This is a genomic window from Streptomyces spirodelae, from assembly GCF_017676385.1.
In the GTDB taxonomy this organism is placed as follows: Bacteria; Actinomycetota; Actinomycetes; order Streptomycetales; family Streptomycetaceae; genus Streptomyces; species Streptomyces spirodelae.
The window spans coordinates 168,712-225,852 of record NZ_JAFFZN010000006.1 but is presented as its reverse complement, the minus strand read 5'-3'; the positions used below and the strand labels follow the sequence as shown (position 1 = coordinate 225,852).

51 protein-coding genes (2 of these 51 cut by a window edge) are annotated in these 57,141 nt (G+C 71.8%); 13 read left to right on the top strand and 38 right to left on the bottom strand.

What is annotated here, in order from left to right:
* Positions 1 to 1,340: the 5' portion of an aminotransferase-like domain-containing protein gene (locus JW592_RS09720; protein ID WP_209264534.1), read on the bottom strand. It extends 118 nt beyond the left edge of the window; 1,340 of the gene's 1,458 nt are visible here — the first part of the coding sequence; its start codon is at positions 1,338 to 1,340; the stop codon falls past the left edge of the window.
* Between JW592_RS09720 and JW592_RS09715 the strand changes: the two genes are divergently transcribed.
* From JW592_RS09715 to JW592_RS09705, 3 genes are all read left to right on the top strand, one after another.
* Entirely contained in the window at positions 1,339 to 2,361 is a 1,023-nt protein-coding gene (locus JW592_RS09715) for a DMT family transporter (protein WP_209264533.1), read from the top strand. The genes JW592_RS09720 and JW592_RS09715 overlap by 2 nt on opposite strands.
* Before the next feature lie 26 nt (positions 2,362 to 2,387).
* Positions 2,388 to 2,594, top strand: a complete 207-nt coding sequence (locus tag JW592_RS09710) for a DUF1918 domain-containing protein (RefSeq protein ID WP_209264532.1) — start codon at positions 2,388 to 2,390, stop codon at positions 2,592 to 2,594.
* Positions 2,595 to 2,833: 239 nt separating this feature from the next.
* Complete coding sequence (locus tag JW592_RS09705; protein WP_209264531.1) at positions 2,834 to 3,706, top strand: 3-hydroxybutyryl-CoA dehydrogenase; 873 nt, start codon at positions 2,834 to 2,836, stop codon at positions 3,704 to 3,706.
* A gap of 62 nt (positions 3,707 to 3,768) precedes the next feature.
* Here the strand turns inward: JW592_RS09705 and JW592_RS09700 are convergent, their stop codons facing one another.
* The 8 genes from JW592_RS09700 to infC form a co-directional block, all read right to left on the bottom strand.
* Positions 3,769 to 5,385 carry an MFS transporter gene (locus JW592_RS09700; RefSeq protein ID WP_307805356.1) on the bottom strand — a complete coding sequence of 539 codons (1,617 nt, stop codon included), beginning with the start codon at positions 5,383 to 5,385 and terminating at the stop codon, positions 3,769 to 3,771.
* Positions 5,386 to 5,505: 120 nt separating this feature from the next.
* Positions 5,506 to 8,022 carry a phenylalanine--tRNA ligase subunit beta gene (pheT, locus tag JW592_RS09695; protein ID WP_209264530.1) on the bottom strand — a complete coding sequence of 839 codons (2,517 nt, stop codon included), beginning with the start codon at positions 8,020 to 8,022 and terminating at the stop codon, positions 5,506 to 5,508.
* Positions 8,022 to 9,143 (bottom strand): phenylalanine--tRNA ligase subunit alpha, encoded by a 1,122-nt coding sequence (pheS, locus tag JW592_RS09690; protein ID WP_209264529.1) that lies wholly within the window; start codon positions 9,141 to 9,143, stop codon positions 8,022 to 8,024. The genes pheT and pheS overlap by 1 nt, the downstream gene beginning before the upstream one ends.
* Before the next feature lie 209 nt (positions 9,144 to 9,352).
* Positions 9,353 to 10,408, bottom strand: a complete 1,056-nt coding sequence (locus tag JW592_RS09685; protein ID WP_209264528.1) for a sensor histidine kinase — start codon at positions 10,406 to 10,408, stop codon at positions 9,353 to 9,355.
* Positions 10,409 to 10,479: 71 nt separating this feature from the next.
* Positions 10,480 to 11,283, bottom strand: coding sequence for a TrmH family RNA methyltransferase (locus JW592_RS09680; RefSeq protein WP_209264527.1), 804 nt, complete (start codon positions 11,281 to 11,283; stop codon positions 10,480 to 10,482).
* A gap of 179 nt (positions 11,284 to 11,462) precedes the next feature.
* On the bottom strand, positions 11,463 to 11,846 hold the full coding sequence (gene rplT / locus JW592_RS09675; protein ID WP_114020547.1) for a 50S ribosomal protein L20: 384 nt from the start codon (positions 11,844 to 11,846) through the stop codon (positions 11,463 to 11,465).
* Between the two features lie 78 nt (positions 11,847 to 11,924).
* A complete protein-coding gene (gene rpmI, locus JW592_RS09670; RefSeq protein WP_019360090.1) occupies positions 11,925 to 12,119 on the bottom strand; it encodes a 50S ribosomal protein L35 in 195 nt (64 codons plus the stop codon).
* Positions 12,120 to 12,222: 103 nt separating this feature from the next.
* Entirely contained in the window at positions 12,223 to 12,843 is a 621-nt protein-coding gene (gene infC, locus JW592_RS09665) for a translation initiation factor IF-3 (RefSeq protein ID WP_209211742.1), read from the bottom strand.
* Between the two features lie 431 nt (positions 12,844 to 13,274).
* Here infC and JW592_RS09660 point away from each other — a divergent pair, with 431 nt between their 5' ends.
* Positions 13,275 to 13,649, top strand: coding sequence for a DUF1844 domain-containing protein (locus tag JW592_RS09660; protein ID WP_209264526.1), 375 nt, complete (start codon positions 13,275 to 13,277; stop codon positions 13,647 to 13,649).
* Positions 13,650 to 13,669: 20 nt separating this feature from the next.
* On the opposite strand, the gene JW592_RS09655 is transcribed toward JW592_RS09660, so the two are convergent.
* A complete protein-coding gene (locus JW592_RS09655; protein WP_229375501.1) occupies positions 13,670 to 14,434 on the bottom strand; it encodes an MIP family channel protein in 765 nt (254 codons plus the stop codon).
* 102 nt (positions 14,435 to 14,536) lie between these two features.
* Positions 14,537 to 15,304 (bottom strand): SseB family protein, encoded by a 768-nt coding sequence (locus tag JW592_RS09650; RefSeq protein ID WP_209264525.1) that lies wholly within the window; start codon positions 15,302 to 15,304, stop codon positions 14,537 to 14,539.
* A gap of 200 nt (positions 15,305 to 15,504) precedes the next feature.
* Here JW592_RS09650 and JW592_RS09645 point away from each other — a divergent pair, with 200 nt between their 5' ends.
* A complete protein-coding gene (locus JW592_RS09645; RefSeq protein WP_307805355.1) occupies positions 15,505 to 16,344 on the top strand; it encodes a serine hydrolase in 840 nt (279 codons plus the stop codon).
* On the opposite strand, the gene mycP is transcribed toward JW592_RS09645, so the two are convergent.
* Together mycP and JW592_RS09635 are read right to left on the bottom strand one after the other, a co-directional pair.
* The gene (gene mycP / locus JW592_RS09640) at positions 16,241 to 17,527 is read right to left on the bottom strand and encodes a type VII secretion-associated serine protease mycosin (RefSeq protein ID WP_209264524.1); all 1,287 of its coding nucleotides are present in this window, start codon (positions 17,525 to 17,527) and stop codon (positions 16,241 to 16,243) included. The genes JW592_RS09645 and mycP overlap by 104 nt on opposite strands.
* Positions 17,524 to 18,684: a hypothetical protein gene (locus JW592_RS09635; protein WP_307805354.1), complete on the bottom strand. Its 1,161-nt coding sequence runs from the start codon at positions 18,682 to 18,684 to the stop codon at positions 17,524 to 17,526. The genes mycP and JW592_RS09635 overlap by 4 nt, the downstream gene beginning before the upstream one ends.
* A 720-nt stretch (positions 18,685 to 19,404) precedes the next feature.
* Here JW592_RS09635 and JW592_RS09630 point away from each other — a divergent pair.
* Positions 19,405 to 20,619 carry an amino acid deaminase/aldolase gene (locus JW592_RS09630; protein WP_209264523.1) on the top strand — a complete coding sequence of 405 codons (1,215 nt, stop codon included), beginning with the start codon at positions 19,405 to 19,407 and terminating at the stop codon, positions 20,617 to 20,619.
* 70 nt (positions 20,620 to 20,689) lie between these two features.
* On the opposite strand, the gene JW592_RS09625 is transcribed toward JW592_RS09630, so the two are convergent.
* From JW592_RS09625 to JW592_RS09605, 5 genes are all read right to left on the bottom strand, one after another.
* The gene (locus JW592_RS09625; protein ID WP_229375575.1) at positions 20,690 to 21,622 is read right to left on the bottom strand and encodes a DUF2510 domain-containing protein; all 933 of its coding nucleotides are present in this window, start codon (positions 21,620 to 21,622) and stop codon (positions 20,690 to 20,692) included.
* Between the two features lie 72 nt (positions 21,623 to 21,694).
* A complete protein-coding gene (locus tag JW592_RS09620) occupies positions 21,695 to 23,020 on the bottom strand; it encodes a haloacid dehalogenase-like hydrolase (RefSeq protein WP_209264521.1) in 1,326 nt (441 codons plus the stop codon).
* A gap of 139 nt (positions 23,021 to 23,159) precedes the next feature.
* The gene (locus JW592_RS09615) at positions 23,160 to 23,954 is read right to left on the bottom strand and encodes a 3-oxoacyl-ACP reductase (protein ID WP_209264520.1); all 795 of its coding nucleotides are present in this window, start codon (positions 23,952 to 23,954) and stop codon (positions 23,160 to 23,162) included.
* Entirely contained in the window at positions 23,951 to 25,354 is a 1,404-nt protein-coding gene (locus tag JW592_RS09610) for an aldehyde dehydrogenase family protein (protein ID WP_209264519.1), read from the bottom strand. The genes JW592_RS09615 and JW592_RS09610 overlap by 4 nt, the downstream gene beginning before the upstream one ends.
* A gap of 32 nt (positions 25,355 to 25,386) precedes the next feature.
* The gene (locus JW592_RS09605) at positions 25,387 to 26,754 is read right to left on the bottom strand and encodes a glutamine synthetase family protein (RefSeq protein WP_209264518.1); all 1,368 of its coding nucleotides are present in this window, start codon (positions 26,752 to 26,754) and stop codon (positions 25,387 to 25,389) included.
* 90 nt (positions 26,755 to 26,844) lie between these two features.
* Here JW592_RS09605 and JW592_RS09600 point away from each other — a divergent pair, with 90 nt between their 5' ends.
* The 3 genes from JW592_RS09600 to JW592_RS09590 all read left to right on the top strand — a co-directional run bounded on the left by JW592_RS09600 (position 26,845) and on the right by JW592_RS09590 (position 30,029).
* Positions 26,845 to 27,576, top strand: a complete 732-nt coding sequence (locus tag JW592_RS09600; protein ID WP_209264517.1) for a FadR/GntR family transcriptional regulator — start codon at positions 26,845 to 26,847, stop codon at positions 27,574 to 27,576.
* 151 nt (positions 27,577 to 27,727) lie between these two features.
* Positions 27,728 to 29,251 (top strand): ethanolamine permease, encoded by a 1,524-nt coding sequence (eat, locus tag JW592_RS09595; RefSeq protein WP_229375495.1) that lies wholly within the window; start codon positions 27,728 to 27,730, stop codon positions 29,249 to 29,251.
* Between the two features lie 61 nt (positions 29,252 to 29,312).
* Complete coding sequence (locus JW592_RS09590) at positions 29,313 to 30,029, top strand: gamma-glutamyl-gamma-aminobutyrate hydrolase family protein (RefSeq protein ID WP_209264516.1); 717 nt, start codon at positions 29,313 to 29,315, stop codon at positions 30,027 to 30,029.
* Here JW592_RS09590 and JW592_RS09585 read toward each other — a convergent pair.
* Positions 30,019 to 30,939 carry a LysR family transcriptional regulator gene (locus JW592_RS09585; protein WP_209264515.1) on the bottom strand — a complete coding sequence of 307 codons (921 nt, stop codon included), beginning with the start codon at positions 30,937 to 30,939 and terminating at the stop codon, positions 30,019 to 30,021. The genes JW592_RS09590 and JW592_RS09585 overlap by 11 nt on opposite strands.
* 70 nt (positions 30,940 to 31,009) lie before the next feature.
* Here JW592_RS09585 and JW592_RS09580 point away from each other — a divergent pair, with 70 nt between their 5' ends.
* Positions 31,010 to 32,152 (top strand): TDT family transporter, encoded by a 1,143-nt coding sequence (locus tag JW592_RS09580; RefSeq protein ID WP_209264514.1) that lies wholly within the window; start codon positions 31,010 to 31,012, stop codon positions 32,150 to 32,152.
* Positions 32,153 to 32,279: 127 nt separating this feature from the next.
* Here JW592_RS09580 and JW592_RS09575 read toward each other — a convergent pair whose 3' ends face one another.
* Entirely contained in the window at positions 32,280 to 33,866 is a 1,587-nt protein-coding gene (locus JW592_RS09575) for a TROVE domain-containing protein (RefSeq protein ID WP_209264513.1), read from the bottom strand.
* Positions 33,867 to 34,372: 506 nt separating this feature from the next.
* Between JW592_RS09575 and JW592_RS09570 the strand changes: the two genes are divergently transcribed.
* Together JW592_RS09570 and JW592_RS09565 are read left to right on the top strand one after the other, a co-directional pair.
* Positions 34,373 to 35,278: a 5'-3' exonuclease gene (locus tag JW592_RS09570; protein ID WP_209264563.1), complete on the top strand. Its 906-nt coding sequence runs from the start codon at positions 34,373 to 34,375 to the stop codon at positions 35,276 to 35,278.
* Between the two features lie 72 nt (positions 35,279 to 35,350).
* Positions 35,351 to 36,208, top strand: a complete 858-nt coding sequence (locus tag JW592_RS09565) for a siderophore-interacting protein (protein WP_209264512.1) — start codon at positions 35,351 to 35,353, stop codon at positions 36,206 to 36,208.
* A 51-nt stretch (positions 36,209 to 36,259) separates the two neighbouring features.
* On the opposite strand, the gene JW592_RS09560 is transcribed toward JW592_RS09565, so the two are convergent.
* The 11 genes from JW592_RS09560 to JW592_RS09510 form a co-directional block, all read right to left on the bottom strand.
* On the bottom strand, positions 36,260 to 37,474 hold the full coding sequence (locus JW592_RS09560) for a phosphatidylinositol-specific phospholipase C1-like protein (RefSeq protein ID WP_307805353.1): 1,215 nt from the start codon (positions 37,472 to 37,474) through the stop codon (positions 36,260 to 36,262).
* A 261-nt stretch (positions 37,475 to 37,735) separates the two neighbouring features.
* On the bottom strand, positions 37,736 to 40,552 hold the full coding sequence (locus tag JW592_RS09555; protein ID WP_209264511.1) for a DEAD/DEAH box helicase: 2,817 nt from the start codon (positions 40,550 to 40,552) through the stop codon (positions 37,736 to 37,738).
* A gap of 171 nt (positions 40,553 to 40,723) precedes the next feature.
* Positions 40,724 to 41,698, bottom strand: a complete 975-nt coding sequence (gene tatC, locus JW592_RS09550) for a twin-arginine translocase subunit TatC (protein ID WP_209264510.1) — start codon at positions 41,696 to 41,698, stop codon at positions 40,724 to 40,726.
* A gap of 106 nt (positions 41,699 to 41,804) precedes the next feature.
* The gene (gene tatA, locus JW592_RS09545) at positions 41,805 to 42,089 is read right to left on the bottom strand and encodes a Sec-independent protein translocase subunit TatA (protein ID WP_209264509.1); all 285 of its coding nucleotides are present in this window, start codon (positions 42,087 to 42,089) and stop codon (positions 41,805 to 41,807) included.
* Positions 42,090 to 42,330: 241 nt separating this feature from the next.
* Positions 42,331 to 42,561, bottom strand: coding sequence for a hypothetical protein (locus JW592_RS09540; protein WP_209264508.1), 231 nt, complete (start codon positions 42,559 to 42,561; stop codon positions 42,331 to 42,333).
* 69 nt (positions 42,562 to 42,630) lie between these two features.
* Positions 42,631 to 43,593, bottom strand: coding sequence for a helix-turn-helix transcriptional regulator (locus tag JW592_RS09535; RefSeq protein WP_209264507.1), 963 nt, complete (start codon positions 43,591 to 43,593; stop codon positions 42,631 to 42,633).
* Between the two features lie 15 nt (positions 43,594 to 43,608).
* The gene (locus tag JW592_RS09530; protein WP_209264506.1) at positions 43,609 to 44,778 is read right to left on the bottom strand and encodes a helix-turn-helix transcriptional regulator; all 1,170 of its coding nucleotides are present in this window, start codon (positions 44,776 to 44,778) and stop codon (positions 43,609 to 43,611) included.
* Between the two features lie 122 nt (positions 44,779 to 44,900).
* Positions 44,901 to 45,275: an FKBP-type peptidyl-prolyl cis-trans isomerase gene (locus JW592_RS09525; RefSeq protein WP_209264505.1), complete on the bottom strand. Its 375-nt coding sequence runs from the start codon at positions 45,273 to 45,275 to the stop codon at positions 44,901 to 44,903.
* Positions 45,276 to 45,333: 58 nt separating this feature from the next.
* On the bottom strand, positions 45,334 to 46,311 hold the full coding sequence (locus JW592_RS09520; RefSeq protein WP_209264504.1) for an FKBP-type peptidyl-prolyl cis-trans isomerase: 978 nt from the start codon (positions 46,309 to 46,311) through the stop codon (positions 45,334 to 45,336).
* 200 nt (positions 46,312 to 46,511) lie between these two features.
* Complete coding sequence (pafA, locus tag JW592_RS09515; protein ID WP_027737208.1) at positions 46,512 to 47,873, bottom strand: Pup--protein ligase; 1,362 nt, start codon at positions 47,871 to 47,873, stop codon at positions 46,512 to 46,514.
* Positions 47,874 to 47,888: 15 nt separating this feature from the next.
* Positions 47,889 to 49,274: an MFS transporter gene (locus tag JW592_RS09510; RefSeq protein WP_209264503.1), complete on the bottom strand. Its 1,386-nt coding sequence runs from the start codon at positions 49,272 to 49,274 to the stop codon at positions 47,889 to 47,891.
* Positions 49,275 to 49,353: 79 nt separating this feature from the next.
* Between JW592_RS09510 and JW592_RS09505 the strand changes: the two genes are divergently transcribed.
* Positions 49,354 to 50,445 carry a LacI family DNA-binding transcriptional regulator gene (locus JW592_RS09505; RefSeq protein ID WP_209264502.1) on the top strand — a complete coding sequence of 364 codons (1,092 nt, stop codon included), beginning with the start codon at positions 49,354 to 49,356 and terminating at the stop codon, positions 50,443 to 50,445.
* A 20-nt stretch (positions 50,446 to 50,465) separates the two neighbouring features.
* On the opposite strand, the gene prcA is transcribed toward JW592_RS09505, so the two are convergent.
* The 7 genes from prcA to JW592_RS09470 all read right to left on the bottom strand — a co-directional run.
* Positions 50,466 to 51,215, bottom strand: a complete 750-nt coding sequence (prcA, locus tag JW592_RS09500) for a proteasome subunit alpha (protein WP_209264501.1) — start codon at positions 51,213 to 51,215, stop codon at positions 50,466 to 50,468.
* 34 nt (positions 51,216 to 51,249) lie between these two features.
* Entirely contained in the window at positions 51,250 to 52,095 is an 846-nt protein-coding gene (prcB, locus tag JW592_RS09495; RefSeq protein ID WP_209264500.1) for a proteasome subunit beta, read from the bottom strand.
* Positions 52,047 to 52,559 carry an endonuclease VII domain-containing protein gene (locus JW592_RS09490; protein WP_307805357.1) on the bottom strand — a complete coding sequence of 171 codons (513 nt, stop codon included), beginning with the start codon at positions 52,557 to 52,559 and terminating at the stop codon, positions 52,047 to 52,049. Before JW592_RS09490 ends, prcB begins: the two co-directional genes overlap by 49 nt.
* 86 nt (positions 52,560 to 52,645) lie before the next feature.
* Complete coding sequence (locus JW592_RS09485; protein ID WP_209237354.1) at positions 52,646 to 52,864, bottom strand: ubiquitin-like protein Pup; 219 nt, start codon at positions 52,862 to 52,864, stop codon at positions 52,646 to 52,648.
* A 145-nt stretch (positions 52,865 to 53,009) separates the two neighbouring features.
* Positions 53,010 to 54,521 carry a depupylase/deamidase Dop gene (dop, locus tag JW592_RS09480; protein WP_307805352.1) on the bottom strand — a complete coding sequence of 504 codons (1,512 nt, stop codon included), beginning with the start codon at positions 54,519 to 54,521 and terminating at the stop codon, positions 53,010 to 53,012.
* Between the two features lie 231 nt (positions 54,522 to 54,752).
* Positions 54,753 to 56,519: a proteasome ATPase gene (gene arc / locus JW592_RS09475; protein ID WP_209264498.1), complete on the bottom strand. Its 1,767-nt coding sequence runs from the start codon at positions 56,517 to 56,519 to the stop codon at positions 54,753 to 54,755.
* 285 nt (positions 56,520 to 56,804) lie between these two features.
* Positions 56,805 to 57,141, bottom strand: the 3' portion of a protein-coding gene (locus JW592_RS09470; RefSeq protein WP_209264497.1) for a hypothetical protein. The gene runs 206 nt beyond the window's last position; the window shows 337 of its 543 coding nt (coding positions 207–543); its start codon lies beyond the right edge, outside the window — the gene reads right to left on this strand; its stop codon occupies positions 56,805 to 56,807.

Below are 57,141 nucleotides of genomic sequence, written 5' to 3'. Positions count from 1 at the left end.
GCGGCGAAGTAGGAGCGGCCCGGCGCGACGGCGACCCCTGCGCGCAGTGCCGCGGCCATGAGTGCGTGCTCGTCCGTCCCGTCGGGGAGCCGCAGCCACAGGTGGTAGCCGCCGCGGGGTAGGTGGTCGAGGCCGAGCGCGGGCAGCTCGGCGGCGAGCGCGCCGGCCATGAGCGCGCGGCGGGTACGCAACTCGGCTGCGATGGTCCGCAGATGCCGCGGCCAGGCGGGAGCGCCGACCAGTTCGAGCGCCGCTTCCTGCAGCGGCCGGGGCACGAAGAAGCTGTCGACGATCTGAATGGCACGCAGCCGCTCCAGCACCGGCCCGCGCGCGGCCAGCGCGCCCACCCGCAGGCTGGGCGAGGTCGCCTTGGACAAGGAGCGGACGTGGACGACGACGCCGTCGGGGTCCTCGGCGCGCAGAGCGGGCGGGAGCGGCCCGGCGTCCTGGTGGGCGAGGTGCCGGGCGAAGTCGTCCTCGATCACGAACGCTCCCGACTCGCGCGCCACCCGCACCACCTCACCTCGACGCTCGGGCGCGAGGACGGCCCCTGTGGGGTTCTGGAACAGCGGCTGGCAGACGAACACGCGTGCGCCGCTGGCCCGGAACGCGTCCGCCAGCAGCTCGGGGCGTACGCCGTGGGCGTCCACGGGCACCGGCACGGGGCGCAGTCCCGAGGCCCGTGCGGCGGCGAGTATGCCCGGGTAGGTCGGGGACTCCACGAGTACGGCGGCGCCCGGGGCCGCGAGGGCGCGCAGCGCGGTGGTGAGCGCCGCCTGTCCGCCCGCGGTGACCAGCACGTCCTCGGCGGCGACGGTGCCGGACCGTCCGCCGATCTCCCGCGCGAACCAGCCGCGCAGCTCCTCCACCCCTTCCAGGGGCGGCCGCCGCCACGCGCCGGGCCGGCGCCCCGCGCGGGCGAGCGCGTCGGCGAGGGCCTTCTCCGGCTGGAGTCCGGGCGGCAGATAGCCGCCGCCCAGGTCGAGCACGCCGGGCGGGGTCTCGAGCGTGGTGGTCAGGCCGCTCGCGTCGACGCTGCGGGGCACCTGGTCGGCGGAGGTCTCGGCGCTCAGCGTCACCTCCTGCCACGAGACGTCGCCGGGCTGCTGGAGCGCGCCCGGTGCCGGACGCGGCTCGGCACGGAACGCGCCGACTCCGGGCCGGGTGACCACCAGGCCCTCGGCGGCCAGCACGGCCAGTGCCCGCGAAACGGTGACCGGGCTGGCCCTGAACCGCTCGACCAGCGCCCGACTGGACGGCAGCTTCTCCCCTGGAGAGTAGCGGTCCAGCTCACTTCGCAAGGAAGCGGCCAGCTCAGCAACGCTGCTACGCTCAGACATGAGAATCAATGATAGCGCTACTCTCTCCACTTGGATAGCAGCGCCGGCCACGGGGGCGCGGATATCCGCCCCGCCAGGGGCCCGGGGAACTGCACGCTCAGCCACAAGTCACCCGCGGTCCGCAGCGGACAGGCAGGGGCAGGGGCTGAGCAAGGTCCCGCGAAGCTCCCGCACCGGGGTCGTGTTCGCCGTGCTCGGAGTCGTCCTCTTCTCGCTGACCTTCCCCGCGACCAGTTGGGCGCTGGAGGGGTTCGGCCCCTGGTCGGCGACGTCGCTGCGGGCCGTGATCGCGGGGCTCGTCGCCGGCGGAGTGCTCCTGGTGCGCCGGGTACCGCTTCCGGCGCGGCGGCACTGGGGAGGGCTCGCGCTCGCCGCCTCCGGCGTCGTGATCGGATTCCCGCTGCTGACCACCCTCGCCCTGCAGACCTCCACCACCTCGCACGCGGCGGTGGTAGTGGGCCTGCTCCCGCTGACGACGGCCCTCTACTCGTCGGTCCGCACCGGGTCCCGGCCCGCGCCGCTGTTCTGGGTGGCGGCGGTGGCGGGCGCCGCCGTGGTGGTCGCGTTCGCGCTCCACCAGAGCGGTGGTGCCCCCGGCGTCGGCGACCTGTACCTGTGCGGGGCGCTGCTGATCTGCGCCGCCGGGTACGCCGAGGGCGGCAGGCTGGCACGGGAGCTGCCCGCGCTGGAGGTGATCGGGTGGGCGGTGGTGTGCTGTCTGCCGGTCGCCCTGGTCGGCGCCGCCCTCGCACTGGCACACGAACCGGTGACACTGACCGCACACTCCGTGCCCGGGCTGGTGTGGGGCGCGGTCTGCTCGCAGTTCGTGGGGATGTTCTTCTGGTACCGCGCGATGGGGCTCGCCGGAGTGGCTCGAACCAGCCAGGTGCAACTCGGGCAGCCGCTGCTTACGCTGGTGTGGGCGGTGCTCCTAGTCGGTGAGCGCCTTTCTCCCGCCGCGCCGGCGGCGGCGCTCGCCGTGCTGGTGTGCATCGTGGTCGTACAGCGCAGCCGCGCCTGACCACCGGGAACTGGAGGGCATGTGTCATGCGAGCGAACAGAGGCGACCAACTGCTGATGCACGGAAGGACCGTGGGGCAGCACGACCGTACGGCGGAGATCGTCGAGGTCATGGGCACCAAGGGCGAGCCCCCGTACCGCGTGCGCTTCGACGACGGCCACGAGGCCGTGGTCTCCCCCGGCCCCGACTCCGTCGTGCAGGGCCGCCGGGAACCGCACGAGGACAAGCGCTGACCCACCGGGAGGGCCCTGCGGCCCCCCTCCTCCGCGGCGCCCGCACCAGGTGCGGGCGCCGCCGGCGTATCCGCCAGGGGCGGACGACCGGCCGGTTCAGACATAGGTGACCTTTCGCCCCCGGCCGCCCTACCCCGCCGTCGCACAGGTAACGTCGGGCGGCGAGGCGGTGCGTCCCGGCGCCCTCGTGGAGGCGGGCGATCCTGCCGAGGACCGTGAAATTCAGCGAAAGGCACGAGGTGACGGAGTCTGTAGCCGGCGTGGAACGCGTCGGAGTGGTGGGCTGTGGCCAGATGGGTGCGGGTATCGCGGAGGTGTGCGCGCGGTCCGGCCTGGAGGTGATGGTCGCGGAGACCACCGGTGAGGCCCTGGAGCTCGGCCGCACCCGGCTGGTCAACTCGCTCGGCAAGGCAGCCGACCGCGGCAAGATCACTCAGCAGGAGTGCGACGACGCGCTGGAGCGGCTCTCCTTCACCACCGACCTGGGCGACTTCGCCGACCGCGACCTGGTCATCGAGGCCGTGATCGAGAATGAGCAGGTCAAGACGGAAATCTTCCAGGTGCTCGACCAGGTGGTGACCCGTGCCGACGCCATCCTGGCCTCGAACACCTCCTCGATCCCGCTGGTGAAGCTCGCCGTCGCGACCTCGCGCCCCGACCAGGTCATCGGCATCCACTTCTTCAACCCGGCGCCGGTCCAGCAGTTGGTCGAGCTCATCCCGGCGCTTACCACCGGCGAGGAGACCGTCAAGCGGGCCGAGGCCGTGGTCGGCCAGGTGCTGGGCAAGCACACCATCCGCGCGCAGGACCGCTCCGGTTTCGTGGTCAACGCGCTGCTGATCCCGTATCTGCTCTCAGCCATCCGGATGTTCGAGTCGGGCATCGCCAGCCGCGAGGACATCGACAACGGCATGGAGCTCGGCTGCGCCCATCCCATGGGCCCCCTCAAGCTCACCGACCTCATCGGCCTCGACACCGTCGCCTCGGTCGCCGACTCGATGTACTCCGAGTTCAAGGAGCCGCTGTACGCCGCTCCCCCGCTCCTCCAGCGCATGGTCGACGCGGGCCGCCTGGGCCGCAAAGCGGGAGCCGGCTTCTACACCTACTCCTGAGCGGGGTCCCACCGCGCCCGGCCCCCACCGCACCGGGACCCCGCCCCCGGGCACCCCCGCCCTCAGACCGCGGGGGTGCCGGCATGCGGCTCGTCGCCGGGCGGGTCCGGCTCGTCGCCGGGCGAGTCGGGTTTGTCGCCGGGCGGGTCCGGCTTGTCGCCCGGCTTCTTGAGCTTGTTGACCGTACGGCGGCCTGCCGCACCGACGGAGGTCCGCACCATCGAGAGTGGCCTGGCGACCGACTCCAGCGACTTGCGCTCGGCGTCCACCCCCAGGAAGGTCTCCGCCAGCCCGCCGACGACCATGATGACGGCGCCCATCAGAAAGCCGATGTAGAGCCTGCCCCGCTCGGTCCCGTCGCCGATGAGCCAGCCGTAGAAGTAGGGCCCGGTGGCTCCCGCGGCCTGGCCGATGGCGAAGAAGAGCGCGATGGCCTTGCCCCGCACCTCCAGCGGGAAGATCTCGCCCGCCGTCAGATAGCCGGAAGAGGCCCCTGCCGAGGCGAAGAAGAAGATGACGCACCAGGCCAGGGTCTGCGTGGTGGCGGTCAGCACATCGGCCACGAAAAGCGTCGCGGTCACCGCCAGCGCGCACCCGGAGAAGAGATAGGTCCCCGCGATCATCCAGCGGCGGCCCACGATGTCGAACAGCGGCCCCAGGACAATCGGTCCCGCCAGGTTCCCCGCGGCGAACGCCAGCAGATACATCGGCGCGTCCTTGTCGGAGACTCCGTAGAATTTCGTCAGCACCAGGGTGTACGTGAAGAAGATCGCGTTGTACAGGAACGACTGCGTGATCATCAGCGTCGAGGCCAGCACGGCCCGCTTGGGGTACTCCTTGAAGAGCACCCGCAGCAGCGTGACGTAGGTGGCGTGCTCCGACTCGCTGATCTCGATGGCGTCCCGCTCGTCCACCGCCGGCAGCTTCTTGCCGTGGCTGCGCACCGCCGACTCGATCCGCTCGATGGCGGCCTCGGCCTCGGCCTCCCGCCCGTTCATGATCAGCCAGCGTGGGCTCTCCGGCAGATGGCGGCGTACGAACAGCACGGAGAAGCCCAGCACCGGGCCGAGCAGGAAGCCGATCCGCCAGGCGACCGAGTCGTCGAAGGTGGAGAGGATCATCAGCTCGGCGATGGTGCCGACCATGGCCCCCGCCCAGTAGGTGCCGTTGACCAGCAGGTCGACCCGGCCCCTGAAGCGCGCCGGCATCATCTCCTGGATGGCCGAGTTGATGGCCGCGTACTCGCCGCCGATGCCCGTTCCGGCGATGAAGCGGGTCAGGTACAGGTACATGTCCCAGCCCGGCCCCTGGCCGTAGGTGAGCGCGGTCAGCCCGCTGCCGAACAGATAGACGCCGAACGTGAGCAGGAAGAGCTTCCGGCGTCCGAAGCGGTCGGCCATCCGCCCGAAGAAGAGCGCACCCGTCACCTGGCCGACCAGGTAGACGGTCGCGATCAGCCCGGCTTCGCTGGAGGAGAGCCCCAGAGTCTCCGAGCGGGTGAGGACCGAGGTGACCGAGCTGGCGACCGTGATCTCCAGGCCGTCCAGGATCCACGCACAGCCCAGCGCCGCGATCATCTTCGTGTGGAAGCCGGACCAGGGCATCCGGTCGATACGTGCAGGGATCAGGCTGCGGAGCGGTGAGTCCGCCGGGCGGGATGATGAGTTCGCTGCTGCCACGCCGTCACCCGTAACCGCCTCCGACCGTCCGTCAGAAGATCGTCCGGGCTTCTCACCCGAAAAGATGAGGGGACATCCGCCAGTGACGGATGTCCCCTCGAACGCCGGGGCGAGGCTCGCTCAGGCGCCCCGCAGCACCGCGCCCGTCCGCTCGACCGCCTCGGCGACCGCCGCGTCCCGCGCGACGGATGCCTCCTCGGCCTTCAGCGTGCGGTCCGGCGCACGGAAACGCAGCGCATATGCGAGCGATTTGCGTCCCGCGCCCAGCTGCTCGCCGGTGAAGACGTCGAACAGCCGCAGCGACTCCAGCAGCTCGCCCGCGCCCGCGCGCAGCGCGCTCTCCACCTCGGCCGCCGGAACCGACGCGTCCACCACGAGGGCGACGTCCTGGGTGGCCACCGGGAAGGTGGACACATGCGGGCTCCGCACCGGTCCGGCCGCAGCGCGCTCGACCAGATCGAGATCCAGCTCCATGGCGCAGGTGCGCTCCGGCAGCCCCAGGGCCTGCACCACGCGCGGGTGCAGCTCACCCGCGTGCCCGGCCGCCACCCGCTCGCCGTCCAGCCGGACGTACAGCGCCGCGCACCGGCCCGGGTGCCAGGGCGCGAAGGCGGCGCTCTCCACGGTCAGCTCCGCGCCCGCCTCGGCTGCCACGGTGCGCGCGGCCTCGATGGCGTCGGCCCAGTCGGCGGGGCGACCCCCGCCCCACCAGCCGGCGCGCTCCCGGGCACCCGCCAGCACCACGGCCAGGTGCCGGGGCTGCTCGGGCAGTGCCGCGTCCAGACCGGCCAGCTCCTCGGCGGTGGGCCGCTGGGTGACCGGCGGCCGCTCGGCGGCGGTCTCGGCGCCGGTCGGCAGGAAGACCAGCCCGGTCTCGAACAGCGCGAGGTCGTGGCTGCCGCGTCCGTCGTTGCGGCGCAGCGCGGCCAGCAGCCCGGGCAGCAGTGTGGTGCGCAGCCCCGGCTCCTCGTCCGAGAGCGGATTGACCAGCTGCACGGTGCGGCGGCGCGGGTCGTCGGCTGCCAGGCCCAGCGCGTCGAAGACGGCGTCGCCCACGAAGGGGTACGACGGCGCCTCGACGTAGCCGGCGCCCGCCAGCGCGCGGCCGACGCGGCGGTGCAGCCGCTGGCGCTCGGTCAGCCCGCGCCCCGGCAGCGGCCTGGGCAGCGTGGAGGGCAGGTTCTCGTAGCCCTCCAGCCGGATGACCTCCTCGGCCAGGTCGTTCGGGTCGGTCAGATCGGGCCGCCAGGACGGCACGGTGACCGTCAGCTGCTCGTCCTGCCCGGTGCCCCCGTACACGTCGCAGCCGACCTGCTGGAGCCGGCGCACGACCGTCTCGCGGCCGTAGGAGACGCCCGCGACCTGGTCCGGGTGGTCGGCGGCGATCCGTACCGTACGCGGACCCGACGGCGTGGTGATCTCGGTGACGCCCGGCTCGGCCGTGCCGCCCGCGAGCAGCACCAGCAGATCGACGGTGCGCTGTGCCGCCGCCGATGCCGCCTCGGGGTCGACACCCCGTTCGAAGCGGCGCGACGCCTCGGAGGAGAGCTTGTGACGGCGCGCGGTACGGGCGACGGAGACCGCGTCGAAGTGCGCGGCCTCGATCACCACCTCGGTGGTGCGCTGCGCTTCACCGTCACCATCCGCGATCTCGCTGTTGGCGCCGCCCATCACCCCGGCCAGGCCGATGGGGCCGCGCTCGTCGGTGATGACCAGGTCACCGGAGTCCAGGGCCCGCTTGGTGCCGTCGAGCGTGACCAGTTCCTCGCCGCTCTCGGCGCGGCGCACCCCGATGGGGCCCTCGATCCGGGACCTGTCGTAGGCGTGCAGCGGCTGGCCCAGCTCCAGCATCACGTAGTTGGTGATGTCGACAGGCAGCGAGACCGGGCGCATTCCGGCCTTCTGCAGCCTGCGCGTGAGCCAGATCGGGGACTGTGCCTCGGGCCGCAGCCCGGTGACGGTGCGCGCGGTGAAGCGGTCGCAGCCCAGCGGGTCGGCGACCTTGACCGGGTAGCCGTGTGCGTTGGGCGCGGGCACGTCCAGCAGCGCCGGGTCGCGCAGCGGCACCCCGTAGGCGGTGGCCGTCTCGCGGGCGATGCCCCGCAGCGACAGGCAGTAGCCGCGGTCCGGCGTCACCGCGATGTCGAGGACCTCGTCGACGAGCTCCAGCAGCTCGATCGCGTCGGTGCCCACCTCGTGCTCGGGCGGCAGCACCAGGATGCCGCCGTGGTCCTCGCCCATGCCCAGCTCCCGCTCGGAGCAGATCATGCCCTCCGAGACGTGGCCGTAGGTCTTACGGGCGCTGATCTTGAACCCGCCGGGCAGCTCGGCCCCCGGCAGCACGACGACGACCTTGTCGCCGACGGCGAAGTTGGTGGCACCGCAGATGAGGTTCTGCGGGTCGTCGGGGCCGCGGCCGACATCCACCTGGCAGTAGCGGATCGGCTTCTTGAACTCCGTCAGTTCCTCGATGGCCAGCACCTGGCCGACCACCAGCGGGCCCTTGAGCCCGGCACCGGTCTGCTCGACCGTCTCGACCTCGAGACCGGCGGCGATCAGCCTGGCGGCCACATTTCTGCCGGTCTCGGAGGCCGGCAGGTCCACGTACTCCCGGAGCCACGAAAGCGGCGCCCGCATCAGATCTCCATCCCGAACGGCTGGGTGAAGCGCACATCACCCTCGACCATGTCTCGCATGTCCTCGACGTTGTGGCGGAACATCAGCATCCGCTCGATGCCGAACCCGAAGGCGAATCCGCTGTACTTCTCCGGGTCGACGCCGCAGGCGGTCAGCACCCGGGGGTTGACCATGCCGCAGCCGCCCAGCTCGATCCAGCCCTCACTGCTGCACGTACGGCAGGGGTTGTCCGGGTCGCCGACGGACTTGCCCCGGCACACGAAGCAGACCATGTCCATCTCGGCGGACGGCTCGGTGAAGGGGAAGTAGGAGGGGCGCAGCCGGGTGCCCAGGCCCTCACCGAAGAGCGCCGAGACCATGTGGTCGAGGGTGCCCTTCAGATCGGCCATGGTCAGCCCCTCGTCGATGGCCAGCAGCTCGACCTGGCCGAAGACGGGGGTGTGTGTGGCGTCCAGCTCGTCGGTGCGGTAGACCCGGCCGGGGCAGATGACGTAGACGGGCAGCTCGCGGCCGAGCAGCGAGCGGATCTGCACCGGCGAGGTGTGGGTCCGCAGCACCACGCCGGAGTCCTCCCCGCCGTCCCTGCCGCGCACGAAGAAGGTGTCCTGCATCGTGCGGGCCGGGTGGTCGGGGCCCAGGTTGAGCGCGTCGAAGTTGAACCACTCCGCCTCGACCTCGGGGCCATCGGCGACCTCGTAGCCCATCGCCACGAAGACGTCCTCGATGCGCTCCGAAAGCGTGGTCAGCGGGTGCCGGGCGCCTGCCGGACGGCGGTCGTGGGGCAGCGTGACATCCACGGCCTCCTCGACCAGCACCCGCTCGTCGCGCTCGCGCTCCAGCTCCTCCTGGCGGGCCTTGAGGGCCTTGTTGACGGCCCCCCTGGCCTGGCCGACGCGCTTGCCCGCCTCCGCCTTGGCGTGCGGGGGCAGCGCGCCGATCTCACGGTTGGCCAGCGCCAGCGGGGAGCGGTCACCCGCGTGTGCTGCCTTGACCTCGCGCAGCGCCTCCAGATCCCCGGCGGCGGCGACGGCGGCGAGCGCCTCGTCCCTGGCCCGGTCGATCGCTTCCGGTTTCAGTGCCTCGACCTCGACAGGGTCGTACGACTTGTTGGGTGCCGACATCTCTTCCCGTGTTTCCGATAGTCCCCCAGCTGTCGCTGGGAGGTGCCCCCAGGCTGCGCCCTGCCCATGACTGCTGACATGACTGCCGACTGCGTGCCGAAGCCCGAGTCTAAAGGGGGCCGCCTGGTGGCGGATAAGCGGAGGCCAGGGGCCCGGCCTCCGGTGCTGGCTGCGGGGTCGGCCCGTGGGCGCCGTGCGACCGGAACCGGTCAGGCCATGAAGGCCGGGGCGCCCACGGGCAGGATAAATCGGAACCTGGCGCCACCTTCCGGCGCCCGGTCGACGGTGATGACCCCGCCGTGCGCTTCGACGATTCCCTTGACGATGTAGAGGCCCAGGCCGGTGCCGCCGCGCCGGCTGCCACGCCAGAAGCGGGTGAACACGCGGCTCATGGACTCCTCCGGAATGCCTGGGCCCTCGTCGCTGACCGTCACGGCCGTCGCCGTACCGCCCGGCTCGCGCGGGGAAGAGGTGGGTTCGACCTCGATGGTGACAGTTCCCTCGCCGTGCCGCACCGCGTTTTCCAGCAGGTTGGCCAGCACTTGGTCGACCTTGTCCGGATCGGCCCAGAGATCGGGCAGCTCGTCGGCGATCGCGATCTTGAAACGGGAGGCCGGGCGGCCTGCGGCGACGTGCGCCTCCACGTGCCGCCGCACGGCGGCCGCCATGTCCAGCCGCTGACGGCGCACCTCCAGCCGTCCGGAGTCGATGCGGGAGATGTCCAGCAGCTCGGCGATGAGCCGGGTGACGCGGTTGGCGTCGGCGTTGACGGTCTCCAGCATCAGCCGCTTCTGGTCGTCGGTGAACCGCTCCCACTTGGCAAGCAGCGTGGCTGTGAACCCTTTGACCGAGGTCAGCGGCGAGCGCAGCTCGTGCGCCACGGTGGCGATCAGCTCGGCGTGGCTGCGTTCGGTGCGCCGTCTGGCCTCGGTGCCGCGCAGGGTGACCACGACCCGCTCCACCGGCCCGAGCGGGCGTTCGCGCACATAGCGCGCCGCGACCAGCACCTCGTGGCCGCCGGGCAGCAGCAGGTTCCGCTCGGGCTGCCGGGTGCGGATGGCAGGGCCGCCGTAGGGGTCGGTCAGCTGCCACCAGCGGCGCCCGTCCAGATCCTCCAGCGGGAGCGCGGCGTGCAAGGGAGTGCCCAGCGCCTGCTCGCGCGTCCGCCCGGTGATCCGGACCGCCGCGGCGTTGAAGCAGACGACGTGCCCGGTGCCGTCGGCGATCACAAGCCCGTCGGGCAGGTCGTCGGGCCGCACATCCATCCCGTTCCGCCCCTCCTCCTGCGCCCTCGCTGCACGGCACCCTACTAGCTCTGAGTGACCGCGTGGCACCCTCAGCGGGACCGGTGGGCGCGGGCCGAGGCGTAGAGGCAGACGGCTGCCGCCGTCGCCAGGTTGAGGCTCTCGGCGCGGCCGTGCAGGGGCACCCGCACCACCGAGTCGGCCAGCGCACGGGTCTCCTCGGGCAGCCCCCACGCCTCGTTGCCGAACACCCATGCGGTGGGCCCGGCCATCGCGCCGGAGTCCAGCTCCTCGTCCAGGTCCCGCTCCCCCGCGCCGTCGGCGGCCAGCACCCGCACCCCGGCCCCGGCCAGCCCGCGGGCCGCCTCCTCGACGGGCACGTCGACCACGACCGGGAGATGGAAGAGCGATCCGGCGGAGGCGCGCACCGCCTTGGGGTTGTAGATGTCCACCGAGGCGTCGGTCAGCACCACGGCGTCGGCTCCCGCGGCATCGGCGCAGCGCAGCACGGTCCCGGCGTTGCCGGGGTCGCGTACGTGCGCGAGGACGGCGACCAGCCGCGGCCTCGCCGCCAGGACCTCTGTCAGCGGCCGGTCCAGGAAACGGCACAGCCCCACGATGCCCTGCGGGGTCACGGTGTCGGACATCTCCGCGACGACCTCGTCGGACGCGGTGAGCACCGGGACGCGCGCCGAGCGGGCCGCGTCGAGCAGCTCCGGGTGCCGTTCCGCGGCCTCCGGTGTCACATACACCTCGACCAGATGCTCCATCGCCTCCCGCACAGCCTGCGGCCCCTCGGCGAGGAACCGTCGCTCCTTGCCGCGGAAACTCCGCTTGCCGAGCTTGCGCGCGGCGGTGACACGGGGAGACCGCAGAGAGGTCAACTCGGGTTGCATGGGCGGGGGTTGCTCACTTTCAGAAACGCTTCTCGCCGCCGTGGAGGCACCCCCGTGCGGAGCATGGGGGAGAGAACCACGACGGCGAGAGGGAGGTACCGCCCGGCCGGAGGCCGGGGGGTGAAGTATCGACGGCGTCAGCCACCACCACGCTCGGCCGACGGCGAAGCCGCAACCGCTCAGGCGGCCTTCGGCGCGTTGACGTCGCTCGGCAGCGCCTTCTGCGCGACCTCGACCAGCGCGGTGAAGGCGGCGGCGTCGTTGACCGCGAGGTCGGCCAGCATCTTGCGGTCGACCTCGATGGAGGCGGCCTTCAGACCCTGGATGAAGCGGTTGTAGGTGATGCCGTTGGCGCGGGCAGCGGCGTTGATCCGCTGGATCCACAGCTGACGGAAGTCGCCCTTGCGCTTCTTGCGGTCGTTGTAGTTGTAGACGTAGGAGTGGGTGACCTGCTCCTTCGCCTTGCGGTACAGGCGGGAACGCTGGCCGCGGTAGCCGCTGGCCTGCTCCAGGATCGCCCGGCGCTTCTTCTGAGCGTTTACTGCCCGCTTGACGCGTGCCACGTGATTACTCCTTGTTGGCGGGGCCGGGAGGGGACCTCACTCCGGCCCAGGTCGATGGGGTCCCGGTCGTGCGGGGACTTACTTGCCGAGAAGCTTCTTGATCTTCTTGGCGTCGGCCGGGGCCGCTTCGGTCTTGCCGGCAAGGCGGCGCGTCAGCGTGGACGGCTTGTGCTCGAGAAGGTGGCGGCGGCCGGCGCGCTGGCGCATCACCTTGCCGGAGCCGGTGACCTTGAAGCGCTTGCGGGCACCACTGTGCGTCTTGTTCTTCGGCATGTCGCCGTTTCACTCCTCGTCGGTGACGCTCCCGCTGTCGTGTGGGCAGGCGGAAGCGCCAGTTGGTTCGTTATGGGTTCCAGGGCGGGTGCCCCGGGAGGGCTCACGCCTCGGCAGGCTCCTCGGCGGACTCCTCAGCGGGAGCGGACCCCTGCTGGCGCTCCGCCTTGCGGGCGGCCTGCGCCTCACGGGCCTCGGCCATCGCCTCGGTCTTCTTCTTGTGCGGACCGAGAACCATGATCATGTTGCGGCCGTCCTGCTTCGGGTTGGACTCCACGAAGCCCAGGTCCGACACGTCGTCCGCGAGCCGCTGGAGCAGCCGGAAGCCCAGCTCGGGGCGGGACTGCTCACGACCGCGGAACATGATCGTGATCTTGACCTTGTCACCCTGCTTGAGGAACCGGACGACGTGACCCTTCTTGGTGTCGTAGTCGTGCGGATCGATCTTCGGCCGGAGCTTCATCTCCTTGATGACCGTGTGCGCCTGGTTCTTGCGCGCTTCACGGGCCTTCATGGCCGACTCGTACTTGAACTTGCCGTAGTCCATGAGCTTGCACACCGGCGGACGGGCGTTCGCCGCGACCTCGACCAGGTCGAGGTCGTACTCCTGGGCGAGCTCCAGGGCCTTGGCAAGCGGCACGATGCCGACCTGCTCGCCGCTGGGACCGACGAGTCGCACCTCGGGGACGCGAATGCGGTCGTTGATGCGGGGCTCGGCGCTGATGGGGCCTCCTCGGGTACACCGCGCGAGCGTCTGGCGGACGGCCGCGCATGAGTTACGTAATCAGTGGGTGACCACCGCTCGCGAGCGCAAAAAACGCCCCGGACGGGTCACAGGCGGGGCTCCTCACAGACCGGGAGCACCGCCGCGGTACTCCGCGGGGCGCAGCCTGACCGTTGACCCGCGGCCCGCAGGGCCACCAGGTGGGAGATCGGAGCCTCCACTTGCGGGCTGGAGCCCGGCCCTCGTCGTTGCTGACAGGGGACAGTCTTCAGCCGGTCGATATCCCAGCATAGCAGCAGAGCGTACGGAGCGCCGCGCGCGGCACCGGCGGGGGCGTCCGGCGCGGCCTCCGCGGGACCACCGGCCGCTACGGCGGCGGGCGGGACGGCCCGTACGACAATACGGGAGCGGCGGGGCTTAGGCTGACCCGCATGAGCGACGCCGCAGCCGCCGGGCAGCCCTCCGGTGAGAACCCCGACTTCGACAGCCTGACCCGCGACATCGCGGACGTTCCCGCGGTCGAGGTGATCACCACCGTCGCGGTGCACCTGATGAGTTCCGCCGCCGTCAATCTGGGCCTGGCCGAGGAGGGCGAGCAGCACAAGGACCTGGACGAGGCGCGCAAGCTGATCCACGCCCTGGCCGGGCTGATCACCGCGAGCGCCACCGAGATCGGCTCCTACCACGCGGCACCGCTGCGCGACGGCCTCAAGTCGCTCCAGCTCGCCTTCCGTGAGGCATCCACCGTGCCCGACGAGCCGGGCCAGGGGCCCGGCGAGAAGTTCACCGGGCCCGTGCACGGCTGAGCCTCCGGGCCCCACCGGCCTCAGCTGACCCTCATCTCGCGCCGGGGCCGCCGGTTCGGCTGCGGATGCGTGATCATGTGCACATACGCCGCGACGGCCGCGCCGACCAGCGGCGCCACGATGAACATCCACAGCTGGGTCAGCGCCGCTCCGCCGGCGAAGAGGGCCGGGCCCAGACTCCGCGCCGGGTTCACCGAGGTGCCGGTCAGCGGAATGCCGACCAGGTGGACGGTGGCCAGCGCGATACCGATGGGCAGCCCGTCGAAACCGACGACCGCCACCTTGTGGGTCACCGCGAGCACCGTGTAGACGAACAGAAACGTCAGGATCAGCTCGGCGACGAAGGCCCCGCCGGTGTTGATGTGCACCGCGGAGCGGTCACCGAAGCCGTTGCTGCCGAAGCTGCCGCTCGTCTCCAGCCCCGGAACCTGCTTGGCGACCAGGAAGAGCAGCGCGGCTCCCGCGATACCGCCCACCAGCTGTGCGACCCAGTACTTGACGGCCATCTCGATGTCCAGCCGTCCGGCCAGGAACATCCCCAGCGTCACCGCCGGGTTCACATGGGAGCCGGAGATCGGACCGATGGCGTACGCGAGCGCGAGCAGTACGAAGCCGAAGGTGAGCGCGATGCCCAGCGAGCCGACGTACTCGGCCGCCAGCACGGCCGCACCGACCCCGAAGAACACCAGCAGCAGGGTGCCCAGGAACTCGGCAGCGATCGGCTGTGGCTTGTCTTCCAGGTCTCTGAGCTGTTCCGGGCTCGCCTGGAGCGACTTGACCTGCATGTCGACCTCCCGTGGGGGTCGTAGGAGGCAGCCGGGACTCGGAACTGTCCCGGCGCTCTCCTGAGTGTCCGACGCGTCCGCCGGGCTCGCACGTCGGCGAGGTCAGTCCTGCTCCGAGCGGTAGAAGGCCGCCTTCGGCAGCGGGCTGCCCGGCGGGAGCAGCGCCAGGTCGAGCCCGCCCACCAGCCGGGAGCGAAGCGTCTCGTCGGCGGCCAGCGCCCCGGCGACCCGTTGCGCGACGGCCGAGACCTCGGCTCCGGGTTCGAGGGCGAGAGCGAGGGTGCCGTCCGCGGCTCCCTCGCCGCCGGGGGCCCCTGGCACCAGGTGGGCGCCGGTCACCGCGGGCTCGGCCGCGAGCACGGCCCGCAGCGCGTCGGCGACGGCCGGGTCGGCCGACGCCGGGGTGTGGACGCGACCCTCGGCGAGCGCGTGCAGCGCGGGCCCGGTCACCTCGAAGGGGACCGGCCCGGCCACGTCGAGCAGCAGGGTGTCCGCCTGCTCGTGCGCCACGGCCTGCAGCGCCTGATGCAGCGGTACGGCCACCGGGCGCGCGTCGGGACGCCAGCGGGCCAGTGCCCCGGTCGAAGTGAAGGCGGGCAGCGCCCGGCGGCCACCCGGTGCGTTGAGAGTGGGGACCGCCATGTCGCTGGTCTTGTCGCGGCGCAGCCCGTCCTCGCCGGTCTCGGCCTCGGTGAGGACGGCGACGACCGGCACCAGCAGCCGGGCGCCGCGCAGCGCCGCCAGGACGCGGGTCTCGGCGCCGGGCGCCCGGCGGTCGTCCTGCCAGGCGGCGAGCGCGTCCGCGAGCTCGGCGTCGGCGGTGCCGTCGTCGCTGGAGAAGGCCGACTGAGGAATGTTCTTGAGCGCCACGCCCCGAGCGTATCGGGTGCACCGCGGGTGCCGGACGGGTAGACGCCCCGTCCGGGGCGTGGGGGTCTGCCCAAGCGCAAGAGCTGGCCGTTCAGGGGCGCGGCGAACTCCGCGACCAGCCACAACCGGCCCGCAGACAGCGGGCAGGGGCACCCCCGCCACGGCACAAGACCGACCGAGAAGGGTCTAACGTCGTCGCGGTGAACAAGCGAAGCGCAACCGCGTCGCCGCGCCTGGCTGTCGCCGCGGAGCCCTTGCACGGGGGCCGCCTCGATCCGGCGGCCCGGGCCGAGCGCCGGCGATTCGTCGCGGCGAGCGTGATGAAGGTGCACATCCTCGCGGCCCTGCTCCTACGGGTACGCGGCACGCGGGAGGTGACCGCTCAGGAGAGAACGTGGGCCGCCGCGATGATCGAGCGGAGCGACAACGAGGCGGCGAACGCGCTGTGGCGGGCCGCCGGGGGCGCCGAGGGGGTGGCCGCCGCCGGTCGTCTGCTGGGGCTGGCCGATACCAGCCCGGCCGAGGACGGACGGTGGGGCCTGACCACCACCACGGCCGCCGACCAGTTGGCGCTGCTGCGCGCCGTGCACGGGCGCGGGCCCCGGGCGCACGTGCTCACGCGGCCGGAGCGGCGGTGGGTGCGCGAGCTGATGCGCGGCGTCGTCCCCTCGCAGCGCTGGGGTGTGACGGCGGCCGGGGACAGCGCGGGTACGGCCCCCGGCTCCGCGGCCGACGAGGTGAAGAACGGCTGGCTGCCGCGTACGGCGACCGGGCTGTGGGTGATCAACAGCGTGGGCCGGGTGACCGTGGCGGGCCGCCCCTGGCTGCTCGCCGTCCTCTCGGACGGGCATCGCACGGCCGAGGAGGGCATCGCCGCGGTCGAAGCGGCCGCGCGCGCGGCGGTCGGCGCACGCACGGGCACACTCGCGGCCCCTCTCACGGACGGCCGGGCGGTGGCCCCTGGCCCCCCTGACCCCCCTGCGGGCCGGAGCCCGGCCAGCCGGCGCGGGCCGGCGGCCGACGCGGAATCCGCGGGGTGAATCCCCGGTGGACGGCGAGGGCGGTGCCGATCAGCACGGCGCCCAGCACGGCCGCCAGGATCGCGAACCAGCCCGGCCCGCCGGCACCCGGCCGCGCCGAGCCGAAGAACTTCTTGCCGTACGTACCGACGGCTGGGCGCTGTTCGCGGGGCTCGACGTGGGAGCCCATCTCGATGGCGGCGGCCGGGTCCACGATGCCGGTGCCGACCGCGTCGCTGCGCCCGCCCTCCGGGGTGTGCCCGGCGGTGTCCGAGATCAGCTTCTTGATCTGCGCGGGACTCAGGTCGGGGTGTGCGGCGCGGACGAGCGCCACCGCGCCCGAGGTGAAGGCCGCCGCCGCGCTGGTGCCCCAGCCCTGGTAGTAGGTGCGGTCCGGGTCGGCGATCAGGATGTCCTTGCCGGGCGCCGCCACGGTCGCGTACCAGCGGCGGGTGGAGAAGGCGGCCCGCGCGCCCTTGCGGTCGACGGCGGCCACCGCGATCACACCCGGGTAGGCGGCGGGGTAGGAGACGTGGTCGCCGTTCTCGCCGCCGTTCCCGGCCGAGGCGACGACCACAACGCCTTTGCGCAGCGCGTAGCGCACGGCGGCGTCCTCGCGGGCGTCGGGGTGCGCGGAGTCGCTGTCGTCGCCGAGGGAGAGGTTGATGACGTCGGCACCGTGGTCGGCGGCCCAGCGGATGCCGTCGGCCAGCGCGGACTTGCGCCGGTCGCGGGCCTTGGCGCGGTCCGGGTCCTTCTCCTCCAGCAGCACCCGCACCGGGAGGATGCGCGCCTCGGGCGCGATGCCGAGCACCCCGTCCTTGCCGCCCTTGCCATGGCCGTGTCCGGCGATGATCCCGGCCATCGCGGTACCGTGCCTGGCCCAGTGGCGGTCGCCCTTCTCGGCGCCCATGCGGATCATGTCCTTGCCGCCGCGGACGTTCCTGCGCAGGTCGGGATGGCTGCCGTCGACCCCGGTGTCCAGCACCGCGACGGTGATGCCCCGGCCCTTGGTCGTCTTCCACGCCTCCTTGGCGTGCAGCGCTTGGAGGGCCCACTCCTGCCGCTGCAGGCCCTCGCCCTCGGCGTGTGCCGTGCCCGCAGTGACGGGCAGCAGGGCGAGCAGGGCGCACACCAGGGTGACCAGGGCGCGACCGGCCGCCGCGGAGCGCGGAGGGCGCTGCGAGCGCGGCGCACGCTTCATCGGGCCTCCCCTTCCACCTCGTCGTCCTCGCCTTTGCCGGTCGAGCCCTTGCCGGTCGAGCCCTTGCCGTCCCGGCCCTTGCCGTCGCCGTCCGCCTCGGACTCCCGCTCCCCGGACTCCCGCCGGGTGGTGGCCTCGCGCAGACCGCGCTCGATGCGGTCGGCGATGCCCTGGGCGTCGTGACCGAGCCCTGCCTGCGCCGCAGCCGAGGTCTCGCCCTTGCGGGTGGCGTCGTTGGCCGGCTGGGGATCGGTGACTACGCGGCCGTCGGCGAAGCCGGAGACGGAGTAGACGACCACGGGCGCGTCCCGCAGCACACGTACGGTCCAGCTCGCCCGCTGCGCGTCACCGAACTCGGCGGCGACCGTGCCGCGCGCCGCGTACGGACGGGGCATCAGATCCGTGCGCTCGGCGAGGTTCTGGGCCGCGAACCGCTCCCGCAGGTCCCGCATGGCTGCCGGGTCGGCCTTGGTGAACATCAGACCGACCGTGGTGACGCTGGTGGAGGTCTCGTCGGCGTAGGTGGCCCGCACCAGCCTGCCGCAGCCCACCGGGGCCAGCGCCTTGGCCAGCAACGAGTCGAAGGCGCGCGCGCAGCCGCTGTCGGGTGCGACAGCGATGCGCGTCCAGCGCCGGTCCGCGCTGCCGGGCCCTGCGCCCTTGCCCTTGAGGGTGCGGGGGAACAGCTCGTCGACGGGCAGCTGGTGCCAGGCGGCGCGTGCGCCGTCGAAGCCCGCCGCCACGGCGGGCCGTTCGGCGGCGTCCCCGGAGAGCAGCACGCCCGTGCCCGCGCCGCCCAGCAGGCCGACGCCGAGCACGAGGCAGACGGCGACGACGACCGAACGGATGGTCAGCTGCGCGTGCCCGCCGGAATCCGCGGCCGATGCCGGTCCGAAGAGAGTGACGGCAGGTCGCGGGGGCGGCGGGTGCGGCGCGGCCGCCGCGGTCGGCGGCTCCGATGGGGCAGGTGCCGCCCGTACGTCAGGCGCCGCCGACAGGTCCGACGCGGCAGGTGCGCCCGGCGGTCGCTCGCCCGCACCGGTGCGGGCCCGGCCTGCCTGGCGGCCGTTGCCGAACGGACCGGCGGCGGTGTCCCCGGTCCCGGTGCGGTCCCCGTTCGAGGGGCCGTCCGGCGCCTGCGCCGGGGCGCCGGACACGGGTCTGTCGCCGCGGACCGGCCCTCGCGGGGCGGGCCTGCGGGGAGCTGTGAGGGGTTCGCCGGTGGGGGGCGCGGGCTGCGGCGGCGGGGTGGGGACGGGGGGACTGAGGGTGTGCGCGGGGTCGCGGGGGGCGGGTACCGAGAGCTGCTCGGAGCGCTCCGCGACGTCCCCCTCTCCCCCCTCCCGTGCCCTCTCCCTGAAATATGGCATCTGTGGGCTGGACTCGTCTTCCGTGGTCGGCTCCGCCTCCGGCTCGCGCCCCTTCTCCGGGCCGGTACGGGCCGTACCGTCTACGGGCGGTTCCGTGGCCGACGGCGGGGAGGGGGGACGTGGGGGGACGCCAGGACGCGGAGGGACAGCGGGGCGGGGCGGGACGGCGGGCCTGGGTGGAGTGGCCGGGGGCTCGGGGACTGCGGCGCGGTCGGCGTCGGTGCCCATGTGCGCCCCCCTTCGCGCCCTACCGCCACGCACGAACGCCGGGTTGAGCGGGCATGTTCGTCGTGGCCACAGTGAACTGTTCGCCGTGTGCCGTCCCGTCACGGCGTGCGGCGTCACTCTACGGTGCGCACCGGGAGGGACGGCAACCCGGCCGAAACAGCGGTGACCCCCTTGTCAGGTGCGCGAACGCGCTCGTCAGATGCGCGAAAGCGCCGCGCGGAGCACGGTGGCGCGGTTCCGGGGCTGTGCGGCGGCGGACGCCCATGGCAAGCTGCGAGGGTGTTCGATACGACTGCCGATCCCGCCGCCGACCGTGCCCGGTACGACCGGGCGACGGCCCAGCTGGACGCGCCGCTCGCGCTGGTCGACCTGGCCGCGTTCGACGCCAACGCGGAGGACCTCCTGCGCCGTGCCGGGGGCAAGCAGCTGCGGGTGGCCAGCAAGTCGGTGCGCTGCCGCGCGCTGTTGGAGCGGGTGCTGGCGAAGGACGGCTTCAGCGGGGTGATGAGCTACACCCTCGCAGAGTCGCTGTGGCTGGCCCGGTCGGGCATCACCGATGTGCTGCTGGCCTACCCCTCGGCCGACCGCGCCGGGTACGCGGAGCTGGCCTCGGACCCGAAGCTGGCCGCGGCCGTGACCGTGATGGTGGACGACCCGGCGCAGCTCGCACTGATCGACGCGGCTCGGGACGGCGGCCGCGAGGAGATCCGGGTCTGTCTCGAACTGGACACCTCGCTGCGGCTGCTGGGTGGCCGGCTCCGCGTCGGCGCCCGCCGCTCTCCGCTGCACTCCCCCGCCGACCTGGCCGAACTGGCCCGTACCGTTCAGCGCCGCCCCGGTTTCCAGCTGGTGGGTGTGATGGGCTACGAGGGCCATGTGGCGGGAGTGGGGGACGCCGTTCCGGGCGCTGCCCTGCGCTCGCGCGCCGTACGGCTGATGCAGGCGGCGGCCAGGCGGGAGCTGGCCGGGCGCCGCGACGCGGCGGTGCGTGCGGTCCGCGCGGTGGCGCCGGACCTGGAGTTCGTCAACGGCGGCGGTACGGGCAGCGTCCAGCACACGGCGGCCGAGGAGACGGTGACGGAGGTGGCGGCCGGCTCGGGCCTGTATGTGCCGCATCTGTTCGACAACTTCACCTCGTTCACCGGCCGCCCCGCCGCGCTGTTCGCCATGCCGGTGGTGCGCAGGCCCGGGGTGGGGGTCGTCACGGTGCTGGGCGGCGGCTACCCCGCTTCCGGCGCCGCGGGCCCCGACCGGCTGCCCCGGCCCTACCTGCCCGGCGGGCTGCGTTACGACCCGCAGGAAGGGCCCGGCGAGGTGCAGACTCCGCTGCTGGGCCAGGCCGCCGACGATCTGCTCATCGGCGACAAGGTGTGGTTCCGGCACGCCAAGGCGGGCGAGCTGTGTGAACGGTTCGACGCGCTGCACCTGGTGGAGGGCGACCGGGTGACGGGGTCGGTGCCCACCTACCGGGGCGAGGGCATGACGTTCCTGTGACGACGGACGCGGGACCACCGCGTTCGCGTCCTCGGCGCGTCCGTCCGCCGGTCCGGCGTGGGCCGTTCCGTCAGACGGTCTTCCTCGGACCCTCGTCCTGGCCGGTGCCGGTCGCGACCACGCCCTTGCGCAGGTCGTCCAGGACGGACACCGGCGAGGCGTCCTCGGCGTCCGCGATGTCCACGCTGCTCCACAGCACGAGCGTGCTCGCCGAGCTCTCCGGCGAGCGGAAGACGACGGCCTCCACATACGCGTCCGGCTTGAGCTTGTTCTTCACCCGCCACCGAACGCGGTAGCCCTTCTCACCAGCGACGGTCACGGCACCGGACTCGACGACCTTGTGCGACGTGATGCCGCCGTACGACTTCTTCGGGTACGACGCCTTGGCGTTCTTCGCCACCTGGGCCTCGGTCAGCTCCCGCAACTCGTCGTCGTCACTCCAGGACCCCCTGGTCTCCTTGATGAAGCCGCCGCCCCGGACACACTTCTTCCCGGCGGAGTCAGCAGGACACCTGTAGGCGCTCTTGCTGAGCGCTGCAGCGTTGTGGTCGTTGGCCCGCTGCCAGCCCTCCGGGACGGTGAGGCCGATACCGAGCAGCGGGTCGCGGGCCACCCGGGGGATCGGGGACGGCGCGTCCGAGGGCGGGTCCGAAGGGGAGTCCTCGTCCTCGGGCGGAGCGGACTCGCCCTTGCCCTTGGACCCGTCCGGCGAGGACGAGGAGCGGGCCGCCTCCGGCTTCTCCTCGTCCGAGCCACCGCCCAGCAGCAGCACCCCGCCGACCGCGAGCGCGGCCGTCAGCACGACCGCGCCCAGAATGCCGGCGACGAGCGGTCCGCGCCCGGCACCCTTGCCGTTGGGGCCCGGCTGCCCGGCGGTGCCGGTGACGGTGCCCGCGCCGGGCCGCGTGTGACTGGTCCAGGCGGTGCCGTCCCACCAGCGCTCCTGCGGCGGGAGTTGGGGCGTCTGCCCGGGATCGGGGTACCAGCCGGGCGGGGTCGTCATACTCACGGTCGCAGCCTATGGCACACCTGTGCGACTTTGCGGGGCGGCCCTGACGTGGTACTCCGCTGGTCCCTACGCCTTTTCGCCGTACGCGGTGTCCTTCTGGTCCGGGACGATCGAACCGTCGCTCCTGCGGACCGGGCCCAGTGAGCCGTCAGGGCTGGTGAAGCCCCCGGTGGCGCACGGGTACGGCTCCTTCTTGCGGGGCAGCGGCTCGATGAACATCGGATTCACCGCCCAGCGCCCGTCCGCGTCGTCGTAGCCCCGGCACATGATCTCCGGCTTGTTGCGGTTGAGCACGAGGTGGGTGCCCGTCGCGTCCCCCACAAAGGTCACATCCGTGTCCGCGTCACCGCCGCCGATCGCGATGCGGTGCCGCCAGTCCTGCTTCTGCCAGGCACGGGCGCCCTTGATGCCGAAGATCTCCTGGTTGACGACGCAGCGCTTGCCCTCGATGTACGGGATCATCTCCCCTCTGCTGGGCGGCATGCCGCCGCAGCCCTCGGTGTAGGTGGTGATCCTGCCGTGCTTGACGACGCTGCGGATCGCGAGGGTGTGTTCGCGGTCGATGCCGACGCCGGCTGCCCACTCCTCAGCCACCGGCTCCGAGCCCGCCGAGACGATGTAGACGTCGAACCCGGCCTTCTCGAGCGTGCGGAGCAGGTCCTTCTGCTGCTCGTAGTAGCGGCTGTAGGCGGGCACCGTGTGGGTGCCGACCTTCTGCTCGCTGCCGATGGGCGCCGCCAGCGCCTCGTCGCGCGCGGCGCGTGCGTAGGCGCGGAGCTCCTTGACCGTGTGGCCCGCGAACAGTTGGGGGACCCAGGCGTACTCCGGAACGGTGCGGCGGTGGTTCCATTTTCCAGCGAACGCCTGTTCGCCGCTCATCGTCTCGGCTTCGCCGCGCACCTGGAGGATCTCGTCGGCACACGCGGCGTCGCTGGAGGTGGGGAGGGGGTGCCCGACCGGTACGTCGGTGCCGCACGCCTCGGTGAGGGCCCGGTCGGCGGCGGGGGTGAGCCACTTGCTGGTGGCCGCCCAGTCCTTGGGGCGGAGGATCTTGTCGTGCTTGAGGGCCCAGGCGATGGTGGCGTCGGTCGCGTCGTTCTTGACGATGGTGTTGTCCCAGTCGAACGCGGCCACGGGGCGGTGCCCTCGTTCGTCGCCGCGCCAATGGGACGAGCACTTGCCGCGCTCGTCGATGGTGCGTTGGAGCTTGGCGCGGTTCGCCCCGTACCACTTCAGCTTCGCTGAGAGCCGCGGACAATGGTGCCTGCCTTTTGAGGCGCCCGCTTGGGCGCCGGCGGCTTGGACGTTGGCCGCTTGGGCGCTGGCCGGTGTGAGGGTTGCGGTGAGGGCCGCGGCCATGGTGACGGCGGTCAGGACGGATCTGCTGCGCATGGGGCGCCCCTCCTGGTGATCGAGTTGACTCTGTGCACGCTACACGGATTGCGCCCTGGCCCCCGGACCCCCAACAACGGAAGGGAGCCAGAGGGCCGGGCCCTCAGCCAATGGCGGCGGCCTCAGCCAATGGCGGCGGTCACAGAGGGGTGACGTAGGCACCCGCGATGCCGCCGTCCACCAAGAACTCCGCGGCGTTCACGAACGAGGCATCATCGCTGGCGAGAAAAGCAACCGCCGCAGCGATCTCCTCCGCCTCGGCGAACCGCCCCACGGGCACATGCACCAGCCGCCGCTGGGCCCGCTCCGGGTCCTTCGCGAAGAGCTCCTTCAGCAGGGGGGTGTTCACGGGGCCGGGGCACAGCGCGTTCACCCGGATGCCCTCCCGTGCGAACTGGACTCCCAGTTCGCGGGACATGGCGAGGACACCGCCCTTGGACGCGGTGTAGCTGATCTGCGAGGTGGCGGCGCCCATCACGGCCACGAAGGAGGCCGTGTTGATGATGGAGCCCCTCCCCTGCTCCCGCATATAGGGGAGCACCGCCTTGCAGCACAGGTAGACCGACGTGAGGTTGACGTGCTGGACGCGCTGCCAGGCGTCCAGTCCGGTCTCCAGGATGGAGTCGTCGTCGGGTGGCGAGATGCCGGCGTTGTTGAAGGCGACGTCGACGGAGCCGTACGTCTCGTTCGCGGTGCGGAAAAGGGCTTCGACCTGTTCGGGGTCGGTGACGTCGGCGGTGACGTACAGCCCGCCGGTCGCTTCGGCGGCAGCCGCACCGCGCTCGGCGTCCACGTCGGCGCAGACGACATGTGCTCCCTCGGAGGCGAGGCGGCGGGCGGTCGCCAGACCGATGCCGCTGCCCGCGCCGGTGACGACGGCCGTACGCCCGACCAGGCGACGGCAGACGACGGCCTCGGTTTCGGTGGGGCTCACTGGCTCTCCTCAGTGCTGATGAAGACGTTCTTGGTCTCGGTGAAGGCGGCGAGCGCGCCGGGGCCGAGTTCGCGGCCGAGTCCGGACTGCTTGTAGCCGCCGAAGGGGGTGGAGTACCGCACGCTGCTGTGCGAGTTGACGGAGAGGTTCCCGGCGGCGACGGCGCGGGAGAGGCGCAGGGCGCGGGCGCTGTCGCGGGTCCAGATGGAGCCGGACAGTCCGTAGTCCGTGTCGTTGGCGAGCCGTACCGCCTCGTCCTCGTCGTCGAAGGGGACGACGACGGCGACCGGGCCGAAGATCTCTTCGACAGCGGCCCGCTCCCCCGCGGTGCCCCCCAGCACGGTGGCGGGGTACCAGTAGCCGGGGCCCTCGGGGACGGTGCCGCGGATGAGCGCCGGGGTGTCCTCGGGTACGTATCCGCGTACCCGCTCCCGGTGCGGGGCCGAGATGAGGGGCCCCATGGAGGTGGTGCTGTCGGCCGGATCGCCGGCCCGGAAGGCGTGGACCGCGGGCTCCAGGAGTTCGAGGAACCGGTCGTGGACGCTGCGGTGGACGAGGATGCGGCTGCGGGCGCAGCAGTCCTGGCCGGTGTTGTCGAGGAAGGAGCCGGGTGCCGCGGCAGCGGCGCGCTCCAGGTCGGCGTCGGCGAAGACGATGTTGGGGCTCTTGCCGCCGAGTTCGAGCGTCACGCGCTTCACGGAGGCCGCGCACTGAGCCATGATGCGTTTGCCGACGGCGGTCGAGCCGGTGAAGACGACTTTGGCGACGCGCGGGTGTTCGACCAGTGCGGTGCCGGTGACGGGCCCTTCGCCCGGCAGCACCTGGAAGAGGCCCTCGGGCAGTCCGGCCTCCAGGGCCAGCTCGGCCAGGCGCAGCGCGGTCAGCGGGGTGGTCTCGGCGGGTTTGAGGAGTACCGCGTTGCCTGCTGCGAGCGCGGGTGCGGTGCCCCAGGCTGCGATGGGCATGGGGAAGTTCCACGGCGCGATGACGGCGACGACGCCGAGCGGTTCCGCGAAGGTGAGGTTGACTCCGCCGGCGACCGGGATCTGGGCTCCGGTCAGCCGCTCGACGCCGCCCGCCGCGTAGTCGAGCAGGTCGCGTACGTTGCTCGCTTCCCAGCAGGCGTTGCCCAGCGGGTGCCCGGCCTCGCGCATCTCCAGGACGCCGAGTTCCTCGATGTGTCCGTCGACGGCGGAGGCGAACCGGCGCAGCAGCCGGGCCCGGTCGGCCGGGGGCAGCGCGGCCCACTCCGACTGGGCCGCGGTGGCCCGGGCGACTGCGCGGTCGACTTCCTCGGGGGTGGTGACGGGGACGCTGGTGATCAGTTCCTCGGTCGCCGGGTTGACGATCTGAAGCTTCTCGGCCGGTGGTCCGGCGGGTTCCTCTTGCTCGTGCTGCACTGCGGTGAAGTCCTTACCTGCGCTCGGGAGGGTTACATACGTTCGAAGGAGCGGTAGCGCTCCCAGTCCGTCACGGCGGTGTCGTAGGTCTGCTGTTCCACCCGGGCCATGTTGCTGTAGTGCGCCACCACTTCGCTGCCGAACGCCTCCCGGGCCAGAGCGCTCTCCTGCCACAGCGCGGCGGCCTCGCGCAGGGTGGTGGGTACGTGTTCGGCGTCACCGGTGTAGGCGTTGCCGGTGCAGGGCTGCGGGAGTTCCAGCTTGTTGTCGATGCCGTGCAGTCCGGCCGCGATCATTCCGGCGACGGCGAGGTACGGGTTGACGTCGCCGCCGGGGACGCGGTTCTCCAGCCGGTGGCCCTGGCCGTGGCCGATGACGCGCAGCGCGCAGGTGCGGTTGTCGGGTCCCCAGGCGACGGCGGTGGGCGCGAAGGAGCCGGGCTGGTAGCGCTTGTAGGAGTTGATGTTGGGCGCGTACAGCAGGGTGAACTCGCGCAGGGCTGCGAGTTGTCCGGCGAGGAAGTGCCGCATCAGCGGCGACATGCCGTGCTCGCCCGCCTGGTCGGCGAGGATCGCGCCGCCTTCCTCGTCGCGCAGCGAGAGGTGGATGTGGCAGGAGTTGCCCTCGCGCTCGTCGTACTTGGCCATGAAGGTGAGCGCCTGGCCCTGCTGCGCTGCGATCTCCTTGGCGCCGGTCTTGTAGATGACGTGCTGGTCGCAGGTGGTGAGCGCGTCGGCGTAGCGGAAGGCGATCTCGTGCTGGCCCAGATTGCACTCGCCCTTGGCCGACTCGACGACCATTCCGGCCACGGCCATCTCGTTGCGGATACGGCGCAGCAGGGGCTCGACGCGGCCGGTGCCGAGGATGGAGTAGTCGACGTTGTACTGGTTGGCGGGGGTCAGGCCACGGTAGGCGCTGTCCCATGCCTGTTCGTAGGTGTCCTGGAAGACCATGAACTCCAGCTCGGTGCCGACGTACGCGTGCCAGCCGCGCTCGGCGAGCCGGTCGAGCTGGCGCTGGAGGATCTGCCGGGGCGAGGCGGCCACGGGTGAGCCGTCGTGCCAGGCCAGGTCGGCGGTGAGCAGCGCGGTGCCGGGGTTCCAGGGGACGCGGCGCAGGGTGGCGGTGTCGCCGTGCATGGCGAAGTCGCCGTAGCCGCGCTCCCAGGAGGACATCTCGTAGCCGTCCACGGTGTTGAGCTCGACGTCGACGGCGAGCAGGTAGTTGCAGCCTTCGGAGCCGCCGTCGAGTACGTCGCTGAGGAAGTAGGGCGCGGCGAACCGCTTGCCCTGGAGTCGCCCTTGCATATCGGTGAAGGCCAGAACGATGGTGTCGATCTCGCCCGCGTCGACGAGTCTCCTCAGCTCGGAAACGGTGAGCGGTGGTGTGCGGTCTGCCACGAGTGGGCCTCCTGTCGGTCCGCGGAAGCCATAAGGTAGCCGTGCAGACCTTTGAAACGGAAGAGGGTCATCGAAACGGAAGGGGGTTCCATGCCGGAGGACGACAGGCTGGCCACGGTGCTGCGTACCGTACACGCGGGAAACGGGTTCGAAGAGGCGCTGGAGCAGATCCTCCAGATCATCCGGCTGGGCCTGGTGGCCGAGGGCGAACGGCTGCCCGCCGAACGGGAGCTGGCCGAACGCCTCGGCATCAGCCGCGTCACCCTGCGCGAAGTGCTCAAGGTGCTGGCCGAGCAGGGCGTGGTGGCCAGCAGGCGCGGCCGGTACGGCGGCACCTTCGTGCTCCCCCAGCCGGTCACCGGCGAGGCGGAAGGCGCGGCGGGCGGCCGGGTGCGGCTGCCCTCCGGGGCCCCGGATCTGGCGGACACCCTCACCTTCCGCGAGGTCCTGGAGGCGGGCGCCGCCGAACTGTGCGCCGCGCGCGGGCTGTCCGCGGCCGAGGCGGCCCGGCTGCGGGAGGCCCTGGACGCCACTCGCGAGGCGACGCCTGGCGACTACCGCCGACGCGACACGCTGCTGCACCTGACCCTGGTCGAGCTGGCCGGCTCCCCCTCGCTGACCGCGCAGTACGCCGCCGTACGGGCCAGGCTCAACGATCTGCTGAACCGCATTCCGCTGCTGGTGCGGAACCTGGAGCACGCCCAGCAGCAGCACGCGGCGCTGGTGGCGGCCGTACTGGACGGGGACGGCGAGGAGGCCCGCGCCATCGCCCGGGAGCACTGCGCCGGCACGGCCTCGCTGCTGCGGGGGTTCCTGGCGTGAGGCGGAGCGCGGCTGCGGCGCCCGGGATGTCCGGTGCGCCCCGTGGTGCCGCTTGCGGTTACAGCTCCTTCATGCACAAGGGTTGCGCCCGGCCGCCTCCGGCCACAAAGGTATGCCAGCACACCAATGGCTGACGGCGGGAGTGTGTCACATGTCCGAACAGTCCGAGTCCCCGACCCGGGACGGCACCCCGAGCACCCCGGGCGCCTCGAGCACCCCGGGACCCCCGAACATCCCGGGCGCCCGGAGCACCCCGGGCGCCCCGAGTCCGGAAGCGGCGTACCTGGAACGCCGCACACTGCGGCGCGGCAGCGCCGGCCCGCTGCTGCTGACCGGGCTCGGCGTCGCCTACGTCGTCTCCGGTGACTACTCCGGCTGGAACGCCGGCCTGGCCGAGGGCGGCTTCGGCGGCTTGGCCGTTGCGGCAGTGCTGATGGGCCTGATGTACACATGCATGGTCTTCGCACTGGCCGAGCTGTCGGCCATCCTGCCCACGGCGGGCGGCGGCTACGGCTTCGCCCGGCGCGCCCTGGGGCCCTGGGGCGGCTTTCTGACCGGCACCGCCATCCTCATCGAGTACGTCCTCGCGCCGGCGGCCATCGTCTGCTTCATCGGCGACTACATCGAATCCCTGGGCCTGTTCGGACTGGAGTCCGGCTGGCCGGTCTACCTGGCCTGCTTCGCCCTGTTCATCGGCGTCCACCTGTGGGGCGTCGGCGAGGCGCTGCGCTTCTCCCTCATCGTGACCGCCGTCGCCGTCGCCGCGCTGCTGGTCTTCGTCCTCGGCGCCCTCACCGACTTCCACACCAGCGCCCTCGACGACATCCCGGTCGACCACAGCGCGTTCGGCTCCGGCTCCTGGCTGCCGTTCGGCATCCTGGGCATCTGGGCGGCTTTCCCGTTCGGCATGTGGTTCTTCCTCGGCGTCGAGGGCGTACCGCTGGCGGCCGAGGAGACCCGCGACCCCGCCCGTACGCTGCCGAAGGCCATGGCCTGGTCGATGGGCATCCTGCTGCTGCTCGCGCTCCTCACCTTCGTGACCGCGACCGGGGCCCGCGGCTCGGCGGCCATCCAGGACGTCGGCAACCCCCTGGTCGAGGCGCTGCAACCGGACGGCAAGGCGACGGCGCTCTCCCGCGTCGTCAACTACGCGGGCCTGGCGGGTCTGGTCGCCTCGTTCTTCTCCCTCATCTTCGCCGGCTCCCGCCAGCTCTTCGCCCTCTCGCGGGCCGGCTACCTGCCCCGCTTCCTCTCGCTGACCAGCCGCCGCAAGGCCCCCTACCTGGGTCTGCTCCTCCCCGGCGCGCTGGGCTTCGCGCTGGCGGCGGGCAGCGGCGACGGCGCGACGATGCTGAACATCGCCGTCTTCGGCGCCACCATCTCCTACGCGCTGATGTCCCTCTCCCATATCGTGCTGCGCAAGCGCGAGCCGCACCTGGAGCGCCCGTACCGCACCCCGGGCGGCATCCTCACCTCCTCCGTCGCCCTGGTCCTGGCTCTCGCGGCGCTGGTCGCCACCTTCCTGGTCGACAAGCAGGCCGCACTGATCGCTCTCGCGGTCTACGCGGTGGCCGTCGCCTACTTCGCCCTCTACAGCCGCCACCGCCTGGTGGCGGCAGCGCCGGAGGAAGAGTTCGCGGCGCTGGCCAAGGCGGAAGAAGAACTGAAGGGCTGAACCGAAGGGCGGGCGGGAGGCTGCGGGACACCGGCCCGCACTCCCTCCGCGAAGGAGAACCGTGAAACCACCCCTCATCGGCATCACCACCTATCTCGAACCCTCGGCCCGCTGGGGCGACTGGGACCTGCCCGCAGCGCTCCTCCCGGCGGGCTACCACCGCATGGCACAGCGGGCCGGCGCCCGAGCGGTGCTCCTCCCTCCCGACGACGACCCCGCGGCGGCGGCCGAGACCCTCTCCCGCCTCGACGCCTTGGTCACAGCTGGCGGCCCCGACATCGATCCGGCCCGCTACGGCGCCGACCGCGACCCGCGTACCGGCCCGGCCTACCCGGAACGGGACGCCTGGGAGCTGGCCCTCACCCGCGAGGCGCTGGCCCGGCGGGTGCCGCTCCTGGCTGTGTGCCGGGGCATGCAGCTGCTCAACGTCGCACTGGGCGGCACCCTCGTTCAGCACATGGCCGCCGCGGAGGCGCATCGCGGGCCGCGCGGCGTCTTCACCCCGCACGACGTCTCCCCCGTCCCGGGCACCCTGCTCGCCAAGGTGCTGGGCCACGAGGCGGCCGTCCCGGTTCCGACGTACCACCACCAGGCGGTGGACACCCTGGGCGAGGGCCTCGTCGCCACGGCGCACGCCACGCACGACGGCACCGTCGAAGCCCTCGAACTCGTGGACGCCTCCCACTTCGTGCTCGGCGTCCAATGGCACCCGGAGGCAGGTGAGGACCTGCGGCTGATGCAGGCCCTGGCCGACGCGGCAGCGGCCCTCAGCGGGTGAGGGCCAGGAGCTGACGTGCGGGCCCGGCAGGTCTGGCTCCGTGGGGCCAGACCGCACGCAGCGCGCGGCCGAGTTCCTCTCCGGCGACCGGCACCTCGGCCAGCCGCCGCGCTGCCAGCTCCTCGCCCACGGCCAGTTCGCTGAGCACGGCCGGGCCCGCGCCGCTGACGGCTGCGGCCTTGACGGCCGTGGTTGAGGCAAGTTCCAGCAGCGGTGGCGCCAGCCCGCCATGTGCGGCCAGCGCGGCGTCCAGGACCTGCCGCGTGCCGGAGCCCGGCTCGCGCAGCACCAGCCCGGTGTCGGCCAGCTCGGCGAGACCGACCGGCTCGCGGCGCCGGGTCCACGGGTGGCCGGGGGCCGCGACGACGAGCAGTCGGTCACGGGCGATGACGGTGCCGTCCAGTCCCGCCGGTACGCCGAGACCCTCCACGAATCCCAGGTCGGCCTCGGTGTCCAGCACCATCCGGGCGACGGCCGCGCTGTTGCCCGCGCGCAGCGAGACGGCGGTGCCCGGCAGCTCGGTGCGCAGCGCGATCAGCCAGCCGGGCAGGAGGTACTCGGCGATGGTCATGGAGGCCGCGACGGTCAGCCGCGAGTCGCGCCGGTCGCGCAGCGCGCCGACGCCCGCGTCGAAGGACTCGGCGGACTCCACGATGCGCCGCGCCCAGTCGGTGACCAGCACACCGGACGCCGTCAGCCGCGAGCCGCGCGGTGAGCGCTCCAGCAGGGTGACGCCCAGCATCCGTTCCATGGCGCGGACCCGGCCGCTGGCGGCGGGCTGGCTGATGCCTGTCGCGCGGGCCGCGCGGCCCAGGCTGCCGAGCCGGGCGACGGCCAGCAGCAGCTCCAGCGCGCCCAGATCCGGCACCCGGTGTGCCAGACCGCCCGGCACCCCCTCCGTCTCACTCATAGGCCCAGCTTATGTCCCCATAGGGAGGTGCTCTCTGGCGGCGGAGTCCGGCCCCAGGGAGCGTGAGGGCATGACCACGCCCGCCGTACGCGCCACCTCCGCCGTGCGCGCCACCTCCGCCGTGCGCGCCCCCTCCGCCGTACGTGCCACCCCCGGACCCGCCGCCTCCGGCTCACGCGCCCCTGCCCGGCTGCGCGCGCTGGGCCCGAACTGGTACGCGGCGGTGATGGGTACCGCCATCGTCCCCGCCGCCGGCACCGTGGTGCCCGTACGTCCGCCGCACGCCGTGCTGACGGGCGTATGGGGGCTGGCGGCGACGGGGCTGCTGGTGCTGCTGGTGGCCCGCGCCGGGCACTGGCTGCGCCACCGGGACCGGGCCCGCGCCCAGTTGCTCGACCCGGTGGAGGCGCCGGCCTCCGCCCCGTTCCACGGCTGTACGGCGATGGCGCTGCTGGCCGTCGGCGGCGCGGCACTGGCGCTCCGGATACCGGGCGCCGTCGGCATCGACGCGGCGCTGTGGACAGCCGGTACGGCCGTGGGCCTTGTGGCGGCGGTGGGCGTGCCGTATCTGATGATCACCCGGTATGAGGTGCGGCCGCAGGACGCCGGGCCGGTGTGGCTGCTGCCGGTGGTGGCGCCGATGGTCTCGGCGGCGCTCGGTCCGCCACTGGCGGCGCACCTTCCCGCGGGGCAGCCGAGAGCGACGATGCTGTTGGGCTCCCTCGCGCTCTTCGGGATGAGCCTGCTGGCGACCCTGCTCGTCCTGCCGCTGGTCTTCGCGCGGCTCCTGCTCCACGGCCCGCTGCCGGTCCCGGCGACTCCCCTGCTCTTCCTGGTCCTCGGCCCGTTGGGGCAGTCCACGACGGCGCTGGGCAACCTCGCCGACGCCGAGCCCGGCTCGTACGGTGCGCTGTCGGTGCTGTACGGCGTGCCGGTGCTGGGCTTCGCGCTGCTGTGGCTGGCGCTGTCCGGAGCGCTGGTGGTGCGGGCCGCGCGGCGGGGCATGGGTTTCTCGCCGGCCTGGTGGGCCTTCACCTTCCCCGTCGGCACCTGTGTGACGGGAGCCGCGGCGCTGTGGCGGCACACCGGCGCCGAGGTGTTCGGTTGGCTGGCGACGGGGCTCTACGTCCTGCTCGTCGCCGCTTGGGCCACGGCCGCCGTACGGACTCTGGGCGGGCTGTTCAGTGGAGCGCTGCCCGCAGCGCCGCGCTGAGAACGCCGGACGGAACCGCGCCAGGAATTCCGCGTCTGGCGGGACGAGGTGCTGCCGGCGTTTCCTTCGGGCTGACGCCTCAGGCCGGGCGGCCGTGGGGCCCGCGACAGGGCGGGGCCCCACGGTGCTACGTGCGGCTCTCCCAGGGCCATCCGACGGCGCTCTCGCCCTCGCTCAGCAGCGCCATCATGGTGAACAGCTTGTCGGAGAAGCCACCGATCTCGAACCGGTTGGGCCGCGAGGTGTCCAGCGCGGCCGGTGCGTAGCCCGAGGTGTTGACGCCGAACACCGGCACGGAGTCCGGCACCGCCTCGGAGACGGAGACGCCGCGCGCGTCACTGCCCGGGTAGTGGAACGCCTGCATGTCCGAGACGATCACGACCCGGTCGTGTCCGTCGTAGGTCGCCCGCAGCGCGGCCACCGTCTCCGTGCCGTAGCCGACCTCCCCCAGCCGGGAGCGGAACGCCTCGACGGCCGGGAGCACCGAGCCGCCCCGGGGCAGCTCGTGCCGGAAGTGCCCGCTGGCGAACCCGTACATCTCCACCTGCTCACCGCGGTGGGCGAGCGTGGCGCCGAACAGGGCGCCGACGTCCGCGTGCGAGACGGTCGAGCGCGCCGAGACCGAGCCCTGCATGGAGCCCGAGGAGTCGACCAGCAGCAGCGTACGGCCGGGCAGCGACGGCACGTTCGCGGTGGAGTGGGCGAGTGCCTGCTCCAGCGCGTGCGCCCAGCGCAGCGACGGCGCGGCACGGTAGGCGGACAGGAAGCGGTACGGGAACTGCCGGGAGCGGGCGATCTGCTCCGGGTCCCGCAGCCGGTCGACGACCTGCTGCGCCGCCTCGTCCGAGACGCCGGCGCGGTCGAAGTTGCGCAGGTTGCGCAGCTGGGCCATCAGCCCCATCGAGGGCAGCACGGCCTCCCACGCCGCCGCGTCCATCGGCCCCTGGAGCCAGCCCGCCAGCGCCTCCCACGTCATACCGGCGCGGGCGAGGACGGCGGGGCCGTCGGGCTGGGTGGGCACGAACTGCCGGTCGACGGCGGGTACGGCCATCAGCTCGGCGCGCGCCGCCACCGTCGGCAGTGCCTCCGGGACCGGCGCTCCGCGGCCGTGCCTGCGGTCGATGGCGTGCCGGAACAGCTCGCCCTGCCACGGCTTGTCCGGGTCCGGGGCCGCGTGGATCAGCTCCAGCACGTCACCGAACCGGAAGGCGTGGCTGTCCGTGTCGTACTTCAGCAGCGCCTTCTCGGTGTACAGGCGGCGCACCGCGTCGCCGAGGCCCCGCTTGACGGGCTTGGGCACGGCGCGGCCGAACGTGGCGGTCCAGAAGGCGAGGAACTCGCCCGGCTCGTCGGCGCGCCGGCAGGCGGCGGCCACGATCCGGCGGTTGTCCCCGTGCTCGCCCTCGGCCAGCCGTGCCCAGACGGCGTGCGCGGCGGCGACCAGCGAGGCGGAGCGCATCTGCGCCTCGTCACGCAGCCACGCCACGAAACGGGCCGTCCAGGCGCCGTCCTCGACGGCGACGGTGTGCACGAGGTCCGCGTAGCGGTTGTCGCGGTCGGCGGCCGACTCGTAGAAGGTGTCCTCACCCACCATGTTGACCACGGCGAGCAGGACCAGCTCGGACTTGGCGTCCCGTACGTGGGCCTTGCCGCCCTCGTGGGTGACGGTCAGCGCGTTGCGGGCATGCGTGTGCTGCTTGTTGAACTTGCTCATGATTCCCCCGAATTGTCTGCACAGTGAGCGGAACGGCATACGACTCGGGGAGGGCTCGACAAAGCGGCGTGCGGCATTCCGGAAGCGCCCGAGGACAGAGACGGACGACGGGCCGGTTCAAGGAGAGTGAAGTAACCGTCGTCCACGCACCGGGCGCTCCGGTGCGTGCCGAGCACGCCTCCCGAGATCGATGCGACGACGGGTTTTCAGGATTCGAACCTGTTTCCACCAAAGAAGTAACCGTCGCCTGCGCACCGGGAGGTGCGTTCGTTCACGTCTACGACGGTAGAGGCCGCCCGGCGGCGCGTCACACGAATTTCCGCGGCGCGCCGCCTGCCGCCCGGCCCCCGCGATACGCATTCCGCCGCTCCGCGCTCCGCGCTGCGCGCGTGCCCGCCGGGGGCGTTCTGTCAGTGCGGTACGGCATCATCGTCCCCGTGACCATCACCCCATCTGACGCAGCCGACGCGGCGAGCACGGCCGAGGCCCCAGGCGGCGGCCGGCTGATGCTCCTGGACACCGCCTCGCTCTACTTCCGCGCGTATTTCGGCGTTCCGGAGACCGTCCGGGCGCCGGACGGCACGCCCGTCAACGCCGTGCGCGGACTGCTCGACTTCATCGCCCGGCTCGTCCAGGACCACCGCCCCACGGCGCTGGCCGCCTGCATGGACGCAGACTGGCGCCCGCAGTGGCGAGTGGAGCTGATCCCCTCCTACAAGGCGCACCGAGTGGCCGAAGAGGTCCCCGGCGGCCCTGACGAGGAGGAGACACCCGACGCCCTCGGGCCGCAGATCCCGGTGATCGAGCAGGTGCTCGACGCCATCGGGCTGGCCCGGCTGGGCGCCGAGGGGTACGAGGCGGACGATGTGATCGGCACCCTCGCCACCCGCGCCACCTCCCCCGTGGACGTGGTCACCGGCGACCGCGACCTGTTCCAGCTGATCGACGACGCGCGCGGCGTGCGGGTGCTCTACCCCGTCAAGGGCGTCGGCAGCCTGGACGCCTACGACGCCGCGGCACTGCGCGCCAAGTACGGAGTGGACGGGGCCGGGTACGCCGACCTGGCCGTACTGCGCGGTGACCCCAGCGACGGCCTGCCAGGAGTGCGCGGCGTCGGCGAGAAGACGGCCGCCAAGCTGCTGGCCCAGTACGGCGACCTGGCCGGCATCCGCGCGGCGGCCGCCGACCCGGTCTCCCGGCTCACGCCCGCCCAGCGCACCAAGTTCAAGGAGGCCGCCGCCTACCTGGACGTCGCCCCGACGGTGGTGCGGGTCGCCCGGGATGTCTCCCTCCCCGAGGTGGATCTCACCCTGCCCCGGGCCCCGCGCGACCCGGCGCTCCTGGAGGAACTGGCCGGGCGCTGGGGGCTGGGCGGCTCCCTGCGGCGGCTGCTGGAGGCGCTGGAGGGCTGATCTTCCCGGTCTCCCGAACAACAGTCTGTTAGCTTAGGTATACCTAAGTTGCTCTGTGTCCAGGGAGGCCCTGTGCCCGAACGTCCGGCCCGTCCGGCCCGCAACGCACCACAGCTCCACCACGCGCGCGTGGTCCGCACCGAGCAGCTGACGCCGCACATGGTGCGCGTCGTCCTCGGCGGCGAGTCCCTCGCGGGCTTCCCGGCCGGTGACTGCACCGACCACTACGTCAAGCTGCTCTTCCCGGCCCCGGGCGTGCGCTACCCGGAGCCGTTCGACATCGCCCGGATACGCGCCGAGCTGCCGCGCGCACAGTGGCCCTCGATGCGCACCTACACCGTGCGCGCCTGGGACCCCGACGCGCTGGAGCTGGCCCTCGACTTCGTCGTCCACGGCGACGAGGGGCTGGCCGGGCCCTGGGCCCGCTCGGCACGGGTGGGGGATCAGGTGCGCTTCCTGGGCCCCGGCGGTGCCTACGCGCCGAGCCCGGAAGCCGACTGGCATCTGCTGGCCGGCGACGAGAGCGCGCTTCCGGCCATCGCGGCCTCCCTGTCCCGGGTACCGGCCGGAGCGCCGGTGCGGGCGCTCATCGAGGTCGCGGGGCCCGAGGAGGAGCAGCCGCTGGACGCGCCGCCCGGGGCCCAGGTCCGCTGGCTGCACCGGGGCGCTGCGCCGGTGGGCGAGCGTCTGGTCGCCGCCGTCCGCGCGCTGGAGTTCCCTCCCGGGCAGGTGCACGCCTTCGTCCACGGCGAGGCGAACTTCGTCAAGGAGCTGCGCGGCCATCTGCGGCTGGAGCGGGGCATCACACGTGAGCAGCTGTCCATCTCCGGCTACTGGCGGCTCGGCGCCGACGAGGACGGCTGGCAGGCGTCGAAGAAGGAGTGGAACGCCCGCGTCGAGGCGGAGCAGGAGCACCAGCCGGCCGCCTGAGTGCCATCGCCCCGCCGGCCCCAGGGACGGGCAGGCGGGGCGAGGCAGGGATCAGCGCGGCTCCAGCGGACTCCGCGGGCAGTGCCGGGGGCCCGTCACGGGATTGCACCGTACGGCCCGGTCCCGGCCCCCCGGCAGCTCGGCGACGTAGTCGGAGCCGTACCGGGCCGCCAGGCCGGGCACCGGGAAGTCGGTGCTCACCATCTGCGCCCCGGAGGAGAGCGCATCGCGCAGCATCCCGGTGTCCCCGCTGCGCGCCTGGTCCAGCGGCACGTCGGAGCGGGTACGGACTAAGAACCCGCGCCGCACCAGGTCGCGGATGACGGCCTTGTTGGCCCCGGTCGGGTCGTTGACCTTCATGAACGCCGCGTCGGGCCGCCCCGGCTCGGAGTCGGTGAACAGCACCCGGCCCTGCAGGCTCTCGCGGCCGCCGGCGCGGTAGGCGTCCTGGATCTCCTGACCGTCGTTGTCCATGAAGAACATCACCTGGCCCCGGGTGTCACGCACCTTCGGCCACCCGTGCCTCAGTACCGACTCCTCCAGGGTGCGGCCGGGGCGCCGGATGTCGTCCGGGGTGACCGTCTCGTCGTCGGGGAAGACCGACCGGATCTCCTTGTCCAGCGCGTCGAGCATCGCGGTGTCCCACGGCGGGCTCTTGGCACCGCCCTGCTCCTCCAGCCGCGCATCGGTCTGCTTCAGCTCCAGCAGGATCGGCACGGCCACATGTCCGGGCCGGCGCTCGGACCACTTCTTGACCTGGCGCAGACAGCTTCGCAGCGTCACACAGGTCGAGCGGTAGTCGAAGTCCGCCCAGTGCAGCACCTTGAAGCCGGGCTTCTTCAGTTCGGGCTCGTCGAGCGGAGGCAGCCCGGCGCGCTTGCGCAGCAGCGGGTCGGCGTAGAGCCCGCCCTCGGGGTCGGGGAAGACGTCCAGCTCGATGCCCCGTGCGCGCTGGCGCTCGAACTGTACGGGGAGTGTGGAGTGGCTGTAGAGCAGCGTCTGCCAGTTGGGGTCGTACCGGGACATCAGGTTCTGCTCGGCCAACGAGGTGGTCTCACGGTGGTAGCTGTTGTGCGTGGCCATCGCCTGGAGCTGGGTCAGCCGCAGATTCCCGGCCGGGTCCCGGTGCCCGCCTCGTCCGGCGGCGGTGTCCGGCTGGGCCGTGGCTGAGGTGACGGAGAGCGCCGCGAGTGCGGCGACGGCGGTCACGGCGCAGGCCCAACGGCGGATCAGGGATCTGGCTCGGCTGGTTGTGCTCGTACGCACTTGGCCCCCTGTCGAGTACGGGATACGCGCGGGTGGCGCGCGCCACGGAAGACTGCCGGGCCCCTACAACCTCTCGGTGCCCGGCAGTTGACGCACGCCTGAACATCCCGCCCCGCGCGACGGCCGTCAACACCGCCCGCTCCGGCCGCGCCGCGGCTCTCACGACCTTGGCGAAGAACTCCCTCAGGTCCACCGCCATCGCCTCCGGCTGATCCATGGCCGCGAGCCAGGCCGGCGCTCCGGCGGGCGAGTGGCCACCCGTCACCCGACGCTGGAGTACGCCACCACGCCCCGCAGCATGCCGTCGATCGCCCTGCGGGCATTCCTCGGCACCGTACCGGCCTCCGGCGCGGCAGCCGCCAACTGTCCGAGGACATCGATGACTTGCTTGCACCAGCGCACGAAGTCACCGGCGGGCATGTCGGCCTCGCGCAGCACCTCGTCCAGGCCGTGGCCGTCCGCCCAGCGGTAGGCGGCCCAGGCGAAGCCCAGATCGGGCTCGCGCTGGCCGACGCCCTCGGTCGCGGTGATGCGGTGCTCCTCCTCCAGCGCGTCCAGCCGTCCCCAGATCCGCACCATCTCGCCGAGCGCAGCGCGCGCCCGGCCGCCCGGCAGCTTGGGGGGCAGCGCCTCGTCGTTGCTGCGGGCCTCGAAGACCAGCGCCGAGACACACGCGGCCAGCTCGGCGGGCGGCAGGCCCTCCCAGACACCCTCGCGCAGGCACTCCGAGGCCAGCAGATCCAGCTCGCCGTAGAGCCTGGCCAGCACCCGGCCGTCGTCGGTGACGTGGTCGCCCGAGAGATAGCCGAGCTCCGAGAGGAGCGCGTAGACCCGGTCGAAGGTGCGGGCGATCGTGTTCGTCCGGCCCTCGATGCGCCGCTCCAGCTGCCGGGTGTCCCGCTTGAGCCGGTGGTAGCGCTCCGCCCAGCGGGCGTGGTCCTCGCGCTCGTCACAACCGTGGCAGGGATGCTGCCGGATGGCCTTGCGCAGCTGCTCGATCTCGGGGTCGTCCGCGGCGGCCGAGCGCTGCTTGCGGTGCCGCTCGGGCGCGTAGTGGCCCGCCTTGCTGCGCAGCGCCGAGGCCAGATCGCGGCGGGACTGGGGGCTGCGCGCGTTGAACGACTTGGGGATGCGCATCCGGTCCAGCGGCTCGACCGGCACCGGGAAGTCGATCGGCCCCAGCCGCTTGACCTGCCGCTGCGCCGTCAGCACCAGCGGCCGCGGTCCCTCGTTGCCCGTCGATCCGTCGTAGCCCCGGCGGGCGCCGGACCCGCGGCCGCCCGCCACGCCCGGGTCCAGCACCAGCGCCAGCCCCGCGTACTTACCGGTGGGCACGTGGATGATGTCGCCGGGCTTGAGCTTCTCCAGCGCTGCCGCCGCCTGCGCGCGCCGCTGGTTGGCGCCCTGCTTGGCCAGCTCCGTCTCACGTTCCTTGAGCTGTCTGCGCAGCCGCGCGTACTCCTCGAAGTCCCCCAGGTGGCAGGTCATGGAGGCGCGATAGCCCGCCATGCCCTCCTCGTTCTTCTGCACCTGCCGGGAGATGCCGACCACCGAGCGGTCGGCCTGGAACTGCGCGAAGGACGTCTCCAGCAGTTCGCGCGAGCGGTGCCTGCCGAACTGCGAGACGAGGTTGACCGCCATGTTGTACGACGGCTTGAACGAGGAGCGCAGCGGATAGGTGCGGGCACCGGCCAGGCCCGCGAGCGCGCCCGGGTCCATGCCGCGCTGCCACAGCACCACGGCATGGCCCTCGATGTCGATGCCGCGCCGCCCCGCGCGCCCCGTGAGCTGGGTGAACTCGCCCGGGGTGATGTCGGCGTGCTGCTCGCCGTTCCATTTGACGAGCTTCTCCAGCACCACCGAGCGAGCCGGCATGTTGATACCGAGAGCCAGCGTCTCCGTGGCGAAGACGGCCTTGACCAGACCGCGCACGAACAGCTCTTCGACCACCTCCTTGAAGGTGGGCAGCATGCCCGCGTGGTGCGCCGCGATCCCCCGCTCCAGCCCCTCCAGCCACTCGAAGTAGCCCAGGACGTGCAGATCCTTGTCGGGGATGTCGGCGGTGCGCTCCTCGACGATCTCCCGGACCCGGGCCCGGGCCGCGTTGTCGTTGAGCCGCAGGCCCGAGTAGAGGCACTGCTGGACGGCGGCCTCACAGCCGGCGCGGCTGAAGATGAAGGTGATGGCCGGAAGCAGCCCCTCCGAGTCCAGCCGGTCGATCACCTCGGGCCGGCTGGGCGTCCAGATGCGGGCCCGCTGGCGGCGCTCCCGCTCGCGGTCGGCCTCCCGCTGGGGGCGTCCCCGGCGCCGGTCCCGCCCGTTGCCGACCCGGCTGTTCTCCATCCGGGCCATCCGCACCAGGTCCGGGTTGACCTCGCGCTTGTCGCCGGACTCCTCGAACAGGTCGTACATCCGCCGGCCGGCCAGCACGTGCTGCCACAGCGGCACCGGACGGTCCTCGGAGACGATCACCTGGGTGTCGCCACGCACCGTGTCCAGCCAGTCGCCGAACTCCTCGGCGTTGGAGACGGTGGCCGAGAGCGAGACGATGGTGACCGACTCGGGAAGATGGATGATCACCTCTTCCCAGACGGCGCCCCGGAACCGGTCCGAGAGGTAGTGGACCTCGTCCATGACGACATAGCCCAGGCCCAGCAGCGACTTCGAGCCGGCGTAGAGCATGTTCCGCAGCACCTCGGTCGTCATCACGACGATGGGCGCCTCGGAGTTGACGCTGTTGTCGCCGGTCAGCAGGCCGACCTTGGCGGGGCCGTACCGCTTGACCAGATCGCTGAACTTCTGGTTCGACAGCGCCTTGATGGGCGTCGTGTAGAAGCACTTGCGGCCCTGGCTGAGGGCCAGGTGGACGGCGAACTCGCCCACGATGGTCTTTCCGGAGCCGGTCGGCGCCGCGACCAGCACACCCTTTCCTGCTTCGAGGGCTTGGCACGCCTCGATCTGGAAGCGATCCAGCTCGAAGTCGTACAGGTCTCGGAAGGGCGCGAGAGCGGTGGCCTGATCGGCGGCACGCCTGCGCGCCGCCGCGTACCGCTCCGCGGGGGACAGATCCTCGGTCATCGTGTCTACGAGCGTACCGGTCACCACCGACAGAACTCACGATCTTTACCCGACCATGAGGCGAACCCCGTGGTCAGAGCCGCTCACAGCGGCGAGCGGCAGGCCGCGGCCGCGGCCGCGCCTGGCTCCTGCCGGGCCCCAGGCCGGGGCCGGCGGCGCGGTCCGGCCGGCTCAGGTGGCGTCGTCGTAGCCGTTCGGCCGCTGCGAGCCACCCGAGCCGCCGTCCGGCGAGCCGCCTTCCGCGTCGGGGCGCTGACCCGGCACGGACTCGGCGGCGCCCACCGCCTCCGGGGTGTGGTCGAGCGGCGACGCCTCGTCGTCGTCCAACCCGGCGTAGGGACTGCTGCGGCTGCGGCGGCGGTCGTTGAAGAGGCTGATGCCCACGGCGGCGAAGTAGAGCAGCACGATGGGGGCCGCGAGCGCGCACATCGTCAGCGGGTCACCGGTGGGGGTCGCGACGGCGGCGAAGACGGTGATGCCGATGACCATCCCGCGCCACCAGCCCAGCAGCCGCTTGCCCGTCAGCACACCGCCGAAGTTGAGCAGCACGAGCAGCAGGGGCAGCTCGAAGGCGAGGCCGAAGACGATCACCAGTCGGGTGACGATGTCGAGGAAGTCGTCCAGCGGGATGAGGTTGCCCGCACCGTCCGGGGAGAAGTCCAGCAGCGTCTTGGCGGCCTTCGGCAGCAGCACATAGGCCAGGAAGGCGCCCGCCAGGAACAGCGGGACGCCCGCCGCGACGAAGGAGCGCGCGTACCGCTTCTCGTGCTTGTGCAGGCCGGGGGCGAGGAAGCCCCACAGCTGGTAGAGCCAGACCGGGGAGGCGATGACGACGCCGGTGGTCAGCGCCACCTTCAGCATGATCGTGAACGGCGCGATCAGGCCGTTGATGGTGATCTCGGCGCAGGTCTCGCCGTCCTTGGCGGCCTCGCCGAAGCCCTTGGTGCAGCCGACCGACTCCCGCACCGGGTGCATCAGGAAGTCGGCGATCTGCTTGTAGTAGACCATCGCCACGATGGTGACGACGAGGATCGCCAGCACCGACTTCATCAAGCGGTTGCGCAACTCCCGCAGGTGGTCCGCGAGAGGCATCCGCCCCTCGGGGTCCTTCTGCTGTCTATCCTGCTTCCGGGCCGACTTGAGCAACCCTCGTCCTCAGTCTCGAAGTGTCGGATACGGCTGGCTCCGCCGCTCCGCGGCAAGCCACGGAGCGGAACGGCCGGCGGAACGGCCGGTGCTGCGGCCGGGTCGCTCAGCTCTGCTTGGGCTGGTCCGCCGACTCGGTGACGGGGCGGGACGTGGAGACGTCGCCGGGAGCCGCCTGAATCGTCTTCGGAGCGGACTGCTGCGCCTCGCCCGACTTGTCGGCCTCGGCGTCCGAGCCGCCCTCCTTCTTCATCTGCTTGGCTTCGCTCTTGAGGATGCGGGCCGACTTGCCCAGCGAACGGGCCATGTCCGGAAGCTTCTTGGCGCCGAACAGCAGCAGGATGACAAGGAGAATCAGAACGATCTCCATGGGCCTCAAACCTGCGATCATGTGCCACTACCTTCTCGCCGGGGCGGCGTGTTCCGTGCCTGCCGGATGAATCGGACTGGCTGCATCGTGCTGACGTGCCGACATCGATCGTAACCCTGCGGAGTGAACACCAGGCAATCCCCGTGCATCCGCCCGATTGCGCGCTCCGGCGCCCGCCGACGCGGCATCTGGCAGCCTACCGCTCCGAGAATCCCGACCGGAGACCGCCCATAGGTCGGCTATGTCTCGTTCCGCACATCGGTTATGTCCCGTTCCCGTCTTGCGCCCCGCCGGAACCCGTCCCCCGGCCGGTCCGCGCGGCCAGCGGGACGGCTGCCCGCTCCAGGTTCTCGGCGGCCCGCGTGATCCGCTCGGAGCTGTCACCGACCGCCCTGGAGAAGCGGCGCACCTCCAGACCCACCCGGACGGCGAGCACTCCGAGCACGGCGATCCCGCAGAAGGCGAGCGCCAGGAAGAACATCGGCCAGAACATGACGGCAGCCTAGTGCTGCTCCTGTCCTTCCGGCGGCCATGGGGTGCCCCCTTGACGAGGCGTCGTCTGCTACGCGCCGTACGCCGCCAATGCCTTGCGCGCCGCGTCCCGTGCGCTCTCGGCGAGCTCTTGCGGCGCCGTGATGCGGCCGTCCGGGCCGAGCCGGAGCGCCAGCCGGCGCAGCGAGGCCGGGTCCGGGGTACGCAGCGTGATGCGCAGGCCACCGTCGGGCAGCTCCTCGGCGCTGTCGTGCGGGTAGTACTCGGCCACCCAGCGCCCGCCGGGGCCGACCTCGACGACCACCTCGGGGTCCGTGGCGGCCGGCTGCACCAGCCCCGCACTCAGGTCCCGCGGCTCTATCGGCGGCGGGTCGGAGCGCTCGTCCAGCAGCTTGATCTCGGCCACCCGGTCCAGCCGGAAGGTGCGCCGCGCCTCCGAGAGCCGGCACCATGCCTCGACGTAGGTGTGGCCGACGGCGAACAGCCGGATCGGGTCCACCTCGCGCTCGGTCAGCTCGTCCCTGGCGGGCGAGTAGTAGCGGATCCACAGTCGGCGGCGCTCGGCGATGGCCCGGTCGACGTCGGCGAAGACGCCGCCCTCGGACTCGAAGGTGACCGACAGCCGCGAGCTGGCGCCCGCGCTCTCGCCCGCCGCCGTCTCCAGCTTGGCCACGGCGCGCTGCAGCGCGTCCCGGTCGCTCTCGCGCAGCCCCGGCAGGGTCGCCACGGCGCGGGCCGCGACCAGCAGTGCCGTCGCCTCGTCGGCGGCGAGCCGCAGCGGCTGCGCCGTGTCGCTGCCCAGCGCCTCCGCGTTGCGCCACCAGATGCGCTCACCGTCGGTGTCGATCTCCAGCAGATCGCCGCCCCGGAAGCTGGTGCCGCACATCGGCAGCACGTTCAGGTCGGAGATCAGCTCGTCCGCGGAGATCCCGAAGGCGCGCGCGACCTCCTCGACCCGGGCTCCTGGCCGGTCCTTGAGATAGGTGACCAGCGAGAGCATTCTGCGCGTCTGGTCGATGGCGTTGACCGCCATGTGCCGCTCCTCCCCTCAGCCCTGTGCCACGGCACGCAGCCGCTCGATGACGTCGGCGCGCAGTTCGGCGGGCTCCAGCGCGACGACGTCCGGGCCGAACTCCACCAGCCAGGCGTCCAGGCCGTGCCCGTACGGGATCTCCAACTCGTCCCACCCGTCACCGAGTTCCCTGGTGTGCAGCGCACGCGCCCGCAGCGGATAGCCGGCGCCTGCGCGCAGCCTGATCCGCGCGGTACTGGTGGCGCCCTCGCCGGCCCAGCGCTCCACGGTCTCGCGCACCGTCACCTGATCGGGTACCGGCACCGTGAAGGCAGCCGCGCGGGAGCGGACGGGCCCGGTGATCCGCGAGAGCCGGAAGACCCGCTCGGCCTGCCGCTCCCGGTCCCAGCCCGCCAGGTACCAGTGACCCCGCCAGCACTCCAGGGTCCAGGGCTCGACGTGCCGCTTCTCGGAGTGTGCCGCGTTGGACTTGCGGTAGTCGAAGGCCACGGGGCGGCGGTCCCGGCAGGCCAGCATCAGCGGCTCGAACGCGGCCTCCCGCGCCGGGATGTGCGGCTCCAGGGTGCTGAGCTGGCGCTCCCCGCCCTGCTCGGGGATGGCGCCGGGAGGCATACCGCCGGCCGCGTGCAGTTTCTGCAGCGCGCCGCTGGCCGCCGCGGCCAGCCGGGCCTGCTGCCAGACGCGGGCCGCCAGCCCCAGCGCGGTGGCCTCGGCGGCGTCCAGCGTGACGGGCGGGAGGCGGTTGCTGTCGCGGCGGGCGACATAGGCGGTCTCCCCGTCGAGGTTCTCGACGGTGTCGATGACCAGTCCGAGCTCGCGCAGGTCGTCCTTGTCCCGCTCGAACATCCGGCTGAAGGACTCCTCGGTGCCGGTGGCTCCCTCGCCCCGGCCGAGGGCCGCCCCGGCGCCTCCAGGGCCGCGGACCGCTGCCTCCCCGGAGCCGTAGGCCGAGGTCGCGGTCCCTCCCGAGCCGTAGGCCGCTGCCTCGCCCGAGCCGTACGCCGCTGCCTCGCCCGAGCCGTACGCCGCTGCCTCGCCCGAGCCGTACGCCGCTGCCTCCCCCGAGCCGTACGCCTCGACGTATGCCTCGATCGAGGCCCGCAGCTCACGCTTGGTGAGCGGGCGGCGGGCCCCCAGCAGGCACAGCGCCAGATTCATCAGCCGCTCGGCCTTGGCAATCGCCATGGGTTCCCTCGTGCCCTCTCTCATGCTGTTCTGGGCCCTCGACCGTACCGTCGGCGCGGCGAGAGGCAAAAGCCGGGAGCCCCGCGGTAGGCGGGGCTCCCGTTCGGTGTGATATACGGCCGTCAGACCGCGACGAGGTCGCAGACGAAGATCAGCGTCTCGTTGGGCTTGATCCGGCCGCCGCCCGCGCCGTGCTCCCCGTAGGCGAGGTGCGGCGGGATGGTCAGCCGGCGCCGGCCGCCGACCTTCATGCCCTGGACGCCCTTGTCCCAGCCCTCGATGACCTGGCCGGCGCCGAGCTGGAACTGGAGCGGCTTGCCGCGGTTCCAGCTCGCGTCGAACTCCTCACCCGTCGAGAAGGAGACGCCCACGTAGTGCACGGAGACATTGTCCCCGGCCTTGGCCTCGGCGCCGTCCCCCTCCCACAGGTCCTGGATCTCCAGGTCGGACGGCGGCTCGCCGTCGGGGAAGTCGACCTCGGGCTTGTCGATGCTCACGAAATTGCTCCTACGAACGTATCTGCGGGACAACCGCGCCAGTCTGCCACGGACGCGGTCACTTCACGTCGAGCACGTCCACCGAGAAGACGACCCCGTCCTTGAACTGCTTCTGCTGCTGCTTGGGGAACTCGCTCTGCGGAACCGAGATCACCACACGACTGCCGGCCTTGGCCCCCTTCAGCCCTTCCTTCCAGCCGGGGATCTGGGCGACGGGGATGTCCTGCGGCGCCCCGTTCTGCGCCCAGGTGTCGTCCAACTGCTTGCCGCCCTTCCACGTCTTGGCGGTGAAGTGCGTCAGGATGGTGCTGTCCGCGTCGACCTTCTTCTTGCCGTCGCCCTGCACGATGGTCTCGCTGATCAGCTTGTCGGGCGCCGTCTCCTTGCCCTTGGGCATCTGCATCGACGGGGCCTTGCCCTTCTCGACCTTGGTGCTCACCTTGGGCAGCTGCGAGTCCTGCGGCTTGTCCACCGGCTTGCCGTCGATCTTGCTCGGAGCGATCTTCTCCAGGTCCACCACGAAGACCAGCGTGGAGTTGCCCGGAATCGTCGGCGGCTGCCCCTTCTTGCCGTATCCCTTGTCCGGCGGAGCGACGATCTCGATCCGGCTGCCTGTCTTCTTTCCGACCAGCGCCTCGTCCCAGCCCTTGATGACCTTGCCGGTGCCGATCTGGAAGGTCGCCGGCATCTTCCGCTTCCAGCTGCTGTCGAACTCCTTGCCGTTCCACAGCTGGCCCACGTACTGGGCGCTGACCGCGTCGCCCTTGCGCACCTTCTGCCCGTTGCCGCTCTTGAGCACCTTGGTCTTGAGCTCGGAGGGCGGGTCGCCCTCACCCTTCTCGATCTTGGGCTTCTTGCCCCAGGAGCCGCTCACCGCCGGTGGGGCACCCTTCCCGTCGTCACTGCCGCAGCCCGCCGCCGAGACGGCCAGCAGCGGCACGGTCAGCAGGGCTGCGATACGGCGCGCACCGTTCCGGCGCGGCGTCCGAAGGGCTCGGGGGGTGCGGGGGGACGAGCCCCCGGAGAAATACAACATGTGTCCCACTCGCGGGTATAGGGATGGTCCTGCGGTCCTGACAGCCTACGGCCCAGCAACGAGAGGCCCGTCGCGCACGACACGAAAGCCGCCCGGCGCCGGTCAACTCACGCTGACGCAAGCTGCGGAGGGCGTCCCGGAAGCCCGGGGCGCCCTCCGCACAGCATCCATGACGCGACCTCAGCGCGTCTCTCGGACCGTCACATCCCCGCGATCAGTTTCTCCACCCTCTCGTCCACCGAGCGGAACGGGTCCTTGCACAGCACCGTGCGCTGCGCCTGGTCGTTCAGCTTGAGGTGCACCCAGTCGACGGTGAAGTCCCGGCGCTGCTCCTGCGCGCGGCGGATGAAGTCGCCGCGCAGCCGGGCCCGGGTCGTCTGCGGCGGCACCGACTTGCCCTCGAAAATCTTCACGTCGTTGCAGATCCGGGCAGCCTTGCCGCTGCGCTCCAGGAGGTAGTACAGGCCCCGGCGGCGGTGGATGTCGTGGTAGGCGAGGTCTATCTGGGCGATCCTGGGGTGCGACATGGTGATGTTGTGCTTGTTCCGGTACCGCTCGATGAGCTGGTACTTCATCACCCAGTCGATCTCGGTGTTGATCTTGTCCAGCTCCTGGGTGCGGACTGCCTCCAAGGCGCGTCCCCACAGCTCCAGGACCTGCTCGACCCGGCCGGTTCGGATGCCGCGCCGGTCGCAGAAGTCCAGCGCCTTGTCGAAGTACTCCTGCTGGACCTCCAGCGCGGACGCCTCCCGTCCGCTGGCCAGCCGTACCTTGCGCTGGCCTGTGATGTCGTGGCTGACCTCGCGGATCGCCCGGATCGGGTTCTCCAGCGTGAGGTCCCGCATCACCGTGCCGGCCTCGATCATGCGCAGCACCAGGTCGGTGGCGCCGACCTTGAGCAGCATCGTCGTCTCCGACATGTTCGAGTCGCCGACGATGACGTGCAGCCTGCGGTACCGCTCCGCGTCCGCGTGCGGCTCGTCACGGGTGTTGATGATGGGGCGCGAGCGGGTCGTGGCCGAGCTGACGCCCTCCCAAATGTGCTCGGCGCGCTGGCTGACGCAGTAGACGGCCCCGCGGGGGGTCTGCAGCACCTTGCCCGCGCCGCACACGAGCTGCCGCGTCACCAGGAACGGGATGAGGACGTCCGCGAGCCGGGAGAACTCCCCGTGCCGGGCCACCAGGTAGTTCTCATGACAGCCGTAGGAGTTGCCGGCCGAGTCGGTGTTGTTCTTGAAGAGGTAGACGTCGCCCGCGATGCCCTCCTCGTGCAGGCGGCGTTCCGCGTCGACCAGCAGGCCCTCGAGGATGCGCTCGCCCGACTTGTCGTGCGTGACCAGCTCGGTCACGCTGTCACACTCCGGAGTGGCGTATTCCGGATGTGAGCCCACGTCCAGGTAGAGGCGCGCGCCGTTCCGCAGAAACACATTGCTGCTGCGGCCCCATGACACAACACGGCGGAAGAGGTACCGCGCCACCTCGTCGGGGGACAGCCGGCGCTGGCCCCGGAACGTACATGTGACGCCGTACTCGTTCTCCAGCCCGAAGATTCGGCGGTCCATGACTGAACAGTACGCCTACGTGGAGGATCTGAAACCGGGTTCGGGGCAGGGGTTCCGATCGGTTTCCGCACCTGGGGGACGCTCCTGGCGCCCGGTTCCGGTGTGCGGAAGGCCCGGCCGGGGTCCCTCCTCGCCGCCCGCCTGAGCCGCTGTGACGGCCTCGGGTCCGGCGCCGGGCTCCGGTGACGGCAGCGAGCCCGCCACCACTCCGGCGGGCGCCGGGCCGTCCGGCGGCAGCAGGAAGCGGCGTGCCGCCACGATGACGGCCAGCGCCGCCAGCCCGCCGGCCCCGGCCAGGCCGAAGCCCGATCCGGTGCCGCCCCACTCGATGACCGAGCCCACCGCGGCCGTCCCTGCAGCCGCACCCACCCCGAATGTCGTCACCAGCCAGGAGAACGCCTCCGTCACCGTGCCCGACGGAGCGTGCCGGTCCACCACCACGAAGGCACAGGCCAGCGCAGGGGCCAGGAAGAGCCCTGAGAGGCCGCCCAGCACCACCATCACCGGCACCCCCGGCACCAGGGCCAGCGGCAGGTTTCCGGCCGCGAACAGGCCCACCAGCACCCGCAGCCGTCCCTCGTGGCTGCCCGGCCAGCCCCGCGCCCCGTAGCCGACCCCGCCCACCAGCGCTCCCGCGCCCTGGGCCGCCAGCAGATAGGTGGAGATCAGCTTGTCGTGGTGGTCGTCGGCGTAGGAGACGGCGGCCAGCGCGAAGGTACCCAGCGCCAGGCCCACGAAGAAGAACGAGGCCAGCAAGGTCTTCAGCCCGGAGGAGCGCAGCGCGCCCAGCCAGTGCGGCTTGCGGGGCGAGGAGCGCCAGCGGCGCGACGGGGGCGAGACCACCACCGAGAGGGCGCCCAGCACCCCCAGCGCGTTGACCACGAGCAGCGCCGCGGCCTCGCTCCACCCGGCGACCAGCAGCGTCACCAGCAGCGGCCCGGCCGCGAACATCACCTCCTGGGCGACCGCGTCCAGCGCGTAGGCGCTGTGCACCTGCTCCTCGCGCCGCAGCACGCTGGGCCACAGCGCCCGCAGCCCGCCTTCCAGCGGCGGGGTGAACAGTCCGAAGACCAGCACACAGGCGTAGGCCAGCGGCAGCGAGCCGATACCGGCGAGCGCCAGCGTGGCCGCGCCGGCCGCGGAGACCACCGCGGCCGGCAGCATCACCCGAGGCTGCCCGTACAGGTCCACCAGGCGGCCGAGCATCGGCTGGCCGAACGCGGTGGCCAGCCCGTACATCGCCGAGAGGGCTCCGGCGACGGCCATGCTGCCGCCCTCGGCGCGGATGAACAGCGCGATGGCGATCGGCCCCGTGGCGTTCGGCAGTCTGCCCAGCAGCGTCCCTGCCAGCAGGCGCATCGCGTGTCTGGCCCGCAGCAGCTCGGCATAGCCCGTCGCCATCCGCCACCCCTCTCGTTTTACGTATAACTGGACGACCATACGTACCATGCCAGGGCAGCAGCGGTGAAGGAGTTTTTCCGTGCCAGGACGACACGCACCGGCCGCCGGGGACCATGGCACCCGGCAGGGCCGCGGCAGGCCCACCGGCCATGACGTGGCCGGCGCGGCGGGCGTCTCCCAGGCCACCGTCTCGCTCGTGCTCGGCGGCAAATGGGAGGGCCGGGTCTCCACGCGCACCGCCGAGGCCGTCCGCGCCGCAGCGCGGGAGCTCGGCTACCGGCCCAACCTGGCGGCCCGCACCCTACGGCTGGGCCGTACCCGCACGGCGCTACTGGTCGTGCCCGCGCTCACCAACGACTTCTTCGCCACCGTGCACCGGGGAGCCGCCGAGGTCGCGGGCGCGCACGACTTCGGCCTCGTCCTCTACCCCTCACCCGAAGGCATCGACGCGGCCCCCGACCCGTTCGCCTCGGCGCGTACCGCGCTCGACGGCGTCATCGCCTCCTCGATGGCCCCGGAGGCCCTCACGGCGCTGCGCGGCGAGGGACTGCCGCTGGTGATGCTGGACAGCGACGAGGGCGCCTGCGACGCCACCGTCAACGTCGATCTCGCCGACGGCATCCGGCAGGTGGTGGCCCACCTGCGGGACATGGGCCACCGCCGGATCGCCCATATCGCGGCCGATGTGGACTCCTGGACCTTCGAGGTGCGGGCCCGGGCGCTGGAGGAGGAGCTGCACGCCAACGGAGCCACGCTGGTGGGCGCCGCGCGCGGGCCGCTGAGCGTCGCGGGAGGGCTGGAGGCGGCCACCCAGGTGCTGACGGCGGCATACGGGCCGCACGCCGCCGACACCGCCGAAGGCTCGCCGACCGCACTCGTGTGCGACGACGACCTGCTGGCGGTCGGCGCTCTGAAGGCCGCGCGGCGGCTCGGGCTGCGGGTGCCGGAGGAGGTGTCGGTGACCGGGATCGACGACGTCGCGCTGGCCACGGCCGTGGAGCCGGAGTTGACGACCGTGCGACTGCCCGCCGAGCGGGTGGGGGCCGCGGGCATGCGGGCCCTGCTGGCCGTGCTGGACGGTCAGCAGGTGGAACCGGCCCGGCTGCCGGTACAACTGGTGGTGCGCGGGTCGACCGGGCCCTCCCCTTCCGGCGGCCTCCCGCGCCCCTGACGGGGCGCGGGGAACGGGCTCTACTTCTCCTCGCCGCCCTCGCTCTCGTCCTCCGTGCTCTCCGGCGCCGGGGTCTCCTCCAGGAGGCGGGCCACCTGGCCGGCGGGCACGCGCTTGAACTTGCGGCGCTGGGGGCGCGAACGGTCGAGCACGGCCACCTCCAACTGCTCCGCTGTCAGCGTCCGTTCACTGCCGTTGCTGTCCCGCTTGAGCGCTTCGACGGCGAGCTTGAGCGCTTCGCCCAGCGACATTCCCTCCCGGTGCCGCTGGTCCATGTAGCTGCCGATCTGATCGGAGTTGCCACCGACGGCGACCGAGCCGTGCTCGTCCACGATCGAACCGTCGTGCGGCAGCCGGTAGATCTGGTCGTCCTCGGGGGCCGGGCCCACCTCGGCGACGATCAGCTCCACCTCATAGGGCTTCTCCGCGTTCGCCGAGAAGATGGTGCCCAGCGTCTGGGCGTAGACATTGGCCAGACCGCGCGCGGTGACATCCTCGCGGTCGTAGGTGTAGCCGCGCAGGTCGGCGTAGCGGACACCGCCGATCCGCAGATTCTCGAACTCGTTGTACTTGCCGACCGCGGCGAAGGCGATCCGGTCGTAGATCTCGCTGACCTTGTGCAGTGCCCGAGAGGGGTTCTCGGCGACGAAAACGATGCCGTCCGCGTACTGCAACACGACCACGCTGCGCCCCCGCGCGATGCCCTTGCGGGCGTACTCGGCGCGGTCCGCCATTGCCTGCTGGGGTGACACATAGAACGGCGTCGACACCGGCTATCCGTCCCTTCCTGTCCGAATGAGTGCTCTAGGAGACGGGGGCCTGCGGCCCGTTGGGCAGCCGGAGGCGGCCGTCGTACACCGTCTGCGCCAGCCCGGAGACCTCCTCCTCGCTCAGCCTGCGGTAGCCGTCCTCGGTGATCGCCACCACGATCGGGTAGATACGGCGCGTCATGTCCGGGCCGCCGGTGGCCGAGTCGTCGTCCGCGGCGTCGTAGAGCGCCTGGAGTACCACCGTGGCGGCCTGCTCCTCGGTCATCTCGTCGCGGTAGAGCTTCTTGAGCGAGCCGCGCGCGAAGACCGAGCCGGAGCCGACACCGGCGAAGCCCTGCTCCTCGGAACGGCCACCGGTCACGTCGTAGGAGAAGATGCGGCCCTTGCCGCGGTCCAGGTCGTACCCGGCGAACAGCGGCACCACGGCCAGCCCCTGCATCGCCATGCCCAGATTGCTGCGGATCATCGTGGACAGGCGGTTGGCCTTGCCCTCCAGGGAGAGCGTGGACCCCTCCACCTTCTCGAAGTGCTCCAGCTCCAGCTGGAACAGCTTCACCATCTCCACCGCCAGGCCCGCGGTGCCCGCGATCCCCACGGCGGAGTGCTCGTCGGCGGGAAAGACCTTCTCGATGTCCCGCTGCGCGATGACATTGCCCATCGTCGCCCGCCGGTCCCCGGCGAGCACCACGCCGCCGGCGAAGGTCGCGGCCACGATCGTGGTCCCGTGCGGCGCCTGCACGGCACCCTCCACGGGGGGCAGCGGCCGATTGCCCGGCAGCTGCTCGGGGGCGTGAGCTGACAGAAAGTCCATGAAGGAGGACGATCCCGGCGTCAGGAAGGCAGCCGGTAGACGCCCGGTGCTACCAATTTCGGCTTCCACACGTTTCCTTCCACGTAGGCGGCCGCACGCCGCATGACGTCCGGCCGGTCCCTGAACTGCCCCAGCGCCGCATTGCAGCTGAAGCACAGTACGCCCCGGACCCTACCCGTCTCATGATCGTGGTCCACATGCTCGGGACCGGGCTTGAGGCAGATCGGGCAGATACCGAACTGCTCGTCCAGCAGAGCTGTCCGCCGCTCCACGGTCATACCGTACTTGCGACGGAAATATGACTCTCGGTTCCGTTCGGCCCTGCACTCTCGGCAATAGCTGGCCCAACCGTCGGAGGTCGCCTTGTTTCGCTCCCACGCGGAATGCGGCTTCACCTCTTTGCACTGCGGGCAACGCTTATGACCTCGGGGCACAGGGAACTTCTCGCGCACTGTGCGCCCGGAAGCCGCCTGGCGCTGCCGGTAGTACCCAGCGGAGCACTTCCGGCAGTACGCCTGACGACCGCCCTTCATCGCCTTGTTCCGAGCGAAAGAGTCAAGCGGTAGCGCCTGCCGACATCGCGAGCACTTCTTCCGCTCCCCCGAATCGGACATTCAGATCATTCGCCACCTTTTTGCACAAATGACCTCACGAAATCCTCGGCGTTCTCTTCGAGCACGTCGTCGATCTCGTCCAGCACCGAGTCCACGTCGTCCGAGAGCGCCTCCTGGCGCTCCTTGAGGTCCTCGGAGACCTGCGCGTCCTGGGTCTGCTCCTCGGTCTCCTCGGTGTGGCGCGTGGACTTCTGCTGTCCGCCGCCGGTGTCCTTGGTCGCCATTTCCCTCACCCCGCTCGGTTCGGTGGTGTACGCGGAACGTACAAGATCAGACCCTACAAGCCGGGACTGACATCGGCTCCTTCGTTGATACAACGTCCGGCAACCACCTCGATGATTCCCGGACCGGGGACCGAATAGCCGCGATTCAGCCGCCCGAAAGCACCTTCACCAGCTCTTCCGCGGTGCGGCAGCGGTCGAGCAGCTCCTTGACGTGGTTACGGGTACCCCGCAGCGGCTCCAGGGTGGGGACCCGCTGCAGAGAGTCACGGCCGGGCAGGTCGAAGATGACCGAGTCCCAGGACGCGGCCGCCACGTCGTCGGCGTACTGCTCCAGGCAGCGGCCACGGAAGTAGGCCCGGGTGTCCTCCGGAGGCTTGAAGGTGGCCTCCTTGACCTCCGCCTCGGACAGCAGCCGCTGCATGCTCCCACGGGAGACCAGCCGGTTGTAGAGGCCCTTGTCGGGGCGTACGTCCGCGTACTGGAGGTCCACCAGGTGCAGCCTGGGGGCGTCCCAGTCGAGCTGGTCGCGGCGGCGGTAGCCCTCCATCAGCTCCCGCTTGGCGACCCAGTCCAGCTCGCCGGCCAGGCTCATGGGGTCGCGCTCCAGCCGGCCCAGCACGTCCTCCCAGCGGGCCAGCACGTCCCGGGTCTGGTCGTCGGCGTCGGCGCCCCAGCGCTCCTCCACGTACTTGCGGGCCAGCTCGTAGTACTCCATCTGGAGCTGTACCGCCGTGAGGGTGCGGCCGTTGCGGAGAGTGATCAGCCGTTCGAGTGTCGGGTCGTGGGAGACCTGGTGCAGGGTGCGGACCGGCTGGTCGACGGCGAGGTCGACGGCGATGAAGCCGTCCTCGATCATGGACAGCACCAGCGAGGTGGTGCCCAGCTTCAGGTAGGTCGAGACCTCCGAGAGGTTGGCGTCCCCGATGATCACATGGAGCCGCCGGTATTTCTCGGCGTCCGCGTGCGGCTCGTCCCTGGTGTTGATGATGGGCCGTTTGAGCGTCGTCTCCAGCCCGACCTCGACCTCGAAGTAGTCGGCCCGCTGGCTGAGCTGGAAGCCGTGCTCGCTGCCGTCCTGGCCCAGTCCCACCCGTCCGGCGCCGCACACGACCTGCCGGGAGACGAAGAAGGGCGTCAGGTGCCGCACGATCTCCGAGAACGGGGTCTCCCGCTTCATCAGATAGTTCTCGTGCGTGCCGTAGGAGGCGCCCTTGTTGTCGGTGTTGTTCTTGTACAGGTGGATCGGGCTGGTGCCGGGAACCTCGGCCGCGCGCTCGGCGGCCTCCGCCATGATCCGCTCGCCCGCCTTGTCCCACAGCACCGCGTCCCGGGGGTTGGTGACCTCAGGGGCGCTGTACTCGGGGTGCGCGTGATCGACGTAGAGCCGGGCTCCGTTGGTGAGGATGACGTTGGCCAGGCCGATGTCCTCGTCCGTCAGCTGGCTGGCGTCGGCCGACTCGCGTGCCAGGTCGAAGCCGCGGGCGTCCCGCAGCGGGTTCTCCTCCTCGAAGTCCCAGCGGGCGCGGCGCGCCCGGTGCATCGCCGCCGCGTAGGCGTTGACGACCTGGGACGAGGTGAGCATGGCATTGGCGTTGGGGTGACCGGGCACGGAGATGCCGTACTCGGTCTCGATACCCATTACGCGCCGTACGGTCACGCTACCCTCCTTGCCTGACGGCGGCCCGCCGGTGGACCACCGTCCAAGTCCCGCTGCGCATCCGTCCCGTGTGCGGCCCCCTCCTGCGCACTGCGCTTCGCGGCGGTAGGGAAGAGCCTATGCCGCACGCACTGGAGTGGGGAGATCACTCTGCGGACTTCCTTGGTGCTCCGGGAAACAATCCGGCTGCGGGTGCCCCGCCCGGGGTCCCGCAGCCGGACTCGATCCTCGTTACAGGTACTGACCCGTGTTGGCGACGGTGTCGATGGAGCGACCGGTGTCCGCACCCTGCTTGCCGGTGACGAGGGTGCGGATGTACACGATCCGCTCCCCCTTCTTGCCGGAGATGCGGGCCCAGTCGTCCGGATTGGTGGTGTTGGGCAGGTCCTCGTTCTCCTTGAACTCGTCCACGCAGGCCGACAGGAGATGGGAGACGCGCAGACCCTTCTGGTTGTGGTCCAGGTACGCCTTGATGGCCATCTTCTTGGCCCGGCCGACGATGTTCTCGATCATGGCGCCGGAGTTGAAGTCCTTGAAGTAGAGGACTTCCTTGTCCCCGTTGGCGTAGGTGACCTCGAGGAAGCGGTTCTCCTCCGACTCCGCGTACATCTGCTCGACGACCGACTGGATCATGGCGTCGCAGGCGGCCTCCACATTGCCGCCGTGCTCCGCGACGTCGTCCGCGTGGAGCGGCAGGTTCGGCGTGAGGTACTTCGAGAAGATGTCCTTGGCGGCCTCGGCGTCCGGACGCTCGATCTTGATCTTCACATCCAGCCGGCCGGGGCGCAGGATCGCCGGGTCGATCATGTCCTCGCGGTTCGAGGCACCGATGACGATGACGTTCTCCAAGCCCTCCACACCGTCGATCTCGGAGAGCAGCTGCGGGACGATGGTGTTCTCCACATCCGAGCTTACGCCCGAGCCGCGGGTGCGGAAGAGGGAGTCCATCTCGTCGAAGAAGACGATCACGGGCGTGCCCTCGCTGGCCTTCTCCCGGGCCCGCTGGAAGACGAGCCGGATGTGGCGCTCGGTCTCACCCACGTACTTGTTGAGCAGCTCGGGGCCCTTGATGTTGAGGAAGTAGCTCTTCCCCTGGGGCTTGCCGGTCACCTCGGCGACCTTCTTGGCCAGCGAGTTGGCCACCGCCTTGGCGATCAGTGTCTTGCCGCAGCCGGGCGGGCCGTAGAGCAGGACACCCTTGGGCGGGCGCAGTTCGTGCTCCCGGAAGAGGTCCGGGTACAGGTACGGGAGCTCGACAGCGTCTCTGATCTGCTCGATCTGTCCGCCGAGGCCACCGATCTTGGTGTAGTCGATGTCGGGGACCTCTTCGAGGACCAGTTCCTCGACCTCGCTCTTGGGCACGACCTCGAAGACGTAGCCGGAGCGGCTCTCCAGCAGCAGGGCGTCCCCGGCCCGCAGCGTGGTGCCCAGCAGCGGCTCGGCGAGGCGTACGACGCGCTCCTCGTCGGTGTGGCCGACGACCAGCGCTCGCTCTCCGTCGTCGAGTACTTCCTTGAGGGTGACGATGTCACCCGCGCGCTCGAACTCCATGGCCTCGACCACGTTGAGCGCTTCGTTCAGCATGACCTCCTGGCCGCGCTGGAGCGACTGCAGGTCGACATTGGGGCTCACGTTCACCCGCAGCTTGCGGCCGCCGGTGAAGATGTCGGCCGTGTCGTCCTCGTTGGCCTGCAGGAAGACGCCGAAGCCGGCCGGCGGCTGGGCGAGCCTGTCGACCTCTTCCTTGAGGGCCACGATCTGGTCACGCGCCTCGCGGAGCGTGTTGGAGAGCCGCTCGTTCTGGGCGGACACACCGGCCAGGTTGGTCTGCAGCTCGACGATCCGCTCCTCGAGAATACGAGTGTGCCGCGGAGAGTCGGCGAGCTTGCGGCGCAGGACGGCGATTTCCTGCTCAAGGTAGGCGATCTGGCCGGACGGGTCTTCGGAACCCCGACCGGGCCGGATGCCGCGGTTGGTGTCGTCGTCGTGGGCTGCCACGGTCCTCACCTCCTCCAGGGGGAGCTGGACGCTTCGACCCTACCTGGGCCGGTGCGGGTTGAAACCCCTAGATCACAAAGACGGTCGGGGTGTGTCCGATCTTCACCCTTGCGCACTCCCTCAGGACTGGGAATACCCACCCACAACCATCTGAAAGCGACGGGTATGTGACCGGTTGCGGTGTCGCGGCGTTCAACACCCTTCAAGGGCCGCACTATTTCGGCCCGAGCGGGGCCCGAGGCACCGGCTCCCGCCGGGCGGCCGGCGGGCCGCCGTCGCCACCCGTCAGACGCTGACGCCACCGCCCGCCACCGGCCCTGGACGGAGGGCGAACTTGCCCTGGCTCCACTCCCACTTGACCGTGCGTCGCTTGTCGGGGCAGCAGCGCGGCACATCGGCCGAGGAGTAGCCGAGGAGGGTGGCGGAGATGGCGGTGCCCCGCACGGCGAGGTCGTCGACCGACATCCCCTCGCGCTGCTCGACAAGGGTGGCGCCGATCCGCGGCTGCCCGGGCGCTCCGGTGAGCACGAAGACCGCACTGGGCGGGGTGCCTCCGCGCGCCTGGCAGCGGACGACCGCGACGGTCTCCCGCGCGCCGTCGCCGTCGAAGTCGGCGGCGGCC

Bases quoted from the DNA above. Each gene is read 5' to 3' on its own strand.
- pheT (WP_209264530.1), bottom strand. From the start codon at position 8,022: ATGCGGGCGCCGCTTTCGTGGCTCCGGGAGTACGTGGACCTGCCGGCC.
- JW592_RS09580 (WP_209264514.1), top strand. From the start codon at position 31,010: ATGACCACGCCCGCCGTACGCGCCACCTCCGCCGTGCGCGCCACCTCC.
- JW592_RS09715 (WP_209264533.1), top strand. From the start codon at position 1,339: ATGAGAATCAATGATAGCGCTACTCTCTCCACTTGGATAGCAGCGCCG.
- JW592_RS09680 (WP_209264527.1), bottom strand. From the start codon at position 11,283: ATGCAACCCGAGTTGACCTCTCTGCGGTCTCCCCGTGTCACCGCCGCG.
- JW592_RS09620 (WP_209264521.1), bottom strand. From the start codon at position 23,020: ATGCGCAGCAGATCCGTCCTGACCGCCGTCACCATGGCCGCGGCCCTC.
- JW592_RS09660 (WP_209264526.1), top strand. From the start codon at position 13,275: ATGAGCGACGCCGCAGCCGCCGGGCAGCCCTCCGGTGAGAACCCCGAC.
- JW592_RS09570 (WP_209264563.1), top strand. From the start codon at position 34,373: ATGCTCCTGGACACCGCCTCGCTCTACTTCCGCGCGTATTTCGGCGTT.
- JW592_RS09490 (WP_307805357.1), bottom strand. From the start codon at position 52,559: ATGAAGGGCGGTCGTCAGGCGTACTGCCGGAAGTGCTCCGCTGGGTAC.
- JW592_RS09510 (WP_209264503.1), bottom strand. From the start codon at position 49,274: ATGGCGACGGGCTATGCCGAGCTGCTGCGGGCCAGACACGCGATGCGC.
- JW592_RS09530 (WP_209264506.1), bottom strand. From the start codon at position 44,778: ATGGCGATTGCCAAGGCCGAGCGGCTGATGAATCTGGCGCTGTGCCTG.
- tatA (WP_209264509.1), bottom strand. From the start codon at position 42,089: ATGATCGCAGGTTTGAGGCCCATGGAGATCGTTCTGATTCTCCTTGTC.
- JW592_RS09585 (WP_209264515.1), bottom strand. From the start codon at position 30,939: ATGAGTGAGACGGAGGGGGTGCCGGGCGGTCTGGCACACCGGGTGCCG.
- pafA (WP_027737208.1), bottom strand. From the start codon at position 47,873: ATGGACCGCCGAATCTTCGGGCTGGAGAACGAGTACGGCGTCACATGT.
- JW592_RS09655 (WP_229375501.1), bottom strand. From the start codon at position 14,434: ATGCAGGTCAAGTCGCTCCAGGCGAGCCCGGAACAGCTCAGAGACCTG.
- rpmI (WP_019360090.1), bottom strand. From the start codon at position 12,119: ATGCCGAAGAACAAGACGCACAGTGGTGCCCGCAAGCGCTTCAAGGTC.
- eat (WP_229375495.1), top strand. From the start codon at position 27,728: ATGTCCGAACAGTCCGAGTCCCCGACCCGGGACGGCACCCCGAGCACC.
- JW592_RS09625 (WP_229375575.1), bottom strand. From the start codon at position 21,622: ATGACGACCCCGCCCGGCTGGTACCCCGATCCCGGGCAGACGCCCCAA.
- pheS (WP_209264529.1), bottom strand. From the start codon at position 9,143: ATGTCGGCACCCAACAAGTCGTACGACCCTGTCGAGGTCGAGGCACTG.
- JW592_RS09555 (WP_209264511.1), bottom strand. From the start codon at position 40,552: ATGACCGAGGATCTGTCCCCCGCGGAGCGGTACGCGGCGGCGCGCAGG.
- JW592_RS09535 (WP_209264507.1), bottom strand. From the start codon at position 43,593: ATGGCGGTCAACGCCATCGACCAGACGCGCAGAATGCTCTCGCTGGTC.
- JW592_RS09600 (WP_209264517.1), top strand. From the start codon at position 26,845: ATGCCGGAGGACGACAGGCTGGCCACGGTGCTGCGTACCGTACACGCG.
- mycP (WP_209264524.1), bottom strand. From the start codon at position 17,527: ATGAAGCGTGCGCCGCGCTCGCAGCGCCCTCCGCGCTCCGCGGCGGCC.
- JW592_RS09710 (WP_209264532.1), top strand. From the start codon at position 2,388: ATGCGAGCGAACAGAGGCGACCAACTGCTGATGCACGGAAGGACCGTG.
- JW592_RS09485 (WP_209237354.1), bottom strand. From the start codon at position 52,864: ATGGCGACCAAGGACACCGGCGGCGGACAGCAGAAGTCCACGCGCCAC.
- JW592_RS09540 (WP_209264508.1), bottom strand. From the start codon at position 42,561: ATGTTCTGGCCGATGTTCTTCCTGGCGCTCGCCTTCTGCGGGATCGCC.
- JW592_RS09520 (WP_209264504.1), bottom strand. From the start codon at position 46,311: ATGTTGTATTTCTCCGGGGGCTCGTCCCCCCGCACCCCCCGAGCCCTT.
- JW592_RS09685 (WP_209264528.1), bottom strand. From the start codon at position 10,408: ATGGATGTGCGGCCCGACGACCTGCCCGACGGGCTTGTGATCGCCGAC.
- JW592_RS09575 (WP_209264513.1), bottom strand. From the start codon at position 33,866: ATGAGCAAGTTCAACAAGCAGCACACGCATGCCCGCAACGCGCTGACC.